At 70.3% G+C, this 57,671-nt stretch carries 45 protein-coding genes and 1 rRNA gene; 15 read left to right on the top strand and 31 right to left on the bottom strand.

Annotated elements, in window-relative coordinates:
* Positions 1-10 precede the first annotated feature (10 nt).
* Complete coding sequence (locus ACQUST_RS00230) at positions 11-421, top strand: hypothetical protein (protein ID WP_435123735.1); 411 nt, start codon at positions 11-13, stop codon at positions 419-421.
* Between the two features lie 97 nt (positions 422-518).
* Positions 519-2,489, top strand: a complete 1,971-nt coding sequence (locus tag ACQUST_RS00225; protein ID WP_435123734.1) for a DUF460 domain-containing protein — start codon at positions 519-521, stop codon at positions 2,487-2,489.
* 223 nt (positions 2,490-2,712) lie between these two features.
* Here ACQUST_RS00225 and ACQUST_RS00220 read toward each other — a convergent pair whose 3' ends face one another.
* From ACQUST_RS00220 to lipA, 4 genes are all read right to left on the bottom strand, one after another.
* Positions 2,713-4,386 carry a dihydrolipoamide acetyltransferase family protein gene (locus ACQUST_RS00220; protein ID WP_435123732.1) on the bottom strand — a complete coding sequence of 558 codons (1,674 nt, stop codon included), beginning with the start codon at positions 4,384-4,386 and terminating at the stop codon, positions 2,713-2,715.
* A 2-nt stretch (positions 4,387-4,388) separates the two neighbouring features.
* Positions 4,389-5,390, bottom strand: coding sequence for an alpha-ketoacid dehydrogenase subunit beta (locus tag ACQUST_RS00215; protein WP_435123730.1), 1,002 nt, complete (start codon positions 5,388-5,390; stop codon positions 4,389-4,391).
* Positions 5,391-5,392: 2 nt separating this feature from the next.
* Positions 5,393-6,505, bottom strand: coding sequence for a pyruvate dehydrogenase (acetyl-transferring) E1 component subunit alpha (gene pdhA, locus ACQUST_RS00210; protein ID WP_435123728.1), 1,113 nt, complete (start codon positions 6,503-6,505; stop codon positions 5,393-5,395).
* A gap of 271 nt (positions 6,506-6,776) precedes the next feature.
* Entirely contained in the window at positions 6,777-7,715 is a 939-nt protein-coding gene (gene lipA / locus ACQUST_RS00205; RefSeq protein WP_435123727.1) for a lipoyl synthase, read from the bottom strand.
* A gap of 111 nt (positions 7,716-7,826) precedes the next feature.
* Between lipA and ACQUST_RS00200 the strand changes: the two genes are divergently transcribed.
* Positions 7,827-9,236: an MATE family efflux transporter gene (locus ACQUST_RS00200; protein ID WP_435123725.1), complete on the top strand. Its 1,410-nt coding sequence runs from the start codon at positions 7,827-7,829 to the stop codon at positions 9,234-9,236.
* Positions 9,237-9,252: 16 nt separating this feature from the next.
* Here the strand turns inward: ACQUST_RS00200 and uvrB are convergent, their stop codons facing one another.
* The 3 genes from uvrB to ACQUST_RS00185 form a co-directional block, all read right to left on the bottom strand.
* On the bottom strand, positions 9,253-11,319 hold the full coding sequence (gene uvrB, locus ACQUST_RS00195; RefSeq protein ID WP_435123723.1) for an excinuclease ABC subunit UvrB: 2,067 nt from the start codon (positions 11,317-11,319) through the stop codon (positions 9,253-9,255).
* Between the two features lie 263 nt (positions 11,320-11,582).
* Positions 11,583-12,875 carry a PGF-CTERM sorting domain-containing protein gene (locus tag ACQUST_RS00190; RefSeq protein ID WP_435123722.1) on the bottom strand — a complete coding sequence of 431 codons (1,293 nt, stop codon included), beginning with the start codon at positions 12,873-12,875 and terminating at the stop codon, positions 11,583-11,585.
* Between the two features lie 115 nt (positions 12,876-12,990).
* The gene (locus ACQUST_RS00185; RefSeq protein ID WP_435123720.1) at positions 12,991-13,611 is read right to left on the bottom strand and encodes a transcription antitermination protein; all 621 of its coding nucleotides are present in this window, start codon (positions 13,609-13,611) and stop codon (positions 12,991-12,993) included.
* A 171-nt stretch (positions 13,612-13,782) separates the two neighbouring features.
* Between ACQUST_RS00185 and ACQUST_RS00180 the strand changes: the two genes are divergently transcribed.
* On the top strand, positions 13,783-15,294 hold the full coding sequence (locus ACQUST_RS00180) for a stage II sporulation protein M (protein ID WP_435123718.1): 1,512 nt from the start codon (positions 13,783-13,785) through the stop codon (positions 15,292-15,294).
* Positions 15,295-15,435: 141 nt separating this feature from the next.
* Here the strand turns inward: ACQUST_RS00180 and ACQUST_RS00175 are convergent, their stop codons facing one another.
* Positions 15,436-16,296, bottom strand: a complete 861-nt coding sequence (locus ACQUST_RS00175) for a sulfurtransferase (protein ID WP_435123717.1) — start codon at positions 16,294-16,296, stop codon at positions 15,436-15,438.
* A gap of 252 nt (positions 16,297-16,548) precedes the next feature.
* On the opposite strand from ACQUST_RS00175, the gene ACQUST_RS00170 reads away from it, so the two are divergent.
* Positions 16,549-17,334, top strand: a complete 786-nt coding sequence (locus tag ACQUST_RS00170; RefSeq protein WP_435123716.1) for a sulfurtransferase — start codon at positions 16,549-16,551, stop codon at positions 17,332-17,334.
* 27 nt (positions 17,335-17,361) lie between these two features.
* Here ACQUST_RS00170 and ACQUST_RS00165 read toward each other — a convergent pair whose 3' ends face one another.
* Positions 17,362-18,480 (bottom strand): AI-2E family transporter, encoded by a 1,119-nt coding sequence (locus ACQUST_RS00165; protein WP_435123714.1) that lies wholly within the window; start codon positions 18,478-18,480, stop codon positions 17,362-17,364.
* Between the two features lie 136 nt (positions 18,481-18,616).
* On the opposite strand from ACQUST_RS00165, the gene endA reads away from it, so the two are divergent.
* Complete coding sequence (gene endA / locus ACQUST_RS00160) at positions 18,617-19,762, top strand: tRNA-intron lyase (protein ID WP_435123712.1); 1,146 nt, start codon at positions 18,617-18,619, stop codon at positions 19,760-19,762.
* Positions 19,763-19,781: 19 nt separating this feature from the next.
* Positions 19,782-21,443, top strand: a complete 1,662-nt coding sequence (locus ACQUST_RS00155; RefSeq protein WP_435123710.1) for a tryptophan--tRNA ligase — start codon at positions 19,782-19,784, stop codon at positions 21,441-21,443.
* Positions 21,444-21,475: 32 nt separating this feature from the next.
* Here ACQUST_RS00155 and ACQUST_RS00150 read toward each other — a convergent pair whose 3' ends face one another.
* Entirely contained in the window at positions 21,476-22,090 is a 615-nt protein-coding gene (locus ACQUST_RS00150; protein ID WP_435123708.1) for a DUF5518 domain-containing protein, read from the bottom strand.
* Between the two features lie 186 nt (positions 22,091-22,276).
* Here ACQUST_RS00150 and ACQUST_RS00145 point away from each other — a divergent pair, with 186 nt between their 5' ends.
* Positions 22,277-22,858, top strand: a complete 582-nt coding sequence (locus tag ACQUST_RS00145; RefSeq protein WP_435123707.1) for a DUF7090 family protein — start codon at positions 22,277-22,279, stop codon at positions 22,856-22,858.
* A gap of 136 nt (positions 22,859-22,994) precedes the next feature.
* On the opposite strand, the gene ACQUST_RS00140 is transcribed toward ACQUST_RS00145, so the two are convergent.
* From ACQUST_RS00140 to ACQUST_RS00115, 6 genes are all read right to left on the bottom strand, one after another.
* Complete coding sequence (locus tag ACQUST_RS00140; RefSeq protein WP_435123705.1) at positions 22,995-23,780, bottom strand: DUF7089 family protein; 786 nt, start codon at positions 23,778-23,780, stop codon at positions 22,995-22,997.
* A gap of 3 nt (positions 23,781-23,783) precedes the next feature.
* Complete coding sequence (locus ACQUST_RS00135; protein ID WP_435123704.1) at positions 23,784-23,873, bottom strand: hypothetical protein; 90 nt, start codon at positions 23,871-23,873, stop codon at positions 23,784-23,786.
* 166 nt (positions 23,874-24,039) lie between these two features.
* Positions 24,040-25,551, bottom strand: coding sequence for an MATE family efflux transporter (locus tag ACQUST_RS00130; protein ID WP_435123702.1), 1,512 nt, complete (start codon positions 25,549-25,551; stop codon positions 24,040-24,042).
* A gap of 203 nt (positions 25,552-25,754) precedes the next feature.
* Positions 25,755-26,291 carry an OapC/ArvC family zinc-ribbon domain-containing protein gene (locus ACQUST_RS00125; protein ID WP_435123700.1) on the bottom strand — a complete coding sequence of 179 codons (537 nt, stop codon included), beginning with the start codon at positions 26,289-26,291 and terminating at the stop codon, positions 25,755-25,757.
* A gap of 1 nt (position 26,292) precedes the next feature.
* Positions 26,293-26,688, bottom strand: a complete 396-nt coding sequence (locus ACQUST_RS00120) for a DUF2073 domain-containing protein (protein ID WP_435123698.1) — start codon at positions 26,686-26,688, stop codon at positions 26,293-26,295.
* A gap of 2 nt (positions 26,689-26,690) precedes the next feature.
* The gene (locus ACQUST_RS00115; RefSeq protein WP_435123696.1) at positions 26,691-27,332 is read right to left on the bottom strand and encodes an Era-like GTP-binding protein; all 642 of its coding nucleotides are present in this window, start codon (positions 27,330-27,332) and stop codon (positions 26,691-26,693) included.
* Between the two features lie 1,635 nt (positions 27,333-28,967).
* Between ACQUST_RS00115 and ACQUST_RS00110 the strand changes: the two genes are divergently transcribed.
* The gene (locus ACQUST_RS00110) at positions 28,968-30,743 is read left to right on the top strand and encodes a Cdc6/Cdc18 family protein (RefSeq protein ID WP_435126048.1); all 1,776 of its coding nucleotides are present in this window, start codon (positions 28,968-28,970) and stop codon (positions 30,741-30,743) included.
* Between the two features lie 50 nt (positions 30,744-30,793).
* On the opposite strand, the gene ACQUST_RS00105 is transcribed toward ACQUST_RS00110, so the two are convergent.
* On the bottom strand, positions 30,794-31,579 hold the full coding sequence (locus ACQUST_RS00105) for a S26 family signal peptidase (RefSeq protein ID WP_435123694.1): 786 nt from the start codon (positions 31,577-31,579) through the stop codon (positions 30,794-30,796).
* A 195-nt stretch (positions 31,580-31,774) separates the two neighbouring features.
* Between ACQUST_RS00105 and ACQUST_RS00100 the strand changes: the two genes are divergently transcribed.
* On the top strand, positions 31,775-33,394 hold the full coding sequence (locus ACQUST_RS00100; RefSeq protein ID WP_435123693.1) for a DNA-directed DNA polymerase II small subunit: 1,620 nt from the start codon (positions 31,775-31,777) through the stop codon (positions 33,392-33,394).
* An 81-nt stretch (positions 33,395-33,475) separates the two neighbouring features.
* On the opposite strand, the gene ACQUST_RS00095 is transcribed toward ACQUST_RS00100, so the two are convergent.
* Positions 33,476-33,904, bottom strand: a complete 429-nt coding sequence (locus tag ACQUST_RS00095) for a hypothetical protein (protein WP_435123691.1) — start codon at positions 33,902-33,904, stop codon at positions 33,476-33,478.
* A gap of 131 nt (positions 33,905-34,035) precedes the next feature.
* On the opposite strand from ACQUST_RS00095, the gene ACQUST_RS00090 reads away from it, so the two are divergent.
* The gene (locus ACQUST_RS00090) at positions 34,036-34,728 is read left to right on the top strand and encodes a class I SAM-dependent methyltransferase (RefSeq protein WP_435123689.1); all 693 of its coding nucleotides are present in this window, start codon (positions 34,036-34,038) and stop codon (positions 34,726-34,728) included.
* Positions 34,729-34,761: 33 nt separating this feature from the next.
* On the opposite strand, the gene ACQUST_RS00085 is transcribed toward ACQUST_RS00090, so the two are convergent.
* The 4 genes from ACQUST_RS00085 to ACQUST_RS00070 form a co-directional block, all read right to left on the bottom strand.
* Complete coding sequence (locus ACQUST_RS00085; RefSeq protein WP_435123687.1) at positions 34,762-36,600, bottom strand: ABC transporter permease; 1,839 nt, start codon at positions 36,598-36,600, stop codon at positions 34,762-34,764.
* A 64-nt stretch (positions 36,601-36,664) separates the two neighbouring features.
* Complete coding sequence (locus ACQUST_RS00080) at positions 36,665-37,813, bottom strand: thiamine ABC transporter substrate-binding protein (protein ID WP_435123685.1); 1,149 nt, start codon at positions 37,811-37,813, stop codon at positions 36,665-36,667.
* 53 nt (positions 37,814-37,866) lie between these two features.
* Positions 37,867-38,625 carry a topoisomerase DNA-binding C4 zinc finger domain-containing protein gene (locus tag ACQUST_RS00075; protein WP_435123684.1) on the bottom strand — a complete coding sequence of 253 codons (759 nt, stop codon included), beginning with the start codon at positions 38,623-38,625 and terminating at the stop codon, positions 37,867-37,869.
* Positions 38,626-38,747: 122 nt separating this feature from the next.
* A complete protein-coding gene (locus tag ACQUST_RS00070; RefSeq protein WP_435123683.1) occupies positions 38,748-39,188 on the bottom strand; it encodes a DUF2391 family protein in 441 nt (146 codons plus the stop codon).
* 225 nt (positions 39,189-39,413) lie between these two features.
* On the opposite strand from ACQUST_RS00070, the gene ACQUST_RS00065 reads away from it, so the two are divergent.
* Positions 39,414-40,592, top strand: coding sequence for an aspartate kinase (locus ACQUST_RS00065; RefSeq protein ID WP_435123681.1), 1,179 nt, complete (start codon positions 39,414-39,416; stop codon positions 40,590-40,592).
* A 62-nt stretch (positions 40,593-40,654) separates the two neighbouring features.
* Here ACQUST_RS00065 and ACQUST_RS00060 read toward each other — a convergent pair whose 3' ends face one another.
* From ACQUST_RS00060 to ACQUST_RS00030, 7 genes are all read right to left on the bottom strand, one after another.
* On the bottom strand, positions 40,655-41,347 hold the full coding sequence (locus ACQUST_RS00060; protein ID WP_435123680.1) for a metallophosphoesterase family protein: 693 nt from the start codon (positions 41,345-41,347) through the stop codon (positions 40,655-40,657).
* Between the two features lie 138 nt (positions 41,348-41,485).
* Entirely contained in the window at positions 41,486-42,088 is a 603-nt protein-coding gene (locus ACQUST_RS00055; protein WP_435123678.1) for an IMP cyclohydrolase, read from the bottom strand.
* 403 nt (positions 42,089-42,491) lie between these two features.
* Positions 42,492-42,989 carry a KEOPS complex subunit Cgi121 gene (cgi121, locus tag ACQUST_RS00050; protein WP_435123676.1) on the bottom strand — a complete coding sequence of 166 codons (498 nt, stop codon included), beginning with the start codon at positions 42,987-42,989 and terminating at the stop codon, positions 42,492-42,494.
* The gene (locus ACQUST_RS00045) at positions 42,986-45,478 is read right to left on the bottom strand and encodes an ATP-dependent DNA helicase (RefSeq protein ID WP_435123675.1); all 2,493 of its coding nucleotides are present in this window, start codon (positions 45,476-45,478) and stop codon (positions 42,986-42,988) included. Before ACQUST_RS00045 ends, cgi121 begins: the two co-directional genes overlap by 4 nt.
* Before the next feature lie 310 nt (positions 45,479-45,788).
* Complete coding sequence (gene pheT, locus ACQUST_RS00040) at positions 45,789-47,687, bottom strand: phenylalanine--tRNA ligase subunit beta (RefSeq protein ID WP_435123673.1); 1,899 nt, start codon at positions 47,685-47,687, stop codon at positions 45,789-45,791.
* Positions 47,687-49,192: a phenylalanine--tRNA ligase subunit alpha gene (locus ACQUST_RS00035; RefSeq protein WP_435123671.1), complete on the bottom strand. Its 1,506-nt coding sequence runs from the start codon at positions 49,190-49,192 to the stop codon at positions 47,687-47,689. Before ACQUST_RS00035 ends, pheT begins: the two co-directional genes overlap by 1 nt.
* Before the next feature lie 138 nt (positions 49,193-49,330).
* On the bottom strand, positions 49,331-51,673 hold the full coding sequence (locus tag ACQUST_RS00030) for a DEAD/DEAH box helicase (RefSeq protein WP_435123670.1): 2,343 nt from the start codon (positions 51,671-51,673) through the stop codon (positions 49,331-49,333).
* 421 nt (positions 51,674-52,094) lie between these two features.
* Here ACQUST_RS00030 and ACQUST_RS00025 point away from each other — a divergent pair, with 421 nt between their 5' ends.
* Complete coding sequence (locus ACQUST_RS00025) at positions 52,095-54,764, top strand: valine--tRNA ligase (protein WP_435123668.1); 2,670 nt, start codon at positions 52,095-52,097, stop codon at positions 54,762-54,764.
* A gap of 162 nt (positions 54,765-54,926) precedes the next feature.
* Here ACQUST_RS00025 and ACQUST_RS00020 read toward each other — a convergent pair whose 3' ends face one another.
* Both ACQUST_RS00020 and ACQUST_RS00015 read right to left on the bottom strand, forming a co-directional pair.
* The gene (locus ACQUST_RS00020) at positions 54,927-55,982 is read right to left on the bottom strand and encodes a quinone-dependent dihydroorotate dehydrogenase (protein ID WP_435123667.1); all 1,056 of its coding nucleotides are present in this window, start codon (positions 55,980-55,982) and stop codon (positions 54,927-54,929) included.
* A gap of 50 nt (positions 55,983-56,032) precedes the next feature.
* Entirely contained in the window at positions 56,033-56,230 is a 198-nt protein-coding gene (locus ACQUST_RS00015; RefSeq protein ID WP_435126046.1) for a hypothetical protein, read from the bottom strand.
* Between the two features lie 253 nt (positions 56,231-56,483).
* On the opposite strand from ACQUST_RS00015, the gene ACQUST_RS00010 reads away from it, so the two are divergent.
* Together ACQUST_RS00010 and ACQUST_RS00005 are read left to right on the top strand one after the other, a co-directional pair.
* Positions 56,484-56,792 carry a non-histone chromosomal MC1 family protein gene (locus ACQUST_RS00010; RefSeq protein WP_435123665.1) on the top strand — a complete coding sequence of 103 codons (309 nt, stop codon included), beginning with the start codon at positions 56,484-56,486 and terminating at the stop codon, positions 56,790-56,792.
* 696 nt (positions 56,793-57,488) lie between these two features.
* A 16S ribosomal RNA gene (locus ACQUST_RS00005) occupies positions 57,489-57,671 on the top strand; the annotation flags it as partial.

Genomic DNA, 57,671 nt, shown 5'->3' with positions numbered 1-57,671 from the left:
CGGTGACGCGATGGCAGCAGCACACGCATCCACGGCGGAGGAGGCCGAACGGACCGTGACGGCGCTGCTCGTGGACCCGCACGAGGAGTTCCGCGCGGCCGCGACGGCGCTGCTCGCACGCGACGACATCGCGGTCACCGGCGCCGCCGGCTTCGACGAGGCCGCACCCGCCGGCGGCGACGTGGACTGCGTCGCGGTCGACCCGCGGGGACGAGACGACGTCGCGCGGGCAGAGTGGGCCGGGCTCGGCGCGCCCGTCGTCGTGGTCACCGGCGCCCGAATCGGCGACGTCCCGGCCGACGTGCGCAGCGCCGCCGCCGCGTACGTCGAGAAGGGGCGCAGTTCGACGTTCCGGCGGTTCGCAGCGACGGTCCGCGGCGTGGTCCGTGCGGACCGGTTCCCGCCGGACCGGGAGCCGTGACCGTCCGACTGCTCCGCGGTGTGACCGTGACCCACGGGGGCCGTGAACACCCGGCAACGGCGCGGAGTTTTTACGCCGCGGCCGACCAATGAACACCGTGAACGCCCGGACGAGCGCGCTCGACTCCGTCGTGTTCGGGGTCGACGTGCAGAGCGGCGACATCCGCGGCGACGCGCCGTCGTACGCACTCGTCGTCTTCGACGGCGAGTCGCTGACGCGGGACGTCGTCAGCCACCGGAAGCTGCGGCGGCTCATCGACTCGGAGGAGCCGGCGCTGGTCGCCACCGACAACATGTACGAGCTCGCGGAGGACAAGTCCGCGCTCGTCCACCTGCTCGGCTCTTTGCCGCACGGCACGCGGCTGGTGCAGGTGACCGGCGCGGAGCGGCCCGAACCGCTCTCGCGGGTCGCCTCCCGCCACGGCGTCCCGTACGGGAAAGAGCCGATGAAGGAGGCCGAGGCCGCCGCGCGGCTCGCCGCCGCGAACGTCGGCTACGAGGTGTCCGCCTTCACCGACACGACGACGGTGAAGGTGTCTCGCGGCCGCTCCACCGGCAAGGGCGGGTGGAGCCAGGACCGGTACACGCGCCGCATCCACGGCAGCGTGAAGCGGCGCGCCCGCCAGGTCGAGTCCGAACTGAAAGACGCGAACCTGGAGTACGACCGCGACGTCACCGAGAAGTACGGCGGCTTCTCGAACGCCGTGTTCACGGTGCAGGGGCGGCCCGAGGACGTCCCGGTGTCCCAGCACCGCTCGGGCGACACCCGCGTCGAAATCGAGCGGGAGCGCCGCGACGGCATCGAGTTCGAGCCGCTGGCGAAGCGCCGCGACCACGTCATCGTCGGCATCGACCCGGGGACGACGACCGCCGCCGCCGTCCTCGACCTGGACGGGAACCCGCTGGACGTGCTGTCGACCCGGACCGCCGACACCGCCGACGTCATCGAGTGGCTCGTCGAGCGCGGCCGCCCGGTCATCGTCGCCGCCGACGTGAACCCGATGCCCGAAACAGTCGAGAAGTTCCGGCGGAGCTTCGACGCCGCCGGCTGGGTGCCCGACGCCGACCTGCCGGTCGACGAGAAGCTCCACCGCACCGAGGACGCCGCCTACGACAACGACCACGAGCGCGACGCGCTCGCCGCCGCGCTGTACGCCTACGACGCCCACGCCGACCAGTTCGACCGCGTCACCCGGAAGGTGCCGGCCGGCATCGAGCGCGGCGAAGTCATCTCGCGCGTCGTCGCCGGCGAGGAGTCGGTCGAGGCCGTGCTGCGCGACCTCTCGGACGACGAGCCGGACGACGACGGCGACGAGGAGCACGAGCAGCGCGAACTCACGGCCGAAGAGCAGCGCATCCGCGACCTGGAGGAGCAGGTCGACCGGCTCCAGTCGCACGTCGACGACCTGAACGACGACCTCGACGCGAAGGACGACCGCATCGAGGAACTCGAAGCGGAGCTGTCGGAGGCGCGCCGCGAGGAGCGCCGCGCGGCCCGCCGGGACCGCAAGGTCACGCGGCTCCGCCGCGACAACGACCGGCTGGAGGACGAACGCGACGAGGCCGAGGCGCGCGTCGAAGAACTGGAGGGGAAACTCGACCGGCTGAAGACGCTGTGGAAGCTCGACCACGACAACTTCGCCGACGTCGCGCAGGGCCGCGACCTCGTCCCGGTGAAGGTGGTCGACCAGTTCACGAAGACCGCCATCGAGCACGCCGACGCCCAGTACGGGCTCGCCGCCGGCGACGTGGTCTACCTCCGCGACGCCTCCGGCGCCGGCCGGGCGACGGCCGAACTGCTCGCGGAGACGGAGCCCCGCGTCGTGCTGCGCTCCGGCGGCCTCTCGGAGGAGGCCGACGAGGTGCTGTTCGACCGCGGCGTCCCGGTCGGCCCCGCGGACGACGTCCAGCTGCAGGAGGTCGACGAGCTCGCCGTCGCCCGCGAGAGCGACGTCGAGGCCGTCGTCGACGACTGGGAGAACCGCGCCGAGGAGCGCGAACGCGAACAGACCGTCGAGATGGTGGACGAAATCATCTCCGAGCACCGCGCCGACGGCGAACGCACCTGACGCGGCCGAGCGCGCCGCGGACCGGGAGCCGGTCGAGCAACACGGACGGCCGGGGCTTCGTGGCACCCCTGATTCTGCGGTCCTTCAGAAAAATATCGGGGAACCGCGTGCAGGCGACGTGACCGCCGCCGCCACAACCCCTCCGTTTCAGGTGGAACGTGACTGTTTACCACGGACCGAAGAAACGGCGGAGCCGGAGCGGGACGCAGCGGCTCCGGCCGGCCTACTCGAGCAGGAGGAGCTGCGGGTTCTCCAGCAGTTCGATGACGCGGTTCGTGAACCGGGCGGCGTCCGCGCCGTCGACGACGCGGTGGTCGATGGAGAGCGACAGCGGCAGCGTGTGCGCCGGGACGACCTGTTCGGACGGCCCGTCGTCGTCCATGAAGCCGCCGTCGTCGACTTCCTTCACGGCCGGGCGCTTTTCGATGGCGCCGAGGCCGAGAATCGCGGTCTCAGGGTAGTTGATGATGGGCGTCGCGTACTCGCCGCCGACGGCGCCGAAGTTCGTGACGGTGAACGTCCCGCCCTGCATCTCCTCGCGGCTCAGCGACCGGTCGCGGGCGCGGCTGGCGAGGTCGTTCACCTCCGACGCGATTTCGAGCAGCCCCTTCTGGTCGACGTCGTCGACGACGGGCACCATCAGGCCGGCGTCGGTCGCGACCGCGATGCCGACGTTGTACTCGGATTTCAGGACGATTTCGTCGTCGTCCTCGCGGAGCTCGGAGTTGAGGTGGCGGTGCTCTTTCAGCGCCGCGACGACGGCTTTCAGCACGAACGGCAGGTAGGTGAGCTTCACGTCGCGTTCGGCGGCGCGCTCTTTGAGTTCGGTCCGCGTCTCCACCAGGTCGTCGATGGTCGCGGTGTCGTGGTGGGTGACGTGCGGCGCCGTGTACTTCGACTGCTGCATCTGCTCGCCGATGGTGCGCCGGACGCCCCGGTACGGAATCGTCTCCGGCTCCGCGCCGGACTCCGCGGCAGCCCCCGATTCTGCGCCGGACTCCGCGGCCGACGGCTCCGCGCCGGACGGTTCGGCTTCCGTCGCCGCTTCGGCCTCCGCCGCTTTCGCTCGCTTCACGGCGTCAGCGTACTGCCGGACCTGCGCCTCGTCGACGAACGCTTCGCCCTCGCGGAGTTCGTCCGTCGGCACGTCGTCGACGTCGACGCCCTCCTCCTCGGCGACGCGGCGGGTGGCCGGCGCGGCGAGCGTCCGGTCGCGGCCCGCGGCTTCGACGCCGCTCGGCGCCGCGCCGCCTTCCTCCGCGCCGCCTGCCGCCGCCGACGCGGACTCCTCGCCGCGCTTCGTCGTCGCCGAGGGCCGCGTCCCGACCTCGACGTCCTTCGGACCGGCCGACTCGGACGCCTCGCCGCCGCCGGATTCGGCGTGCTCGCGGACGTCCGCTTCGGTGATGCGGCCGCTCTGCCCGCTGCCCTGCACGGCCCCGATGTCGACGCCGAGTTCGCGGGCGAGCCGCCGCGCCGACGGCGGCGCGAACACGCGGCCGCTCCCCGGCGCGGGCGCCGCGGACTCCGCAGACTCCGCGGACTCCGCGGACTCCGCGGACTCCTCGGCCGGCGCCGCTTCGGCCTCGGATTCAGCCTCGGCTTCCGCCTCCGTTCCGGCTTCGGCTGCCTCCGAACCGCCTTCCGGTGCTTCTTCGCCGACCTCGAAGGTGATGATGACGTCGCCGACCGGTACCATCTCGCCCTCCTCGGCGAGCAGCTCCTTCACGGTGCCGTCGTACGGGCTCGGCACCTCGACGAGCGCCTTGTCGGTTTCGACCTCGGCGACCGGCTGGTCCTCCGTGACCGTGTCGCCGGGCGAGACGAGCCAGTTGACCAGTTCCCCTTCGGCGACGCCTTCGCCGACGTCGGGGAGTTTGAACTCTTTCGTCGCCATACTCAGAACTCGACCGCCTCCCTGATACCTTCGGCGACCCGCGTCGCGTTCGGCATGTAGTAGTCCTCCATGGCGTACAGCGGGTACGGGACATCGTAGCCCGTGACGCGCTGGACCGGCGCCTCCTGGTACAGCAGCGCCTCCTCCTGGAGAATCGCCGTGATTTCGCCGGCGAGGCCGCCGGTCTTCGGCGCCTCGTGGACGACGCAGGCGCGGCCGGTCTTCTTGAACGACTCGACGATGGCGTCGCGGTCGAGCGGCGAGACGGTGCGGAGGTCGACGACTTCGGCGTCGACGCCGTCCGCTTCGAGTTCCGCCGCGGCGTCCAGCGCGGGCCGGGTCATGGCGCCGTAGCAGAACACGGAGACGTCGCTGCCTTCGCGGCGCACCGCCGCCTCGCCGATGGGGACCTCGTAGTCCGCCTCGGGGACGTCGCCGCGGAACGCGCGGTAGATGAGCTTCGGTTCGAGGAACACGACCGGGTCCGGGTCGCGCATCGCCGAGATGAGCAGCCCCTTCGTGTCGTACGGCGTCGACGGAATCACGACCTTCAGTCCGGCCTCGTGTGCGTAGAACGCCTCCTTCGACTCCGAGTGGTGTTCGGGGGCGCGGATGCCGCCGCCGTACGGGGCGCGCAGCACCATCGGGAGCGTGAACCGGCTCTGCGACCGGGCGCGCAGCCGCGCCATGTGCGAGACGATCTGGTCGAAGCCGGGGTACATGAACCCGGAGAACTGGATTTCCGGGACGGGCTTCATCCCCATCGCCGCCATCCCGATGGCGGTGCCGATGATGCCGGACTCGGCGAGCGGCGTGTCGATGACGCGGTGCTCGCCGAACTCGTCGTACAGGCCCTCGGTGGCGCGGAACACGCCGCCGTTCTTCCCGACGTCTTCGCCCATGACGACGACGTCGTCGTCGCGCTCCATCTCCGTCGCGAGCGCGTCGCGGACCGACTGTACGAGCGTGAGGTTCTGCGTGGCGTCTGTGTCGTGCGTACTCATTGTTACTCCAAGAACGGCTCGTCGCCGTGTTCGTCGCGGAACGCCGCGAACGACTCCGCCTGCTCGCGGAGCCCCGGCGGCTGCTCTGCGTACACGTGGTCGAACATCGATTCGGGGTCGGGGCGCTCCGTGGACTCGGCGGCGTCGATGGCGTCGGCCACCTCGTCTTCGACGGACTCCTGGATGGCGTCGACGCGGTCGTCGTCGAGGATGCCCTGGTTCCGCAGGAACGTCTCCAGCCGCGGAATCGGGTCTTTCGCCTTCCAGCGCTCAACCTCGTCGTCCTCGCGGTACACCGACGGGTCGTCGGCGGTGGTGTGCGCCCCGAACCGGTACTGGACCGCCTCGATGAGCGTCGGGCGGCGCTCGTCCTCGCCGGGGTCTTTCGCCTTCGCGAGCGCCTCCGTCGTCACCTGATACACCGCCAGCGGGTCCATGCCGTCCACGAGAACGCCCTCGAAGCCGTACGCGACGGCTTTCTGCGCGAGCGTCTCGGAGGCCGTCTGCCGTTCGCGCGGCACCGAGATGGCCCACTGGTTGTTGTTGCAGAAGAACACGTTCGGGGTGTCGAAGACGCCGGCGAAGTTCAGCCCCTCGTGGAAGTCGCCTTCGGAGGTGGCGCCGTCCCCGAAGTAGCAGAGGACGGCGGTGTCGGTGTCGCCGCCGTTCCGGAGTTTGTCCGCCCACGCCATCCCGGTGGCGTGCGGAATCTGGGAGGCGATGGGGACGGCGACCGGGAAGATGTTCGCCTCGTCCGGGACGCGGCCGCCGCGGGCGTCGCCCATCCAGTAGAGCAGCGTCTGGTCGAGCGGGAGGCCGCGGACGAGCTGTGCGGCGTGTTCGCGGTACGACGGCACGAGCCAGTCGTCGTCCGCGAGCGCCATCGCGGAGCCGACCTGCGCGCCCTCCTGGCCGGACAGCGGCGGGTACGTCCCCATGCGGCCCTGCCGCTGGAGCGACACGGCGCGCTGGTCGAAGTGGCGGGCCAGCTTCATGTGTCGATACATCGCGACCAGCTCGTCGGCGGACAGGTCCGGGATGTCGCCGACGACGCTGCCGTCCTCGTCGAGCACCTGAACCGTCCCGTCGCGCGGGTCGCGTTCGAGGGTGCTCACGGGTCCCACCTTCGCATGGCTGTAGACTGGCCCGCCCACGGCATAGTGTTTTCGTAAATAGTTTACTGTGAACAGAAATACTGCCGGACGTCGTCGCCCCGTCCAGTTCCCTCCCCGACTTCTGCAAGATTGTCCAGCCAGCCGAGGGACACTTCCGGTGTCGACGGTGAACGACGAAAAATTCCGCTGCGTTCTGGACAAACGATGATTCAGAATACGGGTGGCCCGGCGCGAAGCAGGTGTCGCCGGCGGTCGCCGTCGGCGGCGCGAGTCAGTCGCCGTCGGCGGCGCGCGCCATCGTCCGGGCCTGCTCGGGCGATTCGCCGTCGCGGAGCAGCGCCTCCACGAAGAACTCGCCGGCCTTGTACGACGACCGGACCATCGGGCCGGACGCGCAGTAGAGGAAGCCGAGTTCCTCCTCGGCGACGCACCGCCACGTGTCGAAGACGTCCGGGTGGACGTACTCGGTGACGTCGAGGTGGGACGCCGACGGCTGGAGGTACTGGCCGAGCGTGACGATGTCGACGCCGACCTCCCGGAGGTCGCGGAGCGTCTGGTACACCTCGTGGTCGTACTCGCCGAGGCCGAGCATGATGCTGGTCTTGGTGCGGATGTCGGATTCGCGGTCGACCTGTTCGAGCACGTCGAGCGTCTGCTCGTACGTCGCGCGGCGGTCGCGGACCGGCCACTGGAGCCGGTCGACGGTCTCGACGTTGTGCGCGATGACGTCCGGGCCGGCGTCGATGATTCGGCGGACGGCCGCCTCGTCGCCGCCGAAGTCCGGGATGAGCACCTCGACGAGCGTGTCGGCGTCGCGGCGCTTGATTTCGCGGATGGTCTCGGCGAAGTGCGCCGAGCCGCCGTCGGCGAGGTCGTCGCGGTCGACGGAGGTGAGCACCACGTAGTCCAGCCCGATTTCGGCGACGGCGTCGGCGACGTTCGCGGGCTCGTCGGGGTCGAGCGGCTCCATGCCGCCGGTGGCGACGTCACAGAAGTTACAGCCGCGCGAACACCGGTCGCCCATCAGCATGAACGTCGCGGTACCGGGGCCGTCGCGGCCCGACCAGCAGTCGCCGAGGTTCGGGCAGTTCGCCTCCTCGCAGACGGTGTGGAGGTCGTGCTCGCGCAGCGTGGATTTGATCTCGGTGAAGCGCTGGCCCGCGGGGGGCTGCATCTTCAGCCAGTCCGGCTTCCGCCGCCGACTGCTCATACCGGATGCTTCACCGCCGGCGGCAAAAGGATACGGATGCGTCGACCCCACAGCGACGCGACACGTATCGGTAAATTTTTACTGTCCGGTCAAGAGAAGAAAACGACCGATATGTTCGACGTCTCGACGGAGGAAATAACCGAGGGGTCGCTCGGCAAGGCGCTGGCGTTCCTCTCGATTCCCCTCGTCGCCCAGCAGTTCGCGCTGGTCGCCCAGCAGGTCGTCGACGTGTTCTGGCTCGGCCGGCTGAGCGGCGACGCGGTCGCCGCGGTCGGCCTGACCGCACCGATGATCGGGTTGCTCGCCGCCGTCGTCGGTGCGGTGTACACCGGCGAGCACGTCCTCGTGTCCCAGCGCGTCGGCAACGGCGACGGCGACGGCGCCCGCCGCACCGTGTTCCACGCGCTGCTCGCCGCCGTCGGCAGCATGGCGGTGCTCGCCGTCGTCGCGAACCTCGTCGCGCTCGACGTCACCCGGCTGTTCAACCCCGGCGACGACGTCGCCCGGCTCGCCGCGGTGTACCTCGGCGCCATGGCGGTCGCCTACCTCGTCAGTTCCGTCAGCGACGTCTTCGAGTACGGCTTCCTCGGCGCCGGCGACTCCCGGACGCCGCTCGCGATGAACCTCGTCGCCATCGGCGTCAACATCGTCCTCGACCCGTTCTTCATCTTCGGCTGGAGCGTCTTCCCGCGGCTCGGCATCGCCGGCGCCGCCTACGCGACGCTCGTCGGCTACGCCGTCGGCGGCCTCCTCGGTATCGCGGTGGCGCTGTCGGCCTACGGCGGCTTCGACTTCGACGGCGGCGCGGTCGACGTCGACGTCGCCGAGTTCCGCGAACTCGTCACGGTCGGCGCGCCGAAAGCCGGCCAGAGCATCGCGCGGCAGGTCGCGCGGCTCGTCGTCGTCTCCATCATCTCGGTGACCGGCGGCGCCGCCGCGCTCGCCGCCTACACCGTTGGCGCGCGCGTCGCGACGGTCGCGTTCGTTCCCGCCATCGGGCTGAGCCAGGCGAGCACGACGCTCGTCGGGCAGAACCTCGGCGCCGACCGCGCGGACCGCGCGACGCGAGCGACCTGGCTCGGCGTCGGCGCCGCGACCGTCGGGCTCGGCGCGCTCGGCGCGCTCCAGTGGGCGTTCCCCGGCGTCATCGTCGACCTGTTCATCCCCGGCGCCGACGCCGAAACCGTCCGGTACGCGCTGCTGTACCTGCAGATACTGGCGCTTGGGTACTGGGCGCTCGGCGCCATCTACGCCGTCGAAGCCGGGTTCAACGGCGCCGGCCGCACCGAGGTCAGCATGTACTCGACGATGCTGCAGTACTGGGCGGTCCGCGTCCCGGTCGCCGCCGTCGGCGCGTTCGCGCTCGGCTACGGCGCGCTCGGCCCGTTCTGGGCGGTGACGGTGTCGAACGTCGTCGCCGCGGTCGGCCTCTGCGGCTACTTCCGCTACTCCACCGGCTCCGGCCTGCACGAGCGCGCCGCCGACGACGCCGGGGACTCGTCCGGCACCGCCGCGGACTGAGCCGGTCGTCCGTCCGTCAGAAGTCGACGCCGCGTTCCGGTTCGGGCGGCGCGACCCCGTCGTCGCCGGCGTCGACGTCGAACTCCTCGCTGAGTTCCCGGATGCGGTCGCGGATGTCGGCGGCCAGCTCGAACTCGAGGTTGCTGGCGGCCTCCTCCATCCGGTCTTCGAGCGCCCGAATCCGGGCGTGCGCCTCCTCCTCGTCGGCGACGTCGCTGCCGGCGACGCCGGACGTGTCGGTCTGCGAGCCGGGCAGGTTCGTCTCCCCGACCTCCTTTTCGATGGTCTTGGGTTCGTAGCCGTGCTCCTCGTTGAACTCGCGCTGGATTTCGCGGCGGCGCTGCGTCTCGTCGATGGCGGCCTCCATCGCCTCCGTGGTGTCGTCGGCGTACAGCACGACCTCGCCGTTGACGTTGCGGGCGGCGCGCCCCATCGTCTGCACCAGCGTCGTCTCCGACCGCAAGAACCCCTCCTGGTCCGCGTCGAGGATGGCGACGAGGCTCACCTCCGGAATGTCAAGCCCCTCCCGGAGGAGGTTGATGCCGACGAGCACGTCGATGTCGCCGAGCCGGAGCGACCGGATGAGTTCGTGCCGCTCCAGCGTGTCGGTCTCGTCGTGCATGTACGCGACGTCGACGCCGCTCTCTTCGAGGTACTCGGTGAGGTCTTCGGCCATCCGCTTGGTGAGCGTCGTCACCAGCGTGCGTTCGCCGCGCTCGACGCGGTCGTCGATGCGGTCGAGCAGGTCGTCGACCTGCCCTTTCGCCGGCGCAACCTCGACTTTCGGGTCGACGAGGTGGGTCGGCCGAACGATCTGCTCGACGATCTGCTCGGAGTGCTCCCGCTCGTAGTCGCCCGGGGTGGCCGAGACGTACAGCGTCCGGTTGGTCTTCTCCTGGAACTCCTCGAACGTGAGCGGCCGGTTGTCGTACGCCGTCGGGAGCCGGAACCCGTTCTGCACCAGCGAGTCCTTCCGTGACTTGTCGCCGGCGAACTGCCCCTTTATCTGCGGGATGGTCTGGTGTGACTCGTCGACGACGGTGAGGAAGTCGTCGGGAAAGTAGTCCAGCAGCGTGTACGGGGCGTCGCCGGACTCGCGGTCGGAGAGGTGGACCGAGTAGTTCTCGATGCCGGAGCAGTAGCCGGCCTCCTGCAGCATCTCGATGTCGAACGTGGTGCGCTCTTCGATGCGCTGAGCGGCGACGAGGTCGCCGTTCCGCTCGAAGTACCGCACCCGCTTCTCCATCAGGTCCTCGATCTCGTCGATCGCGGTTTCGAGTTCCGACTCCGGAATCGAGTAGTGCTCCGCCGGGTGGACCATCACGGCCGGCTCCTCGGAGACCACGTCGCCCTGCATCGGGTCGACTTTCAGCATCCGGTCGATCTCGTCGCCCCACAGCTCGATGCGGACGGCGTACCGGCCGTACATCGGGAACACCTCGACGGTGTCGCCGCGGACCCGGAACGTCCCCTGCTGGAAGTCGACGTCGTTGCGCTCGTAGTTGAGGTCGACGAGCCGCGCGAGCAGTTCGTCGCGGCCGACCTGCTCGCCGACCTCCAGTTCGAGCGCCATCGCCCGGTAGTTCGCCGGGTCGCCGAGCCCGTAGATGGCGGAGACGGAGGCGACGACGATGACGTCGTCGCGGGTGAGCAGCGACCGGGTCGCGGAGTGGCGGAGCCGGTCGATCTCCTCGTTGATCGTCATCTCCTTGTCGATGTACGTGTCCGTCTGCTCGACGTACGCCTCCGGCTGGTAGTAGTCGTAGTAGCTGACGAAGTACTCGACGGCGTTGTCCGGGAACAGGTTCTTGAACTCCTCGTACAGCTGCGCCGCCAGCGTCTTGTTGTGCGCGATGACGAGCGTCGGCTGCTGGAGCTGCTCGACGGTCCACGACACCGTGTTCGTCTTCCCGGAGCCGGTGACGCCGAGCAGCGTCTGCTCGGTCATCCCCGACTCGTACCCCTCGACGAGCTGTTCGATGGCTTCCGGCTGGTCGCCGGCCGGGTCGAACGGCGCGTCGACGCGGAACTCGTTGTCCGCTCCGGGCCGGTCCGGCGACAGCGGCCCTTCCGATTCACTCATTGGTCGCGGAAGGCGCCGAAGCCACTTGACGAACGCGGTCGCTCAGCGACCGGTTGGTGGCTGACAGGCGGCACCGTCGGTCCGCTCGCGGAGCAGTGTGCCGCACACCCGCCGTGTGTGCCCCGCGGTCGTCGCTACGTGATACGGGCGTCTGGCCGCGGATTCGTACTTGAACGTTCGGGGCGACTCGGGAGAACAGTCCGCGGTTCGCCGGGCCAGCGGTCCGCGTCCCCGAGAGCGGTGCGGCGTCGGCGGCCGCGCGGTTAGTCGCGGCGAGCGGCCAGCAGCGCAGCACCGACGACCGCGACGACTCCGAGCAGCGCGGTGAACCCGGGGGTAGTGGTCGTAATCGTCGCGTCGGCGGCGGCGCCGGTCTCGGCGTCCGTCGCGGCGGTACCGTCCGCCGTGGTCGTGGCGTCGGTCCCGGCTGAGTCAGAGCCGGGCGAGTCGGTCGGCGTCGCGCCCGGTTCCTCCTGCACCGACGAGTCGACGTTTCGGGCGGCTCCGCGGTTCGGCGCGCCGGCGATTCCGGCGCTGTCTGCGGGCGACACCGTGTTGTTGTCGACGCGGACCGCGCCGGTGGAGCCGTCGAGCGCCGCGTAGCGTATCTGGCCGCTGCTGGCGCCGACGTACAGGATTTCCTGTCGGGCGTCGCCGACCCAGTCGACCGTGGCGACCGGTGCCTTGTCGGCGCCGCCGGCGACCGTGGTCGTGGAGCCGTTCGCGGCGAGCAGCACGACGTCGTTCTCGCCGTCGACGACGGGGAGCCGCGCCTGGCCGTCGCCGTCGAAGTCGGTCAGGGTGCCGACGCCGAGCCCGTTGCTGTCGGCGCCGACGCTGGTGTAGTTCGTCGTCTCGACGTCGCCCGTCGCGCGGTCGAGGTACTTCACCTCGTAGTCGGCGGTCGCGTACACGAGGTCAGCGCCGCCGTCGCCGTCGAACTGGCCGACGCCGAGGACGGCCTGCGCGGGGGAGGCGGGGTCGAGAACGCGGGCGCGCTCGCCGGTCGACGGCTCGACGCGGTAGACGTCGGCGCCGTCGGTCGTCGTGTTGACGTAGACCACCGCGGCGTGACCGTCGCCGTCCCAGTCGGCCGTCGCGAGCCGGGTCAGCTGCTTGTCGGCGACCTGGCTGTCCGTCAGCGCGACCTCCTCGCCGGTCCGGTCGTTGACGTAGACGGTGCCGCTGGAGTCGACGTACGGCACTTCGAGCGCCGGGTCGTCGTCGAGGTCGGCGGGCGGCCCGAGGATTTCGGCGGTCGTGGACTCCTCGACGACGTGGCTCGCGCCGTCGGCGCCGACGAGCGTGAGCTGGCTCGTGCTCGTGTCGACGTACGCGAACGCGACGCCGCCGGAGACGTTCGCGGTGCTGGCGCCGGTGGTGCTGGCGGCGATGCTGGTACTGCCGGTGGTTGCGGCCGCCGGTGACGCGGCCGCTTCGGGCTGGTGAGCGGGGTCGGGTGCCGCCGCGGCTGCTCCGCCGGCCGTCACCGCCGCCAGAACCAGCAGCCCGGTCAGCACCGCCGAACGCAGTCGCTGAGTGGTCTCGTCGGTCATGCTGGGGACACCTGTTGTCGTGTCCAGCGCGGACTCGTCAAAAGGCCTGACGGCCGGGCGGATGCAGCGGGACGGGACGGGGAGGGGACGAGCGGGTTTCCGTGTAGCTGCCGGCTCAGCAGACGTTCTTCGGCTGGACGCCCATGCCTTCGAGCGTGTCGACGTAGTCGTCGTAGGCGGCTTCGACGACGGCGTCGGCGGCGTTGCGGGCGGCGGCCCAGTCGTCGTCGGTGTCGCACAGTTCGGCGAGCAGGTCGAGCGCGTCCTCGCGGCGCCCGTCGAGGTCGTCGCGGTGGCCGCGGAACTCGGCTGCGGTGGTCGGGTCGGCGTCGCCGACGAAGAAGCCGACGGCCTGCGCGACGCGCGTGTGCGCGAGGAGGCACCGGGCGTACAGGCCGCCGGCGCGCGCCGTCGACGCGTCCAGGTCGGCGAGCGTCTCGTACTCCGGGTAGTCGCGGTCCGCCGGCCCGTCGTCCGGCGCGACGGCGTCGCGGGCGTCGCGGGACTCCTCGGCGACGGCGCCGAAGAGCGCCGCCGCGTCGCCGCTCCCCTCGTCGGCGCTCCACGCCTCGAACGTCTCCGCGGCGGCGTCGTACTCGGCGGCGACGGCGCCGCGGACCGCGTCGGCCGCCATCTCGCCGCCCGTCAGCGCGTACAGCGACTTCGACGAGCCGAGCCGGGACAGCGGCGTCTCGTGAGCGTCGCGAACCTCGTCGTCGAAAGCGTCAGCGTCCATGCGGACAGCTAGGTGAGTCGGGCGCTTGAAACCCCCGGCAGCGGGCCGGGCGGCCCCCGAACCGAACTGCTCGCGAGGCGACGGTCGGTCGGCGGTCAGTCTGTCGGTCAGTCGGTCGGCGGTCGGTCCGTCGGCGGTACGCTTAGGGCGGACGGCCGGGAGTGTCCCCACATGTCGGACTCCCCGCCGTCCGTCGGCGGCGCGCTGACCGCCGCCGGCCGCGTCCTCCTCGACCGCCCCGCCGCAGTACTGCCCGCGTACCTGCTCGCGCTCGGCGTCCTGCCGGCGGCGCGCGTCCCGCTGCTGACCGCCGCGGGCGTCGCCGTCGCGCTGCTCGCCCGCGCCGGCCGCATCGAGCCGGTCGCCGAAGCGTACGTCGACGCCCAGCGCGCCGCGGACGACGAATCCATCGTCTCCGGCGGCACGCTGCCGCCCGAACTCACCGAGGCGGCGGCCGGGCTCGCGACGCCGACGGTCGGCGCGCTGCTCGTCGCCGGCCTCCTCGGCGCGGTCGTGGTCGCGCTGCTCGGTCGCGGCGTCGCCGCCGCCATCACCCACGAGACCGTGTTGGCGGCGCTGAACGGCCGCGACGACCCGCTCGCCGCGGGCGTCGCCGGCGCGGCGCGGTGGCGGACGTTCCTCGGACTGACGCTGCTCCGCGGCGCGCTGCCCGTCGCCGGCCTCGGCGTCGCAGTCGTCGCCGCGGTCGGGCTCGCCGCGACCGGCACCGCAGTCGGCGTCGTCGCCGGCGTCCTCGTCGCGCTGCTCGGCGTGCTGTTCGCCGTCGCCGTCGCCTTCCTGCTGGCGTTCGCGCCCGCCGCGGTCGTCGTCGACGACGTCGGCGTCGGCGGCGCGGTCCGCGGCAGCGTCGGCTTCATCCGGCGGCGTCCGGTCCGCGCCGTCGCGTACGCGCTCATCGCCGCGGGCGCCGTGGTCGCCGCCGGCGTCGCCGCCGCGGCGCTGAACGTCGCCGCCGCGGGGCGCGTCGTCGGCGTCGCGGTTCCGCTGCTCCTGACGCCGGTCCTCGACGCGTTCGTCGTCGCGCTGTACGGCGACGCGTCGCTGCCCGCCGCCGACCGCAGCAGCGCGCGGAGCCGCGTCGCGTCGGCGGTCGCGGACGGCTGCCGGGCGCTCGCCGGGTTCGTGCGCGGCCACGTCGCCGCCACCGTCGCCGCCGCGGCCGTGCTGGTTGCCGGTCTCGCCGCGGGCTACGGGCTGACGGCGCCGTACGACGTCCGGCTGCCGGTCCCCGACGACGTCGCCGGGACGTTCGGCGCCGTCCCCGTCGGGCCGTTCGTCACCATCGCCGCGAACAACTGGCTGGTCGGCGTCAGCGGCGCGTTCGGCGGCCTCGCGTTCGGGGTGCCGGCCGTGACCGGTCTGGTGTTCAACGGCGCGCTGATCGGGGCGCTCGCCGGAATCTACGACCGGACGGCGTTCCTCGCGCTCGTCGCGCCCCACGGCGTCGTCGAACTCCCGGCGCTCGCCGTCTCCGCCGCGGTCGGCCTCCACCTCGGCGCCGTCGGGTGGCGCGCCGTCCGCGGCCGGACCACCGCGGCGGCCGTCGCCGACGAACTCCGGCGGGCGACGCGGGTGTTCGTCGGCCTCGCCGTGGTGTTCGTCGCCGCGGCGTTCGTCGAAGCGTTCGTGACGCCGCGCGTCGCGGCGCTCGTGCTCGGCTGAGTCGCGGGCGACGCTGCTCGTCGCCGGAGCGAATCGAGAGGAAACGGGGACGGGGAGACGCGTCGAGGCGGAGAGAAAGCGGAAACAGAGAGACGCGTCGAGACGGGGTCGTCGTCGCGGACGCGGATGGAGGCGGCGGCGTTACTCGCCGCTGCCGGTCTCGATGGGGGCGCGCACGAGGTTGCCCCACTCGGTCCACGAGCCGTCGTAGTTGACGGCCTGGTCGGCGCCGACGAGTTCGTGCAGCGCGAACCAGGCGACGGAGGAGCGTTCGCCGATGCGGCAGTAGGCGACGATTTCGTCGTCGCCCTCGGCGAGCACGTCGCTGTAGAGCTCTTCGAGCTCCTCTGCGGACAGGAACTTGCCCTCTTCGTCGGTGACGTCGGCCCACGAGATGTTGCGGGCGCCGGGGATGTGGCCGCCGCGCTGGGCGGTCTCCTGCAGGCCCGGCGGGGCGAGGACCTCGCCGCTGTACTCCTCGGGCGAGCGGACGTCGACGAGCGGCACGTCGGCGTCGATGGCGTCCTGGACGTCGTCGCGGTACGCGCGGATGGACTCGTCGGCCTCGTCGGCGTCGTAGTCGGTCTCCGGGAACGACGGCACCTCGTCGGTGGTCGGGTAGTCGTTCTCCACCCAGTACTCGCGGCCGCCGTCGACCAGTTTCACGTCGTCGTGGCCGTAGTACTTGTACTCCCAGTAGGTGTACGCGGCGAACCAGTTCGAGTTGTCGCCGTACAGGACGACCGTGGTGTCCTCGGAGATGCCGTGCGACTCGTTCAGTTCCTCGAAGTCGTCCTGCTTGAGGACGTCTCGCTCCACCTGGTCTTGGAGCTGCGTCTCCCAGTTGAAGCCGATGGCGCCGGGGGCGTGGCTCTCGTCGTACGCCTCCGTGTCCACGTCGACTTCGACCAGCCGATACGCCGGGTCGTCGGACTGGAACTCGTCGAGGTGGTCCTCCACCCACTCCGGAGAGACGAGTACGTCCTTCGCGTAGTCTGACATTGCGTTCCGGTGTACGTGTTCGCCCGTCATAATACCCGCAGCACCGGCAGACCCGGCCATTCGTTTCGCGAACAGGCAAGTATTTCTGGTTGTTTCGCGGTGTCGGCGAGGCTACGTCTCGCTCCCCGGACACTGCGGCGGGGTCGCCGTGACGCCGGCGCCAACTTCCGGCAACAAGTTCCGGTTCGGGGGACGCCCGGGAAGGGTCGCCGCGTCGGCCGTGCTTTTCCCCGGGCGGCGCCAAGCGGCGGCATGGACATCTTCGCCTCCGCCGACGCGGTCGCCGACCGCCTCGGCGACGACGACCTGGTCGTCGTGGACGTCCGCGACGGCTGGGAGTACGACGGCATCGGTCACGTCCCCGGCGCCGTCTCGGTTCCGTTCGACGAGTTCCGCGTCGGCGACGACGGCATGCTGCCCGAGCCGGACGACTGGGCCGCGCTGCTGTCGGCCGCCGGCGTCGACGCCGGCGACGACGTCGTCGCCTACGACGACACCCACGGCGTCTTCGCCGCCCGGTTCGTCGTCACCGCGGAGCTGTACGGCCACGACCCCGAGCGGCTCCACGTGCTCGACGGCGACTACAGCAGCTGGAGCCGCGAACACGCCACCAGCACCGACGCGGTCGACCCGGAGCCGACCGACTACGCCGTCGCGGAGCCGACGGACGCCCCGCTGGTCGGCTTCGACGAGGTCGAGCGGCTGCTCGGCCGCGACGACGTCGTGGTCGTCGACACCCGCGAACCCGAGGAGTACGCCGACGCGCACCTCCCCGGCGCCGTCCAGCTCGACTGGAAGGAGCTCGTCGACACCGACACCCGCGGCCTGAAACCGCGGGACGCGCTCGAAACAATCCTCGCCGGCGCCGGCGTCACCCCCGACAGGCGGGTGCTCCTGTACTGCAACACCGCGCGCCGCATCAGCCACACCTACCTCGTGTTGCGACACCTCGGCTACGACGACCTCCTGTTTTACGAGGGCAGCCTCACCGAGTGGACCGACCGCGGCGGCGACGTCGTCTCCGAACGCGACGAGTGACGGCCGCGGTCGCCGCGCTGCGCCGAGTCAGCGCTCGGACGGCTCGTCGCCGCCGGACTGCTCGGTCGGCGTCGCCGCCGCGGACTCCGTCGCCGCAGACCCCGTCGCCGCGGCGGCCGGGTCGACCGGGTCGGGCGGCGCTGATTCGGCGAGGGTCGTCTGCTGTGAGGACGGCCCGGCCGACAGCAGCGCGACGACCTCGGCGAGCAGCGCGACGACGAGCGGCCCGACGACGAAGCCGACGGCGCCGAGCGTCAGCAGGCCGCCGGTGAAGCCGACGAAGTACAGCGACACCGGGAGGTCAGTGGTTTCGCCGGCGAGCCGCGGCCGGATGACGGCGTCGGGCGCGAAGCCGACGAAGACGAGTCCGAGCACCGTGACGAGGAGCGCGCGGACGACGTTGCCGACGACGAGGTCGTAGCCGGCGAGCGCGGCGACGACGATGCTCGGGCCGACGACGGGGACGAACTGGAGGACGCCGGCGGCGACGGCGAGCGCGAACGGCGACTGGTAGCCGAGCGCGGCGAACACGACGAACGCGACCGCGAACGTCCCGACGGCGGTCGCGGCCTGCAGGACGTAGATGGCGCGGAGCGTCTGGGCGGTGCGGCGGTGCAGCGCCAGCACGATGTCGTGGTACTCGGCGGGTGCGAGCCGGAGCATCGCGGCGCGGGGCGCCGACGGGTCGTACAGCAGCCCGTAGACGACGAGCACGAACAGCATCACTTTCAGCGCGAGCACCGGGGCGGCGCTGGCCGCGGCGCGGCCGATGGGTCGGAGGACGTCGACGAGCAGGTCGAACAGGGGCCCGGTTTCGACGACGTAGGTGAAGCCGGCGAGCGTCACCGGGATGGACTCCGGGAGCGACGACAGGAACGTCAGGATGCCGTCGAGTTGCCGGTAGACGAGGTAGACGAGCGGCGCCGCGGTGACGACGACGGCGACGAACGCGGCGCCGGTCGCGGCCGCAGCGGCGACGCGGCGCGAACCGCCGCGCTCGCGGACCTCCCGACGCACCGGGCGGAGGACGTACGCGACCGTGACGGCGAACACGACGGTCTGGACGACCTCGGCGAGCACCACCCCCGTGACGACGAGGAGGCCGGCGAGCAGCCACCCGAGCGCGGCGCGACGGCTGAGTTGCACGTCAGCACAGCCAGCGCCGACCCCCTAAACCGTTCCCCCGACCGGAGGAAGCGCCGAGCCCGAGTCGGCCGTCGGCGTCGGAGGCGGTGACACGCGACCGTAGCCCCTAAACCGTCGCCGCGCGCCGAACGATACGATGGAGGCAACGCTGGATGGCGGCGTCGTCACGGCGGGGGGCGACGCGCGGCAGCGGTTTCACGACTCGCGCGGCTACGGTCGAGCGCGCGGCGCCGAGGTCGACCTGGCGCGCGTCGAGGCCGCACACCTGCTGTACCGCGGCGACATCGACGCCGTCGACGGCATGGGGTTCCGGGAGTTCTTCGTCGACTCCGTCCGCGCCGCCGACCGGTTCGCGGCGCGGTTCCTGACGTACGCCGACGTCCGAGAGCGCGGCTTCTACGTCTCGCCGACCCGCGACGGATGGCCGGGCGGCGCGGCCGCCGGCAGCAGCGGAGGCGACGCAGGCGGCGAAGGCAGCGGAGGGAGCGGCGGCGACCGCGACTCAGACCGCGGAGACGGCGACCGCGACTCAGACCGCGGAGACGGCGACCGCGGCGGCGACGTGGATTTCGCGGTGTACGCCCGCGGGGAGAAGCCCGGCGGCGACGTCGCGTATCGGCTGCGCGTCGTCGGCGAACGCGCCGAACTGGCCGCCGACCGGCTCGACGGCGTGACGCTCGCCGTCGTCGACGAGGAGAGCGAGGTGACGTACTTCGACTGCACCGCCGGCGGCGGCTTCGACGGCGCCACCGACTACGACCTGCCGCGCGGCGTCGAGGCGGACCTGCTGGACGACCGGGCGGTGTGCTGGGAGCCGCCGGCGTCGCTGTACGGCTCGGCGTTCTACGGCCAGCCCGTCTCCGGCCGCGACGCCGCCGCCGTCGACGCGCTCCAACTGTCGCTGCTCGAAGCCGCGGACCTCGCCGAGCGCGGCGCCGTCGACCTCGACGCCGACGACGTCGTCGCCCGCGGCCGCGACGTGGAGGGCGACAGGTTCGACCGGCGGCTCGGCGTCTACCGGCGACTGCGCGACCGCGGCGTCGTCCCGAAGACCGGCTACAAGTTCGGCGCCGACTTCCGGACGTACGACGACGTCGACTCCGTGGAGTCGCTGCCGCACTCGGAGGCGCTTGTCCGGGTGGTGCCGGCGGACCACCGGTTCGACCCGCGGGAACTGGCGCTGGACGTCAGACTGGCGGGCGGCGTCCGGAAGCGAATGGTTTTTGCGCTGGCCGGCGACGACTCGGTCGCGTACCTGACGGTCGCGCGACTCACCCCGTAGCGATGACTGACGATACAGCATGACCGACGACGACACCGCCCCCGACGGGGGTACGACCGACGACGCATCGAGCGCAGCAACCGACGGTGGCGTGGCGCTCGACCCGTGGGGGTCGGCGGCCGTCGACGACTACCCGAAGCTGTTCGAGGAGTTCGGCATCGAGGACTTCGCGGACGTCATCGACGAGACGCCGGACCCGCACTACCTGATGCGGCGGAAGGTCATCTTCGGGCACCGCGGCTACGACGCCGTCGCCGAGGCGCTCCGGAACGACGAGCCGGCCGCGGCGCTGTCCGGCTTCATGCCGACCGGCGACCCGCACATCGGCCACAAGCTCGTCTTCGACGAACTCATCTACCACCAGCGCGCCGGCGCGGACACCTACGGGCTCATCGCGGACCTCGAAGCCCACTCGGCGCGCGGCATGACGTGGGACGACATCGACGAGCACGCCCGCGACTACCTGCTGAGCCTCATCGCGCTCGGCTTCGACCCCGAGGAGGGGACGCTGTACCGGCAGTCCACGAACCGGGAACTCCAGGACCTCGCGTTCGAACTCGGGTCGAAGGCGCGGTACGCCGAGTTCGAAGGCATCTACGGGTTCGGCGGAGAGACGTCGGTGTCGCACATGCAGTCGGTCGTCACGCAGATGGCCGACATCCTCTATCCGCAGCTAGTCGACGAGCCGAAGCCGACCGTCATCCCGGTCGGCCCCGACCAGGACCCGCACGTCCGGTTCGCCCGCGACCTCGCCGCCCGCATGCGGTACTTCAAGGTCACCGAGGCGTACGCGAGCTTCGAACTCGACGACGACGAGCGCCAACTGCTCGCGCAGGTGTACGACTCGCTCGCCGACAGCGACGCGGACGGTGACGACCCAGACGGTGATGACACGGGCGGCGACGGCGACGACGACGCGGACGACACGCTCCGCTGTGAGGACGCCGCGGAGCGGCTCCGGGAAGCCGACACGGACGAGCAGCCGTGGGGAGCCGACCCGGCGACGACGGAGTCGCTGCTCGAAAAGCTCGACAACGCCGGGATGGAGCCGCTCCGGCCGCGCGTCCGGTTCCTCGACCGGAACGCGACCGACGAGGCGTTCGACGCGCTCGTCGACGCCGTCGACGGCGAAAAGCGCGTCTTCGAGGCGCACGTCGACAGCTTCGACCTCGACCGGGCGGCGGCGGAGGCGCTGGCCCGCGAGGTCGAAGTCGACGCCGGCGGCTTCGGCTTCGTCGCGCCGTCGTCCATCTACCACCGCTTCATGACGGGGCTGACCGGCGGGAAGATGTCGTCGTCGGACCCGGCGTCGCACATCTCGCTGCTCGACGACCCCGAGGAGGGGTACGACAAGGTGAAGGCGGCCGCGACCGGCGGCCGCGAGACCGCGGAGAAGCAGCGCGAACTCGGCGGGAAGCCCGACGAGTGCCCGGTGTACGAGCTGTACGCCTACCTGCTCGCCGGCGACGACGACGAGTTCGCCGAGAAGGTGTACGAGGAGTGCGCGAACGGCGACCGGCTCTGCGGCGGCTGCAAGGAGCAGGCCGCCGAACTGATGGAGGAGTTCCTCGCCGAACACCAGGAGAAGCGCGAGGAGGCCGAGGAGCTGCTCGCGGACCTCGACGTCGACCTCGACGTCGCCGAGAGCCGCCGCAGCATCACGCCGAGCGCCGAGGAGTAGCCGCGACCGTCCCTCCGTTTTTCTCGACCGAGCTACCGGGATTCGTCAGCGTCGACGTCGGCGTCAGCATGGTTGCCGACGTCGCCGTTGATGTCAGTATCGCCGCCGCCGTCAGCGTCGGCGTCGGCGTCGCCGTCAACACCATCAGCACCGGCATCGACTTCGGTATCGGCACCGGCATGGTTGTCGGTATCGGCATCGGCTTCGGAATCAGCGGCGGCGTCCGCTGCGTTGTCGTCTCCGGTTGCGTCGTCGCCGCGGAGTCGTTCCGGCGGGGTCTCCGTGGGGGCGTCGAGTTCCTCGCGGACGAACGCGCCGACGTAGCCGCCCGCGGCGCCGAGGACGACGCCGTAGAGGCCGACGGCGACGAACAGGACCAGGAACAGCGCGACGAACACGAGGACGCCGCTCCGCATCCCGGGGCCGACGATGACGAAGACGCTCACGACGAGCGACCCGAAGACGGCGCCGACGACGCCAACGACGACGCCCGAGAGCGCGCCGGTCACGGCGCTGTCGCGTCGGTCAGTGCCCTGCAGGTAGCCCGCAGCCGCCCCGCCGAGCGCCGGCGAGAACGGGAGGAAGAACAGGACGAGCGAGACGACCGCACCGATAGCCGCGTTCAGAGCCGTATCCCCGTCTGACATAGCGGCTACAAGCACCGCTGCGGGGATAAACGGCGCGGCGGCGGGTCGGGCCGTCCGTTCGACCCGGCAGTCTGCCCCTGTTCCGACTCCGCTCGGCCGTCCGGCCAGTGCCGACTCGACTCGGCAGTCGGACCCGGCGGCTCGGCGTCCCCGCAGAATTAAGTCGGCGCGGCCGGAGCCACGGATATGGATTACACACTCGCCATCGACGGGGTCGACACGACGATTCCGGGCGGGACCGGCCTGCTTCTTCTCCACCCCAGCATCGGCGAGACGGACCGCATCGACACGGACTTCCTGAAGACGGACACCGACAACTTCCTCGTCGTCTCCACGCGAACGACGGCCCGCGAAGTCGAGCAGAAACTGGAGCACTACGACGTCGACGAGTCGCGCGCTGACATCCTCGACACCATCTCCGTCGAGCGCGGCTACTCCCGGCGCTCGTCGGACCACCTCCACTACGTCGCCGCCCCCGACGACCTCGACGGCATCGTGGCGCAGGTCGAGTCGTTCCTCGCCGGCCACGAGGGGAAGCGCCGCGTCAGCGTCGACTCGCTCACCGAAATGGCGTACTACGCCGACGTCGACGGGACGTACGACGCCGCCGAAGCCATCCTGGCGCTGCTCGACGGGCACGACGCCGTCGGCCTGTTCCACCTGTCGAAGGAGGTCCACGACGACGAGACGATTCAGCGGTTCCGCGACCTGTTCGGGAACGTCATCGACCTCGACGAGGACGGCGAAGCCACCGTCGACCTGGTGTAGCGTCGTCGACGCCAGTCAGTCAGCGGTCAGTCTTTGTTGTCGGTCCTCGTCGCTCTTCGTCGCTCTTCATCACTCTTCGCCGGTCACCGGCCAATCCCGTCAGTATCGTGGTCCTGCGTCGGTTTCGTCCGTTTCGTCAGTCTTCCGTGAGCGCCGCGAACGTCTTCTCCGCCCACTGGACGGCGTACGGCGCGCCGTGTTCGCGGTAGGCCGCGGTGTCGAGCGCCGCGAACGGCGCCGGCAGGTCGAGGTCGTGTTTCACGGCGGCGCAGGCGTACTCGGTGGCGGCCGCGAAGTCGGTGCGGCCGCGCGCGACGTCCCGCGGCAGGTCGTCGAGCCGGCCGGTCAGGCGGTCGCCGGCGTCGACCCAGGCGTCGTACAGGTCGGGGTGCGGCTCCGCCCACGCCGCGAACTCCTCGCGGGTGTGGAGGCCGACCCAGGCGTCGAACAGCGCCGCCGCGAGCTGGTAGACGTCGGCGGGGCCGAGCGGGACGACGGCGTCGAGTTCGCGGTACTGGTCGCCGAAGAACGGCAGGAAGTGCTCGGGGACGCCGACGCCGATTTCGACGAACGCCTCCGCGAGCAGGAACTCGAGGAAGTCGGCCGGCGTGGTTTCGGCGCGCTTCTTCGCGATGACGGTCGGCGGTGCGGTCTGGTCGGTCCAGACGACGGTGCCGTCGCCGGGCATCCCGACGGTGAAGTCGCTGCCGGCGTACCGCCGGAGCGCCTGCGGCGCGTCGTCCGGCAGCCACTCCGTGGGGTACGCCGCGGGGTCGAGCGAGTCGACGAGCAGCCCGAGGTCCTCGGCGGCGGCCGGGGGAAGCGTCTCGAAGTCCGACTCCGCGTCGAGGACGACGCAGTCGGGGGCGTACGCGGCGCGGACGTCCCGGAGCCGCGACGGCAGGTCCCGTCGCTCGAACATCCCCTATCCGAGCGCGAGCGCCAGCACCATGCCGACCGCGAGGAGCCCGGACACGCCGACAACGCTGAGGACGATCTTCGTCGCCTTACTCATGCGAACACGTGGCGAGGCGTCCGGCATAAAGCCTTCAGTTCGGCGGCGTGCGCCGCGCCCCGACGGCGACGCGGCCGGCCGGTTCACAGACCGCGGGCCCACTTGGCACGGAGAACGGACGGTTCCCAGCACGGAGGACGGACGGTTCCACCCGAAACGGAGGCGTTCAGTCGCTCGCCGGCTCGGTGCCGACGTCGGCTTCGCGGGCCACGCGCTTCCAGGCGTCGCTCCAGTACCGCGCGAGGTTGACGCCGGCGCGGGTGTAGAAGTCGCCGACGATGGCGGCGAACACGGCGAGCAGCCCGAGCCCCATCCCGGGGAGCGGCACCGACACCGGCGACAGCCCGACGAACTGCGAGGCGGGGCCGGCGAACAGCGTGAGGGCGTAGCCGGCCGGCAGCGCCAACACCGCGATTGGGAGCCTGACCACGTACGTCGCGAGCAGCGCGCCGTACAGCGGCCACCGGGTGTCGCCGGCGCCCCGCAGCGCGCCGCGCATCGTCCGCGAGACGGCGAAGCCGGCGACGCCGAGCCCGAACACGCGGACGAACACGACCGTCATCCCGACGTCGTCCGGGTTGAACGCGGCGGCGACGGGCCGCGCGACGACGAACAGCGCCGCGCCGATGAGCAGCTGCGTGACGAGCGCGAGCCGCAGCGTCTGCCAGCCGTACTCGTCCGCCGTCTCGTCGTCGCCGGCGCCGATTGACTGGCCGACCAGCGTCGACGACGCCGTCGCGTACCCCCACGCCGGCATCAGCGCCAGCAGCATGATGCGGCGGGCGATGGCGTACGACGCGACGACGTTCGTCCCGAGGACGCCGAGGATGAACAGGAACGGGAACCGGCCGAACGTCCGCGACAGCCGCGTCCCGGCAAGCGGCAGACTCACCCTGACCAGTTCGCGCGCCAGCGACGTGTCCCACTGCTTCCCGCCGACCGGGAACCGGACCGAGTAGTCACCGGAGAGCAGCGCCCACGCGAATATCGCGGCGGCGAGCGTGTTCGCGGCGGTCGTCCCCCAGGCGGCGCCGGCGATGCCGAGCTCCGGGAACGGGCCGACCCCGAAGATGAGCACGGCGTTCAGCCCGATGTTGGTGGGGAGCGTCAACAGCCGGACGTACATCGGCGTCCGGGTGTCGCCGGAGCCGGCGAGCGCCCGCGCCGCGATCATCGACCAGAACCGGAACGCCACCGAGTACATCACGATTCGGAGGTACGTCCCGCCGTACCGCCGGGTCACCGCGTCGTTCGTGAGCACGCCGACGAGTTCCTCCGCGAAGAAGAACGTGAACACCGTGATGGGGACGGAGACGAGCAGCGCGAGCCACAGCGACTGCTTGATGGCGAAGTTCGCCTCCGCGTCGTCGCCGGCGCCCTTCAGCCGGGAGACGACGCTGATGGTGCCGGAGGTGAGCGCGAGCGCCAGCCCGAACGGGATGAAGTAGTACTGGAAGCCGAATTCCAGCCCGGCGACCGCGGCGCTGCCGGCGTAGACGCCGACCATCAGGAAGTCGGCGACCCGGAGCAGCGTCCGCATCCCGCCGGTGATCATGACGGGAATCGCGAGGTCGAACGCGTCCCGCCCCTTCTCGCGGTCGACGAGGCCGAGCGAGGCCAGCACCGCCGGGAACAGGAGGAGCGTCTCGCGAATCCGCGCCCGCAACGAGGACAGCATTCACCGGAACTGCGTGCGTCGCTTTCAAGGGCGTGTCGGAACCGGTGGACTGGGTACGCGAACCGAAACCGACCAAGGCGAACCGAGGAGGAAGGGAGTCAGAAACCGGGGTGCTGAGGAGTCAGAAACCGGGAAGCCGGAGACCAGATGTCGGGTGCTGGAGAGTCGAGAGTGGGGGTTCGGGAGGCGGGTCGTCGACCGCGTCAGTCGTCGTGCGGGCCCCAGGACTCGGGCATCTCGATGACGTACCGGCCGTCCTCGCGGAGCGAGATGATGTACTCTTCGCGGTCGTACAGCTCCATGAGGTTCAGTTCGTACTGGCCGGGGTTGACGATGCGGATGGACTCGAACTGGTCGTTGAGCTTCTGTCGAAGCGCGTCGAGGTTCGGGTCGGACGACTCCTCGGCCGCGGCGTCGTCCGCCGCGTCGGCCGCTGCGGCGCGGTCGGCGTCCGCGTCGGCGGCGGCGTCGGCGAGTTCGTCCTCGGAGACGACTTCCGACCGCGCCTCGGCTTGCGCGCCGTTCTCGGAGCCGGCGCCGACCTGGTCGGCCGCGCCGGCGGGCGCTCCGCCGCCGAGGTCCGGGTCGCCAGCGGCGTCAGCGCCGGCAGCGGCGTCGGCGTCGACGGCGCCCTCCGGCCGGAACTGGAACTTGTTGCCGCCGCACTCCGGGCAGCCCGACAGCATCTCCTTGGAGCCGTCGGCGAACGTCCGGCCGCAGTTTGTACACTGGTGGGGCATGCTACTTGCGCGAGACGAGCGCGCTGATGAGGTTCTCGTCTTTGTGGAGCGTCTCGATCTGGTTCGCCGGGCCGATGACGGTGAGCTTCTTCGCGGTCTGCTCTTTGCCGAGGATGCGGCCGACGAGTCCGCCGCTGCCGCCGGACTCGTTTTTCGGGTACGTCTCGATTTCGATGCCGGAGAAGTCGTCCGGGCTGATCTCGGTCATCGTGACCTCGATGAGCTTCGACTCCTCCTCGGGGCTGAGCCCCTCCTCCAGGACGACGATGTCGCCGTCGCGGACGGAGTCGAGGATGAGCCGAATCTTCTCCATCGACGTGAGCCCGTCCATGCGGGCGCCGCTGATCAGGTCGATACGGACGCCGTCGTCGCCGTCTGGTGTGGTTGCTTCGGGCATGGTTAGGCGAAGTACTCCGCGATCTTCTCGTACACCTCGTCCATGTTGTTGCCCTCGAGGGCGGACAGCGGGACGGTTTCGTGCTGCGGGAAGGCGTCCGAGATGCGTTTCACGTCGGAGTCGTCCAGGTCGGTCTTGTTCGCGAAGATGAGCACCGGCAGGTCCTGGCTCTCGATGATGCCGATGAGCATCGTGTTCACCTGCGTGAACGGGTCCTCGGTGGAGTCGAGGACGTAGATGACGCCGTCGACGTCCTCGCGGAGCCAGTGCATGGCCTCGGCGACGCCTTCGGTCGCCTCGCGGGACCGCTTGACGGCGTCGTCTTTGTCCATGTCGTGGTCGAGGAACTCCTTGTAGTCGACCTTCGTCGTCACGCCGGGCGTGTCGACGATGTCGATGGTGACGGTCTTCCCGTTCCGCTCGATGGTGACGTTCTCCTTCCTGCGGGCGCGCCGCGTCTCGTGCGGGATGTGACTCTCCGGACCGACGGCGTCGCCGGTCCAGTCGCGAGCGATCCGGTTGGCGAGCGTCGTCTTCCCGGCGTTCGGCGGACCGTAGATGCCGATTCGTTTGGGCTCGTCGTCGGCGAACAGCCGATCCGTCGCCCGTGAGATGCTGTCTCTGAGATTTGTGAGTAGACCCATTCTGACCTCCTCCCCCTTGTTCCGCGCGAGGGCGTTACCGCACCAAGCCGGGCGCGACACTTAAGGACTACGTCAGACGGGCACTGGACGGCTCGTTGGTCGCTGTACGGACCGATATCGCGGGAACTCGGCGTCTGGACGGCGGCGGTGACGGGCCCTACACAGCGCCGGTCGACCGAGCCAAAATCGGCAGCAAGCGACCCGATCGACCGACAGCAAGCCGTCCGGTGAGCCTAGTGGAACGACCTCGGTGGAACGCTTGAGAGTTCACGGATTCGTCGGTGAGTGTCGGAGCAGTCGAGAGAACTCGGGAAGTCGGGGGATTCTGGAGTGAGTCAGTGGCGTCGGCCGGGAAGGTTGGCCGATAGGCGGGAGGTGCGGCTGACGAGGAGGGTGGTGACGTCCTCCATCGTCGGGTGTCGTGAATGGGAACCCGCCCCCACACCCCCTCGTTTCAGGTGGAACGGTCCTCGGTTGTGGGCGGTCGAGCCAGCTGACACCATTACCTCACAGCACAACACCAGAAAACAACCGTTTTCGCTAGTCGTTCGGGTATGGTTGTGTTGGTTGGGGCATAAAGGTACCGCTGACTAGATGGGGCCGTCCCCCACCCGCCCGTGTTGACTGTTGCACCCGAAACGAAGGGGTGGGGGGGTTCCAGCGGTTAAGAGAAACCGACGGCCGTCCCCCGAACCGCGACCGGGTACCTCCCCCTCGTTTCTAGTCGACTAGACGTTCCACACGCCGACGGCACCGCCACCGATTCGACCTGTTCACCCTTCGTTTCCCGTCTAGGACCCCTGACCCTGACTTCCAGTCTAGCGGCGACGCCCGGCTCCACGTGCCTCCATCGTCATCCCTCTCGCACGAGTCAAACCGACTCGATAGCCGCCTTGAAGCCTCTCTCATCTATTTTCTCGTGAATCACTGCGATTTCTGTATGTGGCTGATATAACCGTGACTACGGACTGGTCAGTTCGCCCAGCAGATCAGACAGCTCGATACGTGGCGGTCCGGGCGAGAGACGTCCGCTAGGTGGCCTAGAAGATCGAAATTCGTACTAGTAGACAATTAGTCTGAACGGGCGAAAATCCGGGCTATGCAGTTGAAACTAAGGTCTTGTCGAGCACGGTGTCAGCAGTCCGGTAGTGGCCACCTCCTACCACGACACCGAGGCCAGCCGGAATCGGTCGGGACGCCGACTCAGCGGACGTCGGAGCCGCCTCACCGTGCTCGACGTCGTTCGATTCGGTCAGACGCGAGGTGAATCATCCGGCGAAGAGCAAGGTTTTTGTTCCCCCTCTTCGTCCGGTTCGTCTGCATCATCTGGACGCCGCACGCAACGGCTTCACGCCGGATTCTTCCGTATATACCCGGCTGACGCCGAATTCTCCGGGGTATCCCGGGCGCGTTCCAGTTGAAATGGAGGGGTGACTGTACGTGACGAGAAACCAACCATCGGACGACGCCCGCGCGGTCGACGACGCGGCTGACGGCGACGACGACGGCGACGCGGACGACGCCGTCGACGCCGTCCCCGCGGACAGCGACACCGTCGACGACGCCGCTCGCGACCGACAGCGCGCCACGTCCGGGACGGACGCGGAATCGAACGAACCGCCGGCCAGCGAGGGGATGGCCGGCGACACCAGCGACGGCACAGACCGCCGTGGCCCCGCCGCCGCCGACGCCGCCGACGGCGCTACCGCCGCCAGCGACGCCGAATCGGCGCCGGTCACGGACCCGGGGAGCGACGCGGAAACCGGCGGTGCGGACGTCCGTGACGACGCTCCACCTGAAGTGGAGGCGGACGACGGGGCGGTCGACGAGGCCGACCCGGCCGGGACCCCGGCCGAAACCTCGGCCGACACGTCGACCGGCAGCTCAGCCGACACCTCGCTTGACGGCGACGCCGTCGGCGGCGACGACGCCGCCGGGAGCTTCGAGTTCGGCTCTCGCGCACGCACGGAGACGGAGGTCGACCTCGACGTCGACGAGGTGCTCGGCGAGGACGACGACGACGAGGACAGCACCGGGCTGTTCGACGACCTGCTCTCGGGCGAACCCATCTTCGAGAACAAGGAGGTGTTGCGGCCGAGTTACACGCCGCACGAACTCCCGCACCGGAACGACCAGATCAACAAGATGGCGACCATCCTCGTCTCCGCGCTGCGCGGCGAGACGCCGTCGAACATCCTCATCTACGGGAAGACCGGGACCGGGAAGACCGCCTCCGCGAAGTTCGTCTCCCAGGAGCTCGAATCCACCTCCCAGAAGTACGACGTCCCCTGCGAGGTCGAGTACATCAACTGCGAGGTGACCGACACGCAGTACCGCGTGCTCGCACAGCTCGCGAACAAGTTCATCGAGAAGAACCAGACCCTCATCGACGACCGGCTCGACGAACTCCGCGACCTCCGGTCGCGAGCGACCGAGGACCCGGCCGCCATCGCCGGCACCGAGTTCGACGCCGTCGCCGCCCTCGACGACCGCATCGCCGACCTCGAAGACGACCGCGAGGAGATGGAGGAGGTGCCGATGACCGGGTGGCCGACCGACCGCGTCTACTCGACGTTCTTCGACGCCGTCGACTACCACGAGCGCGTCGTCGTCATCATGCTCGACGAGATCGACAAGCTCGTCGAGAAGTCCGGTGACGACACGCTGTACAACCTCTCGCGGATGAACTCGGAGCTGGAGAACTCCCGCATCTCCATCATGGGCATCTCGAACGACCTGAAGTTCACCGACTTCCTCGACCCCCGCGTCAAGTCGAGCCTCGGCGAGGAGGAGATCGTCTTCCCGCCGTACGACGCGAACCAGCTCCGCGACATCCTCCAGCACCGCTCGGACACGGCGTTCAAGGCGGACGCGCTCACCGAGGACGTCATCCCGCTGTGCGCCGCCTTCGCCGCGCAGGAGCACGGCGACGCCCGCCGCGCGCTGGACCTGCTGCGGACGGCCGGCGAACTCGCCGAGCGGTCACAGGCCGACCTCGTCGAGGAGTCGCACGTCCGGCAGGCGCAGGACAAGATCGAACTGGACCGCGTCGTGGAGGTCGTCCGGACGCTCCCGACGCAGAGCAAAATCGTGCTGTTCAGCATCATCCTGCTGGAGAAGAACGGCGTCCACAACGTCAACACCGGCGAGGTGTTCAACATCTACAAGCGGCTCTGTGAGGAGATCGACGCGGACGTCCTCACCCAGCGGCGCGTCACCGACCTCATCTCCGAACTCGACATGCTCGGCATCGTCAACGCCGTCGTCGTCTCGAAGGGCCGCTACGGCCGCACCAAGGAGATCAGCCTCTCCGTCCCCATCGACGAGACCGAAGCCGTCCTGCTTTCGGACTCCCGGCTCGGCGACATCGAGGACGCACAGCCGTTCGTCCAGGCCCGGTTCGACAACTGAACTGCGGCTGACCGCAACTGACCGGACAACACCCCTCTATTTCCCCTGGACTACCCGGCTATTGCTGTTGCTTTTCCGCCAGAACTGGTTCCAGGTGAAACGGTGGCGTTCGCGGACTCCGTCGACACCGGGCCGGCGGTGGCGCCTGCGGCTACGTCCACCGGAACCGACGGGGCTACGCCCGTCGGAATCGTCGGCGTGGAGGCGGCGCCCGAGAACAGCAGCCGCACCCAGCCGAGGTACGGGATGCGGACGCGGGCGACGCCGCGAATCCACTCGGTCTTCACGGGCGGCGCGAGGCCGTTCGCCTGGTCGTACATGTCGTTGTGGTCGCCTTTCGTGATGAAGCCCGCGTGCGGCGCCGGGCAGTACGCGATTTCCGCACAGGAGTCGCCGGCGAGGTAGGCCGGATTCGCGCGGTCGTACCAGTTCTCACCCCGGTCGACGTGGAGCCGGGCACGGTGGATGATGGGCGCCCCGACCCGGTCGGGCGGCATGTAGACGACGACGGAGCCGTACGACCCGAACGTGGTGTAGTTGTGCTCCGCTGCGATGTCGTACGGGACGACGCCGGTCTCGTCGTAGGCGTACTCCGGCGAGAACCGGTCGGGCTGGGTGATGAACACGAGGTCGCCCTTCTGCATGTGCGGCTGCATACTGCCGGATTCGACGGCGACCATCGGCGGCCACACGCCGGAAACCGCGAACAGGAGCATGCCGACGAGGACGACGGCGAGCGCGGAGGAGAGCACCTCGCGAACGAACATCAGCGGCCCCGACTTCGCCGTGAGAAACCGCCTCAGCGGGCCCGGCGACGGAGGGCTGTCGTCGCTCATTGCACCGTCGTACCCGGGCGCCGGTGTTGAACCTTCTGCTACGGGGGCCCCGCCGACACCGACACCGACACCGACGCCGACATCGACGGCGATACCGGTGCCGTCGACGATACCGGGTCGCCGGTGACGTCGAGACGGCGTCCGGCGAACCCCGGGTTCGCTACGCTTTTCCGCGCTGCCGCCCCACGTCGCGGCGTGCCACTGGAGACGCCCTCCCGGGTCGTGCAGGCGCTCGCGGGCCGCGGCTACAACGCCGAACGGGAGGCCGTCACGCTCATCTCGGAGGCGGAGGCGCCCGCGCTCGCGCTGGAGGCGGCCGTCGAGGCCGCCCCGGACGACACGCTCGTTCTCACCACCGAGCACGTCCGCGAGGCGCTCGAAACCGCGCCCGTCCCGGACCCGGACGCGGTCACGCCGGACGACGCCGCGGCGGCCGAACCGGCGCCGACGACGGCGGAGACGCCGTCCGCAGTCCCCGGCGGACAGGGCGACCCGACCCCTTCCGTTTCGACTGGAACAGGCGTCGAGACCTCGGGAAGTACCGACGCGAGCGCCGCTGACGACGCTCCACGTGAAACAGGGGGGTCGTCCCGCGTCGGGTCACGGTCGCCGCCGCCGGCGGACGTCGCGAACGACGTCACCGGCCAGTCCACGGGGACAGGCGAGTACGACGAGTTCGTGGAGGTGTTCCGCGACCGGTACGAACGGCTCGCCTCCCAGCTCCGCGGCCGCGTGAACCACCGGCCCGCCGACACCATCGAGGCGATGGGCGGCGGCGCCGACGTGGAACTCATCGGGCTCGTCAACGACATCCGGTCGACCGCGTCGGGCCACTGGCTCGTCGAACTCGAAGACACCACCGGGACGTTCCCGTGTCTCGTGATGAAAGACCGCGACATCGCCGACCTCGTCGACGAACTGCTGCTCGACGAGTGCATCGCGGTGTCCGGGACGCTCGCCGACGACGCCGGCATCGTGTTCGTCGACGCCATCCACTTCCCGGACGTCCCGCGGACCCACCGGCCGTCGACCGCCGACCGCCACGTCCAGGCGGCGCTCATCTCGGACGTCCACGTCGGCTCACAGGAGTTCATGGCCGACGCGTGGTCGTCGTTCGCCGACTGGCTGTACACCGAGGAGGCCGAAGCCGTCGAGTACCTGCTCATCGCCGGCGACATGGTGGAGGGCGTCGGCGTCTACCCCGACCAGGACGAGGAGCTCGACATCATCGACATCTACGACCAGTACGAGGCGTTCGCGGAGTACCTGAAGGAGGTGCCGGGCGACCTGGAAATCGTGATGATTCCGGGGAACCACGACGCCGTCAGGCTCGCGGAGCCACAGCCCGGCTTCGACGAGGAGCTCCGGGACATCATGTCGGTGCACGACCCGCAGATCACCGGGAATCCGTCGCTCGTCACGGTCGAGGGCGTCAAAGTCCTGATGTACCACGGCGTCTCGCTCGACGAGGTCATCGCCGAACTCCCCGAGGAGAAGGCGAGCTACGACGAGCCGCACAAGGCGATGTATCAGCTCCTGAAAAAGCGGCACGTCGCGCCGCAGTTCGGCGGCCACACACGCGTCGCCCCCGAGGAGAAGGACTACCTCGTGATGGACGAGGTGCCGGACGTGTTCCACACCGGCCACGTCCACAAGCTCGGCTGGGGGAAGTACCACAACGTCCTCGCGGTCAACTCCGGCTGCTGGCAGGAGCAGACCGCGTTCCAGAAGTCCGTCAACATCGACCCGGACGCCGGCTACGCCCCGATTCTCGACCTCGACACGCTCGACATGACGGTCCGGAAGTTCAGCTGACCCGGGCGGGGCGACGGAGCCTGAGCCCGGACCCAAGAGGGGTCGCAGTGCCGGACGCGACGCTGCCGGTCCGGTCGGCCGTCAGTCCCGCTCGATTCGGTATCGGGTCGTCGGCTTCCCCTCGAACCGCGGGCCGGCACCGACCGCGTCGAACCCCGCTTCCGCCGCGGCGTCCCGCAGCGTCGACTCGTCGTCGACGAGTAGCAGCTCCACCGGCATGTCCTCGGCGGCGGCGAACCGCATCGGCTCTTCGAGCAGGCGTTTGCAGGCGTCGGCGGTGCCGCCGAGCCCGGTGACGTGGACGACGCCGTCGCGGACGTCGAACGCGACGAACCCGCGGAGGTCGGCCGGGTCGGCGTCGTTGTCCTCGTTCGGGTCGGTCGGCGGCTCGTCGACGGCGGCGACGCGGACCGTTCGGTCGTGGACGACGTCACGCATCGCTTCGGCCGGGGCGTCGGCGATGGCGGCGATGTGGTCGGCGTCCGCCTCGACCGCGTCACGGACGTGCATACCTCGGTCTGCGGCCGAGACGACGTAAAACCCGCGGACAGTCGGGTGGGGCGGACCGAAACGGCGACAGCGATGGCGTCGCGGACGGTCGGAGCCGCGACGCTTACGTGCCGCGCCGCGGACCGACGACCATGAGCGTCCGCGAGGAGTTCGACGCCTGGGCCGCGCAGGGCCGCGACAGAGGGATGGAGGAGCGCCACTGGCACACCGCCAAGCACGCGCTCGCCCGGATGCCCGTCGAGGCCGGCGACACTGTCGTCGACCTCGGCACCGGAAGCGGCTACGCGCTCCGCGCGCTCGCCGAGACGAAAGGAATCGGCCGCGGCTACGGCCTCGACGGCGCCCCGGAGATGGCGCGGAACGCCCGTCAGTACACGCTCGACGCCGACCCGGACGCGGACGTCGGCTTCGTCGTCGGCGACTTCGGGTCGCTGCCGTTCGCCGCCGACGCCGTCGACCACGTCTTCTCGATGGAGGCGTTCTACTACAGCGACGACCCCGCGGAGACGCTCGCGGAAGTCGCCCGCGTCCTCCGCCCCGGCGGGACGCTCTACTGCGCCGTGAACTACTACGAGGAGAACGTCCACAGCCACGGCTGGCAGGACGACATCTCCGTCGAGATGACGCGGTGGGACGCCGACCGGTACCGCGAGGCGTTCCGCGACGCCGGCCTCCACGTCGCCGAGCAGGACAACATCCCGGACCGCGACGTCGACGTCCCGCCGGCGTCGGCGTTCCCGACCGACGGCTGGGACTCCCGCGAGGAGATGGTGGAGCGCTACCGGACGTACGGGACGCTGCTCACCGTCGGCGTCGCCCCCTGACCGGCGGCGACGGACGACGGACCGCCGAACGTTTCAGAGCGCCCCGCCCCCGCCGCCGCCTCCGCCGTCCCCGTCGCCCCCCAGTCCGCCGCCGACGCGTTCGATGACGAGGAACGACGCGGCGGTGACGACGAGCAGCACCGTCCCCATCGCGGTCGCCGGGCCGAGCCGCCGGCCGATGAACCGCTCGACGGCGACGGGCATCGTGTAGGCGCCGCCGCCCTCCGCGAGCACGACGGTCGCGTCGAACTCGCCGATGCTGATGGCGAACGCGAAGGCGGCGCCGGCGACGACGCCCGGCCAGACGAGCGGCAGTTCGACGTCGACGACCGCGCGGAGCCGCGAGGCGCCGAGTGCGCGCGCGGACTCGACGAGCGACCGGTCGAGCCGGCCGAGCTGCGGCGCGACGTTCCGGACGACGAACGGGTAGGCGGCGACGCCGTGCGCGGCGACGATGGCGACGGGGCCGGCGACCGAGATTCGGTAGCCGAACAGCGTGACGCCGAACACGAGCCCGCGGAGCAGCCCGAGGCCGACGACGATGCCGGACACCGCGAGCGGCGCCATCGACAGCGCGTCGACGGCCCACCGTCCGCGGAACCGCCGGGTCGTCACGACGGCCATCGCGACGCCGGTCGGCAGCGCCACCACCAGCGTCCCGACGCCGAACAGCAGCGAGTTCTTCACCGCCGGCAGCGGCTTCACCTGGAACTGGCCGCCGGACACCTGCCGCTGCAGCAGGAACCGGTAGGCGTCCAGCGTCACCTGCCCGTCGACGGTGAGGCTGCCGTACACCATGCTGGCGAGCGGCGCGAGGAACACCGCGGCGACGACGACCGCGTAGCCGGCGACGGCGACCCGAACCGCGGCCCGCTTCGGCGTCCACGACGCCGGAAGCAGCGGGCGACGGGGCTGCTGTCGGGCGTTCCGGTGCTGGCTGGTCGTCGCCTGCTCGTACCGCAGATACAGCGCCGTCAGCGTCAGCGACACCCCGGACTCCAGCGTCGCCAGCGCGGCCGCCTCGTGGTAGTCGAGCTGCTGGACCGCCGCGTAGACGAACACCTCGACCGTCGCGTACCGGGCGCCGCCGAGCGCGAGCACGATGGGGAACGAGGCGAACGTGAACACGAACGTCAGCGTCGCCCCCATCAACACCGCCGGCAGCAACTGCGGGGCGACCACGTCGCGGAACGCCCGCCGCGGCGACGCGCCGAGCGCCCGCGCGGTCTCGACGGCGGAGGCGTCCACCTGCTCCCACGACGCCGCGACGACGCGGGTGACGAGCGGCGCGTTGTAGAAGGCGTGCGCGACGACGATGGCGGTGAGCGACGGCAGCAGGTTCAGCCGCGGCAGGCCGATCGCCGCGAGCGCCGCGTTCAGCGTCCCGGACGCGCCGAACGTCGCGTAGAAGCCGACGGCGACCATCACCGACGGGAGGATGAACGGGAGGATGGTGAGCGACCGCAGCGTCCGGCGGCCGCGGAACTCGAACCGGGCCAGCACCCACGCGCCCGGCAGCCCGAGCGCCACCGAGGCGACCGTCGACAGCAGCGCCTGCCACGCCGTAAACCCGAACAGGCCAAGCGTCTGCAGCGTCCACAGCGCCGCGAGCGGGTCCGCGAGCATCGTCCCGGCGAGGTAGCCGGCGAAGCCGACGGGGTCGGCGAGCAGCCGGCCGACCCAGCCCAGGTAGAACTCGCTGGTCAGCACCGCCGCGAGCGGCGCCGCCGTGAGCTCGCCGTCCACGACGACGGCGTCGACGAGCACCGTCGCGACCGGGTAGTAGAACAGCGCCACCAGCAGCAGCGCCGTCGCCGCGGCGAGCAGCGGCAGCGCCCGGCTGCGGAGTCGACTGCCGAGCCCGCGACTCATCGCCGTGCCTCGCCGGCGGAGGCGACGCAGCCGGCGCAGGCGACACGTCGGGCGGGCGCGCCGGTCAGTTCGAGGCGAACTGTTTCGCCCACTGGTCCGTCCATCGCGTGACGTTCCCTTTCAGCTCCTGGTAGGAGAACTCCACGGGCTCCGGCGGCACCTTCGCGTACTTGCTGTAGTCCTCCGGGAGCGGCGCGTCCGTGATGGCCGGGATGGAGACGTTGCGTTTGGCGATGCCGACCTGGATTTCGGGGCGCAGCACGAACTCCATGAACTTCCGAGCGAGCTCCGGGGCGTCGCTGCTGCGGAACCGCGCCATCCCCTCGGAGCTCCCGTACGCCTGGTCGTTCAAGAACCGAATCTGGTGTTTCTGCATGTTCTGGTCGTACCGGTTCGCGTACACCTGGTCGGTGGAGTACGACGTCACCATCGGCGCTTCGCCGCTGGTGTACGCGGAGTAGCTGTCCGACCAGTTGCCGAGCACCTGCACGCCGTTCTGCTTCAACTGCTCCCAGTAGTCGAGGTAGCCGTCCTCGCCGTACCGCTTGACGGTGTGCAGCATGAACCGCTTCCCGGTGACCGCCGACGTCGGGTTCTGCGTGATAAGGTCGCCTTCGAACGCCGGCTTCGTCAGTTCGTCGAACGTCTCGGGTGCGACGAACTCGCCGCCCTCCTTGGTGGCGTTCCAGACGAGGCTGACGTAGCTCGTGTCGAACGGGACGGCCCGGTCTTTCGGGTCGAACCAGAGGTTCTCCTTGATTCGGCTCGCGCCGTCGAGTTCGGGGTACTCGGTGAACAGCGGCTTCGTGAACTGGCCCGTGCCGCGCTTCTCGTCCGCCCGGATGAGCGCGTTCACGTCCAGGCCGATGTAGACGTCCGCCTCGAAGTCGACGCCCTGCGCGGCGCGTTCGATGTAGTAGTTCAACTCGTTCTGCGGCGTCTTGTACACGAGCGTCGCGTCGAACTCGTCTTCGAACCGCCGTTTCAGCCACGCGCCGGGGCTAGAACTCGGCGCGTTCGTGAACGCCGGGTACGACGTGACGACGAGCGTGTTCGCCGTCGCGGGCGTCGGCTCGCCGGTGGTGGTTCCGGCGCCGCCGGGCGTGTCGCTCGTCGGCGTCTCGGTGTCGACTTTCTGGGCCTGACAGCCGGCGAGCAGCGCGGCGCCCGTCGCGCCCGCCGCCGTCAGGAACTGTCGCCTGCTCCGTGTCATTACTGGGTGGTCGCACTCGATAATATTTAACCTCGGTGATTATCTCCCGGTGGTCACGGGCCGGCGGTGCCGGGCGGGTGGCGCTCGCAGGTGCCGTCGAGACAGCGGACGCCGGACGCCGTCTCGAACAGCGGGAGGCCGCACTCGCAGGTGCCAGCGAACTCGCCGGCCGGAATCGAGAACGCCGTCTCGCAGTCCGGGTAGCCGTCACAGCCGAGAAACAGCCGGCCGCGGTGCCGGCGGACGCGGAGGTCGCGGCCGCAGTCCGGGCAGTCGAACCGGCGGTCGAGCGCGTCGCGGACGGCGTCGTTCAGCGACTCGCAGGCGACGTCGACACACAGTTCGAACACGTCGCCGCGGGCGACCCGCATCGTCGGCAGCCCGCAGTCCGGGCAGGCCTCGTCGGTGACCGTCGCGCCCGCGGGGAGACCGTAGCGGTCGTCACAGCCGAGACAGACGACGTCGCCGCCGGCGCGGACCAGCGCGGCGCCGCAGTCCGGGCAGTCTCCGACCGGCGTTCCGGCGTCCGTCACCGGGAACGCGACGCGCCTCCCGGCGTCGTGCGACTGCACGCGGAGCGTCCGCTCGCCGTCGCGGGCGGTCACGGCGAAGCCGTCGTCGTCCGCCTCGACGGTCACCGAGTCGGGCCGCGTGAGCCACGTCACCGGCTGGTAGCCGCCGCGGTCGTGGACCAGGACGGTCTTGTCGGGCTTCACGACCACGACGACGTGGCCGCGCTGGAGGAGGCCGTCGCCGGGCGAGTCGAACCGGGTGGTGCAGTCGCCGGCGAGGACGCGGAGGGTCGCTGGCATGGCGACGATGCCCTCGGCTTCCTATTTGGAGTCTCGGACCGCCGAGCCGTGACGTCGGGCGCTCGGCGTTCAGCATCCGCTTCCGCGTCCGTCGTCCGGCGCCCGGAGTCCGGCGGCCGCCGTCAGAACACGGAGTCGGCGGTGGCGGCGCCGACGACGGAGAACACGGCGCCGACGGAGACGGCCTTCATCGTCACGAGCACCGTCGTCCGGAGCGGCACCGGCGGCTCGACGTGGTTCGGGATGAGCGTCGCCGGCGCGTCGAACGACAGCGCCAGGATGAGCACGGAGAGGTACGAGACGGTGACGAGCGACAGGAACCGAACCGGGACGCCGGCGACCTCCGCTTCCCGGTCGGGGTCGCGGTCGTCGTCGGCTTTGTACAGCGCGCCGTAGCCGATGGCGAACACCAGACACACCGTCGCGGCGGTCTGCAGCCAGCTCATGCTGGCGGCGAGCCCCCACACCTCGTCGGTCACGACGAACGGGCCGGCGAGCAGGAAGCCGCCGACGACCTGCTGGGCGGTGTCCGCGAGCGCGTACCGGCGGCTGCGTCCGACCATACGTCCCAGTCACTCCTCCGACACAAAAGCGATGCGGGCGGCGCCCCGCGCGGCCGACGCCGCGGGGGTCGACCCCGCACCGACGACTCGGGCCCGCGCAGCTGCGGCAATCCTCGGGACGGAGGACAGCGTTAAACGCCGACCCGTGCTACGGGCGGTCATGAACCCTGACGCCGCTTGTCACCGTCGAGTCTGCCGATTCCGCCGCCGAGAGGTGGCGTGCTGATGCGGGTCGTCGCGAAGTTCGGCGGCACGTCGCTCGGGTCGGGCGACCGAATCGACCGCGCCGCCGACACCGTCGCGAAGGCCGTTGAGGAGGGCCACGAGATCGCCGTCGTCGCCTCCGCGATGGGGTCGACGACCGACGACCTGCTCGAGGAGATACAGTTCGAGGTGGAGCCGGACGACCGCGCCGAAATCGTCTCGATGGGCGAACGTACCTCGGTCCGGATGCTGAAGGCGGCGCTGTCGGCCCGCGGCGTCGACGCCGTCTTCCTCGAACCGGGGAGCGACGACTGGCCGGTCATCACGAACGAACACGGCGAGGTCGACGCCGAGGCGACGCGCGAGCGCGCGGAGAAACTCGCAGCGGAGATGGACGGCGTCGTCCCCATCATCACCGGGTTCCTCGCGCAGACGCTCGACGGGAAGGTGACGACGCTCGGACGCGGCGGCTCGGACACGACCGCCGTGATGCTCGGCCGGTTCATGGACGCCGACGAGGTCGTCATCGTCACCGACGTCGAGGGCGTCATGACCGGCGACCCGCACGTCGTCGAGGGCGCCCGGAACGTCGCGCGCATCACGGTCGACGAACTCAGGAACCTCTCGTTCCGCGGCGCCGAAGTCGTCGCGCCGTCGGCGCTCAGCTACAAGGACGAAGACCTCGACGTCCGCGTCGTCCACTACCAGCACGGCGATCTGCTCGCCGGCGGCACCACCATCGAGGGGAGCTTCGAGAACCTCATCGACATGCGGGAGGGGTCGCTCGCCTGCATCACGGTCGCCGGCCGCGCCATCCGGAACCGGCCCGGCATCCTCGCGGACCTCTCGACGGCGCTCCGCGACGCCGACGTCAACATCGACGCGGTCGCCTCCGGCATGGACTCCGTGACGTTCTACGTCGACACGGCGTTCGCCGAGCGCGCCGAGACCGCGCTGCACGACGAGGTCGTCACCGACGAGTCGCTGTCGTCGGTCACCGTCAAAGAGGAGTTCGCGGTCGTCCGCGTCATGGGCGGCGAACTCCCGAACCGCCCCGGCGTCATCTCGGACATCGTCGGCCCCATCGCCGCCGCCGGCATCAACGTCCACGACATCATCACCTCCGCCACCTCCGTCGCCCTCTTCGTCGACTGGGCCGACGCCGAGGACGCGCTCGAAATCGTCCAAGAGGAGTTCTGAGCCGCGGTCGGGCTTCCGCCGCGCCGCTCCGCTCCTCACTGCTCTTCTCCGCCTCGCCCACTCTATTTCCCGTCGAACAGCCGCTCCCCGATTGCTGACGGGAGGCCGGCGTCGTCGACCGCCTCGGCGACCGCGTCGACGTCGTACTCCACGCGGTGTTCCGTCACCGACCGGTCTTCGACGTCGAGGACGGCGTACGCCGCCCGCGGGTCGCGGTCGCGCGGCTGCCCGACGCTCCCGGGGTTCAACACGACGCCCTCCGGGAACGTCTCGTGGCCCTGGACGTGGGTGTGGCCGAGAATCAGCGCGTCCAGCCCGCCCGGGTCGACCGCCAGTTGGTCGGCCGCGGTGTCGACGAGACCGCCGGTGAACTCCTTCGGGTACGTGTAGCGGTCCGGCTCCGCCGGGTGGCCGTGCGCGACCGCGACCCGGTTCCCGCCGACGACGCGGCGGTGCGGCAGGCCGCCGAGCCACTCCACCGCCGCCTCGTCGAGCGTCTCCCGCGCGTACTCGACGCCGGCTCTCGCCATCCCGTTGAACCCCGGCGCCGACCCGGCGACGACGGCGCGGTCGTGGTTCCCGCTCACCGTCGGGACGCCGCGCTCCCGCAGCGCCGCGACGCAGTCGCCTGGCCACGGGCCGTAGCCGACGACGTCGCCGGCGCACACCACGCCGTCCACCGGCGGCATGTCGTCGAGCACCGCCTCCAGCGCGACCCTGTTGCCGTGGATGTCTGAGATGACTCCCAGTTGCACGGGACACCGTACGGCGTCACGCCTGTTACCTCCAGCGACGCCGCTCTCTCGCTCCGCGTTCGCAAAACCGTAGATGGCGGCTCGGCCCTGCGGACCTCGCCGCCGTGGGTCGAGGCGTCGTTCGGTCGCTTCGCTCCCTCACTCCGCCTCGCGTTCCCCGTTTTCGACCGCCAGCCCGACGCTGTCGTCGCCGACGTGGACGCCGGCGGCGCAGACGGCGTGTTCGTAGTCGAGGCCGTAGGCGGTGCGGGCGGCCGACACGGCGGTGGTCGGCTCGAAGTCGAACGGCCGCGGCTCGTCCTCCTCGTACGTCGCGACCAGGTGCGGCTCGTCGACCTCGCGGACGAGCAGCGCGTCGCGGCGGACGATGCCGACGTGGGCGGTGTCGTCGTCGACGACGCCGGCGACCCGCGGCGTGTCGTAGTCGTCCTTCTCGTAGTCGAGCGCGTGCAGCGCCTCGACGAGCGCGTCCCGCGCCGGGTAGCCCCGGTCGACCTTCTCGGCGACGGGGTCGACGTGCGAGCCGTTTCCGACGACGGCGGACGGGTCGCGGTCGTCGCCGGCGACGCGGACGCAGTTGTACGACACGTAGGGGTTGTCGGTCGGCTCCGCCTCGGCGGTCGGGCCGACGGTCAGGGTGTCGTCGCCGCGGCGCACGATTTCGCGGTTCGGGAAGCTGCGCGAGGAGACGCGGTAGGCGCCGACTTTCGGGCCGACGACGACGAAACGGCCGAGGTACATACACGATACTGCCCATCGACTCGGCAAATAGGTGGCGGTGTATGCACGGACGAGCGCGGCGGGGGCGGCGGCTGAGACACCCGTGACGGCCGCGGGTCGCCGCCCGAACCGGGTTCGCAACACTCATATGTTCCAACCGACTACGGAGTGATGCTGACGGAGGCGCCGTCGGCGAATGCACGCAGTCCATTGGGGTAGTGGCCAATCCTGTTGCCTTCTGGGGGCAACGACACTGGTTCGAATCCAGTATGGACTATCCTTCCGCTCGTTTCGTGTCGAGACGATTCCCTGCGCAGTCACGCTGTTTCCAGTCGAAATGATGGGGTGTGTCTGACGCGCGTCAGATGGTGGCTCTGTCCGCTCTGCGCGCTCCGGGCGTCCCCGGCCTTCGGGACGCTCCAAACTACTTCCTGACGTCGAGCAGCGCCACTCGCTCGAGGACGACGTCGCCGAGGTCGCCGTCGGTCGCCGCCAGTTCGGTGGCGGTGACGTCGAAGAACTCCCGGACGAGCGCCTCGTCGTAGTCGCCGAGCGCGTCCACGGAGTCGTCGAGGAGGTCGCGGACGCGGTCCTCTGCGGCGGCTTCCGCCTCGTCGCCGCCGTCACAGAGCACGACGACCGGCAGCTCCCCCTCGGCGACGCCGAGGTCGAGCGCCTCGTTTATCTGCCGGCGGCCGGCGGCGTACAGCGTGATTTCGATGCCGCGGTCGCGGGCGACGTTCTCGCCGCGGGTGAACGCCCGGTCGGCCAGTTCGACGGCGCGAGCGAGGTGGTCGCGGCCGACGACGTAGCGCGCGTCGAACGCCTGTACGGTGCACCCCGCGTCGTCGGCGACGGCGTCGAGGTCGCCGAGGAAGGCGTCGAGGTCGTCGATGACCGCGCGGCCGTCGACGAGCCTCACGAGAAATCACCGAACGTGGCCTGTCCGCCGTCGTCGTCGCCGTTCGCGGCCGCGGTGGTCGCCGCCGACACGGAGGCGTCCTTGGTCACGTCGTCCATCGACGGGTCCGGGCGGCCGACGGCTTCGAGGACGTTCTCGGCGGTCTTCCGGCGGCCGCGGAGCGCGGCGAGCACCACCGACTTGTCGGCGTCGCGGAGGTCGGCGCGGCTCTCGATGCCGGCCTCGAACAGCCGACGGGCGCGCTTCCGGCCGACGCCGCGAACCCCGGCGAGGTCGAGCAGTTCGTCGCGGACGCCGTACTCGACCCGCTTTTTCGCCTCGCGGATCTGGACGCTGACGCCGAGGTCGAGTTCGCCGGCGAGCTGTTCGGCGGCGCCGAGCAGCCACTCCGCGGTCTCCACTTTCCCGCGGATGTCGCCGGGGCCGACGCCGTACCGCTCGGCGATGCGGTCCTCGTCCAGTTCGCTCGCCCAGTCCTCAAGCAGCCGCGCGGTCTTCAGCGCCGCGAGCCAGTCCTCCCACGCGACGTCTTCGAACTCCGAGGGCGCGCCGCCGAGGAACTCCGGTTCGCGCTCGTAGAACTCCTCCTCGTACGTCTCGCGGTCCCCGGATTTCAGGTAGAGCTGGTACATGTCCGGCGTCCGGGCGACGAGGTGGTACAGGCCGAGCGGCGTCAGCTCCGGGTCGGATTCCGCGTCAGGACCGTCGTCGCCGGCGTCGGTCTCGCCGGTACCGTCGACCTCGCCGGCAGCGTCGTCGCTGTCAGCGTCGCCGGCGGCGTCGAGGAGGTCCGAGCCCGTGACGAACTCGGCGTCTGCGGCGTCGACGTCGTCGGCGTCTGCGGCGTCGGCGTTCTCGTCGGTGCCGGCGGACCGTCGCGTCCGCGTGCTCGTCCGCGTGTCGCCGGTGTCCAGCGCGTCCCGGAGGCCGTCGATGATTTCGGCGGCGCTCATCGGGTCGAGGTAGAGCCGCGAGACGGTGTGGCCGATGCCGGTCGCGGTGACGGTGCCGTCCTCGCGGTCGACGAAGCCGTTCGCGTCGAGGTAGTCGAGGACGCGGTCGGTGACGGCTTCGAGCCGCTGGTCGTCGTCGGTCTGGCTCGCGTACAGCGTCCGGCCGAGGAACTCGAGCAGGCCGTCGCGGCTGTTGGCGAAGCCGGAGGCGACGGTGGCGAGCAGGTGGGTGCGGAGCGCCGGCTCGGCGGCGAGCTTCGACCGGACCGGCTCCGGGTCGGCCCAGATGTACCGCTCGAACAGCTCCTCTTGGGTGTCGTGGTCGTTCGCGAGCAGCACGGCTTCGCCGTACGGGTCGAGGCCGGGGCGGCCGGCGCGGCCCATCATCTGCTGGACTTCGAGCGTGTCGAGCGGCTTCATGCCGCCGAACTCGCCGTCGTAGCGCTTCCAGTCGCGGACGACGACGCGGCGCGCGGGCGTGTTGACGCCGGCGGCGAGCGTCGGCGTCGCGCAGATGCACTTGATGAGTCGGTCGCGGAACGCGTCCTCGACGAGGCTGCGGTGTTCGCTCGCCAGCCCGGCGTGGTGGAACGCGGCGCCGTCGACGACGCAGTCGGCCAGGTCGTCGGCCGTGTCGGTGTCCGAGACGTCCCGGATGTCGGCCGCGAGCTCCTCCAGTTCGCGGCGTTCGCCCTGTTCGAGCCGCTTCGCGGTCACGCCCGCGAGCCGCTTCGCGGCGCCCTCGGCGTTCCGGCGGGAGTTCACGAACACGAGCGACGAGCCGCGCTGGCCGTCGACGGTCTCGTCGAGCGCGTCCGCGACCAGCGCCGACGTCGGCTTCTCCCCCGTCTCGACCGGGACTTCGCGCTTGCTTCCGTCGTCGAACGAGACGGCGCTGCCGTAGTGCACCCCCATCTTCAGGTCGATGGGGCGCCAGTCGGACTCGACGAGCGTCGCGTCCAGCCACGACGCCACCTCGTCGGCGTTCCCGACGGTCGCCGAGAGCGCGACGACCTGCAGCCCCGCGTTGATGCGGCGGAGCTTCGCGAGCGTCACTTCCAGCGTCGGGCCGCGGTGGCTGTCGTCGACGAGGTGGACCTCGTCGGAGACGACGCAGGTGAGGTCGTCCACCCACGGCGCGCCGTTCCGTATCAGCGAGTCCACCTTCTCGGAGGTCGCGACGATGACGTCCCGGCTGGCCAGCCACTCGCCGTCGGACTGGTAGTTCCCGGTGGAGACGCCGACGTCGACGCCGAACTCCTCCCACCGCTCGAACTCCGCTTTCTTCTCGGAGGCCAGCGCCCGCAGCGGCACGATGTAGAGCGCCTTCCCGCCGCGCTGCACCGCCGACAGCATCGCGAGCTCCGCGATCAGCGTCTTCCCGGACGCCGTCGGGACGGACGCGACGACCGACTCGCCGTCGGCGACGCCGGCCTCCACCGCGGCCGCCTGCGGCGGATAGAACTCCTCGATGCCCTCCCCTTCGAGCGCGTCGGCGACGCCCGGCGGGAGGGTCGAGACGTCGGATGGCTTCATTGCCGTCTCTAGCCCCGTTCGGCGGTTTAAACTGTCGGAGGCACGGTGGAAGTGGTCGCCCCGGCGGCGCCGCTGCCGGCCGGCTCCCGGTGCTGCCGCCGCGGTCGCCGGGGTTGCCGCGTCCTGGCGGCCGCATCGAAGGGGCGTTTCGGGTGCCGATTCCGGCGGCGTCTGAACCCCCTCGCTTCCGGTGGAATCCGAAGCGGAATCCCTCCGGTGTCGTCCGGTTTCGTCGCCACTGGCGGCGCGGCTGTGGGCTGCGGAAGCGCCCCCGCAAAAATCGGGCGTCGGGCGACCGTTCAGTGGCGGCCTATTCGAGCGCGGACACGTCGAACTCGAACGCCGCGACCGGCACTTCGAGGTCGCGCTCCACCAGCACTTCGGGGTGGAGTTCGCCGATGACGCCGACGCGCTCGCCGTCGACGACGACGTCGGCGACGCGGCCCGGGATGAAACTCGGGTGTGCGGTCGCCGGCGTCTCCAGTTCCGCGTCGAAGTCGTCACAGAGCGCCTGGAGCCGCGCCTTCGCGTCCTCGTAGGTCGCGTCGGTGCGGGCGACGACGGCGGCGACGTGCCGGGACTCTGCGACCCGGGTGTTGACGTCGTCGTCGCGGTGCGCGACGAAGCCGACCTCGGCGAGGTCCTGCGGGTACGCCCGGTGGGTGTTGTTCTCCAGCACCTGCGTCAGCGACGGCAGCGCCCACGTCCGAAGCTGCGTGTACTCCTCGCTGTACGGGCTCGTGATTTCCGCGCGCGGCGCCGCCCCGAAGTCGTCGTCGCCCTCCGAGAGCCGCATCCGGTCGTAGTTCTCGGCGGCCGACGTCATGTGGAAGTTCAGCATGTCCTCGAAGCCGAGGCCGACCAGGCTGGTGCGGACGGCGTCTTCGAGCCGGCTGTGTTCGTGTCGGCCGCCGATGGTGCCGATGTCGGGGTACGTCGGCTCCAGTTCGTTGAAGCCGTACGCCCGGCCGACGTCGTCGACGAGGTCGAGCGGGTGGAGGACGTCGACGCGGTACGGCGGAATCGTCACGTCGTACACGGTCTCCTCGCCGAGCGAGTACGTCGCGTCCAGGCCGCTGCGCTCGAACAGGTCGACGACGTCGTCGGCGTCGAGGTCGACGCCGAGCATCGTCTCGATGCGGTCGTGCGAGACGGACTTCTCGTCGGTGTCGAGGTCCGGCCGGACCAGTTCCGCGCCGTACTCGTCGGGCGTCGTGGCGCCGTCGGCGTAGACGACCTCCACCTCCTCGACGGTGCCGCCGCGGGCGGCGAGCGCGTAGCAGATGATGACGCACATCTTGTCGATGGTCCACTGGTCGGTCCCGGTGAGTTCGACGAACAGGTCCCGCGAGTCGGTCGACACCTCGGTGCGCGACCCGTTGATGACCGGCGGGAACGAGAACAGCCCAATTTCGTCGTAGATGGCCGGGTAGCGCTCCAGGTCCTCGACGAGGTCGGCGTACGTCTCGCCGGTCGGGTGGTCCGTCAGGACGTCGCCGGGCGTCATCGCGGCGTCCGAATCGAGCGGCACGAACCGGTCGCCGTCCGGGTCGACGCCGCGGTACGTGATGCTGTTCGCGGACGCCTCCGCCGCGGACCGGCCGTCGCCGACGTCCTCGGGCGCCTCGGAGCCGTCGAGGTCCGCGCCGAGGTCGGCGTCCACGTCCGGTTCGGCGTCGTCGCCGGCGCCGTCGAGGTCGCTGCTCCCGCCGGCGAGGCCGCCGCCGAGGTCGAGGCTGCCGCCGGCGGTGCCGAGCCCGGCGCCTTTCAGCATCGTGAGGTCGTGGATGCCGATGGCGCCCTTCGCGCGCCCCCGCCCCATCGTCGCGTGCAGCTTCTCTTGCAGCTGGATGAGCGAGTCGAGCGCGGACTCGTCGAGGTCGACGCCGCGGACGACGGCGCCCGTCACGAACGGCCGCTCGTCCGGGACGGACTCGTCCACCTCGATGGTCCAGTCCGAGTCGTTCGTGTCGGGGACGTGGACGCCGCGCGCGTCGCCGTACTGGTAGCGCAGCGACCGCGCGACGCCCTCGACGGACAGCCGGTCGAGCCGGTCCGGACCGAACTCGAACTGGAGTTCGCCCTCGTCCGTGTCGCCCTCGTACTCGAGGCCGAGCGCGAACAGGTCGTCTGTGAACTCGTCGTCGCTCTTTTCGTCGTGGCCGGTCAGTTCGCGTAGCTCGTCCGTGTCGATGTCGACGACTGGCATCAGTAGGTCACCTCCGCGTTCCGCAGGAACTCGAGGTCCGCGAGCGTTCCGTGCAGGTCGCGGATGTCCTCGGCGCCGGTCGTGAGCATCGCGAGCCGTTCGAGCGCGAGCCCCCACGCCATCACGTCGCAGTCGACGCCGAGCGGCGACAGCACCTCCTCGCGGAACAGCCCGGAGTTCCCGATTTCGATCTCCTCGCCCGTCTCCGGGTGTTCGCCGAACAGCTCGAAGCTCGGCTCCGTGTACGGATTGTAGTGCGGCTTGAACCGTATCTCCTCGATGCCGAACTGGCGGTAGAACTCCTCGAACGTCCCCATCAGGTCGCGCACCGACAGGTCCTCGGCCATCACCCAGCCCTCGATCTGGAAGAACTCCAGCAGGTGCGTGGCGTCGAGCGTGTCGTTCCGGTACGCCTTCTCGACGGAGAAGTACCGCTTCGGCGGGTCGACGTCGGCGCCGGCGTACCCGGAGAGGTACCGCATCGACAGCGACGTCGTGTGGCCGCGCAGCGCGACGGCGCGCGCGAAGTCCTCGCTCCACGGCGAGTGGTAGCCGTCGCCGTCGTCGCCGACGCCGTTCCGGTGGGCGTCCTCGACGCGGTCGACGAGGTCGGCGGGGAGGTCGTCGACCGGCGGCACGTCGAGCGCGAACCGGTCCCAGTGCGTCCGCGCCGGGTGGTCCTGCGGCATGAACAGGCAGTCGTTGATCCAGAAGTCCGCGTCGGCGTGCGGCCCCTCCATCTCCTGGAAGCCCATGCCGACGAGGACGTCCTTCACGCGGTCGGCCATGTTCCGCAGGACGTGCGTCCGGCCGCCGTCGACGTCGGGCGCGTCGGCCTCGACGTTGTACTCGGTGAACTCGACGTCCGCCCACTCGCCGGACGTCAACAGCTCCGGCGTGAGCCGGTCTGCGGTCTCCGCCGCCTCGACGCCCTCCATCAGCGCCGTCACGCCCTCGTCGGTGAGCGTCACCGACCGGACGGTGCGCTCGGACAGTTCGACGAGGCCGCGCCGGTCCAGTTCGTCGAGCACGTCGCCGTCGGCCACGTCGTCGCCGGCGGCGAGCGCGGCGAGCGCGGCGGCCTCTTCGTCCTCGCCGGGTGCGGCGTCCGGGTCGGCGCTGAGTTCGCCGCTGTCCATGCTGCCGTACCCCTTCCGCGCGAAGTTCGACAGCGCGATGTCGACGGCCGGGCCGTCGAGGTCGGCGGCGCCGATGACCTCGCCCATCGACACCGGGTCCTCGTCGGCGCCGGCGTCGACGGCGGCGCGGTACAGCCGAATCTCCGGCAGCCCCGCCTCGGCGTACCGCCGGCCCTCCTCGGTGAGTTCGGCGGACTCCTCGACGGACTCCGTCACCGCGACGAGGCCGTCGTCGCGGAGGTCGAAGGCGGCGCGGGTGACGGTCGCCGGCTTCAGGTCCGTCTCGTCTGCGAGCTGTTCGACGGTCTTTGCGTCGGTCGCGCTCGCTGCCTCCAGCAGCGCGACCTGGGCGTGTGGACGTCGCATTTCGTTGGGTGAGTGTGCGGCGTGTCGTCGGTTAGTCGTTCCGACCTCGCACGGCCGGCTCGGCGTCCGCGACGCCGTCCCGGTCGAGCGGTTTCGCCGGGACGGCCCGGGGAACCAGCCCCGTTCGCCGTGCCGCGGTCAGTCGATGGAGACGGTTCGGGCGTCGGTCTCGGGGAGCAGCGGGAGTTCGGGGTAGACGACCTCGACCTCGTAGCGCATCTCCGATTCGCCGGCCGCGCCGAACACGCCGACCGGGACCGTGGTCTCGTCGGAGAAGTACAGCGTCTTCTCGTGCATCTCGACGCCGTTCGCGGTGACGCGAATCCCGGCGCGGGCGCCGCCGCCGCGGTTCCGCACCGTCAACTCCCGGACGTCGTTCTCGCCGACGCCGATGCTGTCCGGGAAGTCCGCCCACTCGACTTCGGCGCGCGGGAGCCGCTTCGCCTGCTTCAGGACGCGCTCGGCGACGCCCTCCGAGAGCCCCGCCGCGGCGAGTTCGGACGCGCCGCCGGCGACGAGGGCAGCGGGCGACGTCAGGCCGCCGGCGGCGAGGTTCTCGGCGCGGCTCGACCCGATGCCGTCGACGGCGGTGAGCCCCGCCGCCTCCGCCGGGACGCCGTGTTCGACGCGGGCCTCGACGCGCCGCGCGAGGTTCGCCGCGCGGGCGCCCGCGAAGTCGTCGAGGAACTCCCGGAGCGCCGCGAGCAGCCGCAGCGCGTTCTGCCGAATCACCCACGCGTCCGACCGGAGGTCCGACGGCGTCTTCCCGCGGACGGCGGCGCGCAGGATGGCGTACACCTTCCGGTGGCCGTCCTCCAGGTCGGTCGACGTGTCCGAGAGGACGCGGTCGACGGCGTCGGTCTCGGAGGCGCGCGCGGACACGGAGTCGAACTCGGCGGCCGCCGCGACGGTCCGCAGAACCCCGGCCTCGTCGACGTCGTCGCGGTCGGCGAGCCGCTTGAACCGCTCTGCGGTTTCGAGCCGCAGGTAGTACTTCGAGGTGAGCCGGCCGAGCGTCGTCGCCTCGACGCCGAGGGAGTCGTCGGTCTCCACGAACCCCTTGTCGACCAGCGAGTTCAGGGTGTCGCGGACGCGGTCGCGGATGCCCTCGAAGTCGTACTCGTCCGGCTTCGACTTCGCGCGGACGTAGTAGAACGTCGTCTCCAGCCAGTCCATCACGTCGTCGAGGCCGGTGATGGTGCCGAGCGCGATTTCGGCGTTCAGGTGCGACTCGACTTCGGCGGCGAGCCGCGACTCGATCTCCTTGCCGTCTCGGAGCAGCGCGCGGTACTTGTCGGCGTCCGAGCGGTCACAGACGACCCAGCCGTAGCCGACGTCGTCGTAGCCGGGGCGGCCGGCGCGGCCGAGCATCTGCAGGACGTCCAGCGGGCTGATGTCGACGTCGCCCTCCAGCGGGTCGTGGTGCTTCGTGTCGCGGATGACGACGCAGCGCGCCGGGAGGTTCACGCCCCACGCGAGCGTCGACGTGGAGAACAGCAGCTGAATCTTCCCCTCCTTGAACCACGCTTCGACCTTGTCGCGGTCGAACTTCGACAGGCCGGCGTGGTGGAACGCGACGCCGTCCGGGACGGAGTGGCGAAGCGTCTCGTTGTTCAGCTCCTTCGCCTCGGTGTGGAAGTCGTAGTCGCCGCGGGCGCCCATCGGGACGTCGCGCTCGGCGAGTTCGTCCCGGGCCTTCTTCGCCGCCATCACGGTGTCCTGCCGCGAGGAGACGAACACGAGCGACTGGCCGTCCTCGCGGATGTGCGGCTCGGCGAGGTCGAGCGCGCGGTACAGCCGGCGGTACTTGTCGGCGAACCCGTTTTCGCCGTGGGTGTACGTCTTCACGCCGGTTTCGAGGTCGACCGGGCGGTACTCGTCGCCGAACTGGAACGTCGTCTTCGGCGGCGCGTCGAGCCACTCGGCGACGTCGCCGACGTTCGGCATCGTCGCCGAGAGCGCGACGACGCGCGGGTCGCAGATGCGGCGGAGCCGCGAAATCGTGACTTCGAGGACGGCGCCGCGCTTCTCGGAGTCGAGCAGGTGGACCTCGTCGATGACACAGCAGTCGACGTCGGCGATGAAGCCGTAGCGGGCGGACTCGTGTTTCCGAGTGGCGGAGTCGGCCTTCTCCGGCGTCATCACGAGGATGTCGGCGCGCTCGGCGCGCCGCGGATTCAGGTCGCGTTCGCCGGTGACGACGTACACCGAGTAGCCCAGCTCTTCGAACCGCTCCCACTCGGACTCCTTCTCGTTGGTGAGCGCGCGCATCGGCGCGACGAACAGCGCGGTGCCGTCCTCGCGCAGCGTCTCGCAGATGGCGAGCTCCGCGAGCGCCGTCTTCCCGGAGGCGGTCGGCGCGGCCGCGACGATGTTGTCGTCGCGCTCCAGAATCGCCGGCAGCGCCTCGCGCTGCATCCGGTTGAACTCCTCGAACCCGAACGCGTCGGCGAACTCTGGGACTGCGTCTGCGACTTTCATCTGTTGAGTGTAGGGCAGGTGGCGGGGCCGCGGCGGCGACGCGGCCCGCGCCGGTAGCTACGAGTACGTCGGGACGCTTTCGCGGATAGGTGTTTCCTTCTCGGCGTTCCGCGCCGGCGAGCCGTGCCGGGTCGGGCCTTCGGTCGGCCTCGCCCTCCCCAGCCGACGCCGGCGCGTCCTCGCTGCCGCTCGGCCGCGCCGCCGCCCCTCGCGCGCTCGCGGCCGCGACGTAGCGCGGCCGCCACGCGCCGGAGACAAGAACGTGCCTCCGTCGCTCATCTCCGCCGCTCGGGGTCGTCGCTGAACTTTCTCGTCTCCGGCTCCGCGGTGCGTCCCGAGAACGGTCCCGTGAGCGGTCGTGGCAGGCGTCCCCGGACAATCGAGTCGTTTAACAGGCGTTCCGGGGTAGTGACGGACGGAAATGCCCAGCGGAGACTACGACCCCGAGGCCGCCGAGTCGAAGTGGCAGCGCCGGTGGGTCGAGGCGGACACGTACGCCTACGACGAGGAGGCCGCGACCGACCCCAACACCGTCTTCTCCATCGACACGCCGCCGCCCACCGTATCCGGGAGTCTCCACATGGGCCACCTGTACGGGTTCACGCTGCAGGACATCGTCGCCCGGTTCCACCGGATGCACGACGACACCGTCTACTTCCCGTTCGGGTTCGACGACAACGGCATCGCCTCCGAGCGGCTCACGGAGGAGGAACTCGGGATTCGCCACCAGGACTTCGAGCGCCGGGAGTTCCAGGCGAAGTGCCGGGACGTCTGCGCCGACTACGAGTCGCAGTTCACCGAGAACGTCCAGGGGCTCGGCATCTCGGTCGACTGGGACCAGACGTACCAGACCATCGAGCCGCGCGTCCAGCGCATCTCCCAGCTGTCGTTCCTCGACCTGTACGAGCAGGGCCGCGAGTACCGCGAGAAGGCGCCCGCCATCTGGTGTCCGGAGTGCGAAACCGCGATTTCGCAGGTGGAGACCGAAGACGACGAGCAGGACAGCCACTTCCACGACATCGCCTTCGACGTCGCCGGCGACGACGAGCAGTTCACGATCTCGACGACGCGACCCGAACTGCTGCCGGCGTGCGTCGCCGTCTTCGTCCACCCGGACGACGACGACAACCAGCACCTCGTCGGCGCGGAGGCGGAGGTGCCGCTGTTCGGCCAGACCGTCCCGGTCATCGCCGACGACCGCGTCGACATGGACACCGGCTCCGGCATCGTGATGTGCTGTACGTTCGGCGACCAGAACGACATCGAGTGGTACCAGGCGCACGACCTGGACCTCCGCGTCGCCATCGACGAGTCAGGCCACATGACCGACGTCGCCGGCGCCTACGAGGGGCTGCACTCCTCGGAGGCGCGGGAAGCCATCGTCTCCGACCTCGACGACGAAGGGTACCTGCTCGACCGCTGGGCCATCACGCACACCGTCAACGTCCACGAGCGCTGTGGCGTCAGCGTCGAGTTCCTCGTCACCGAGCAGTGGTACATCCGGATGCTCGACCGCGCCGACGAGTACCTGCAGGCCGGCCGCGAGATGGACTGGTTCCCCGAGAAGATGTTCACGCGGTACGAACACTGGATCGAGGGGCTGCAGTGGGACTGGCTCATCTCCCGGCAGCGCTCCTCGGGCATCCCGTTCCCGGTGTGGTACTGCGACGACTGCGACGAGGTCGTCGTCGCCGACAAGGAAGACCTGCCGGTCGACCCGCTGTCGGACGACCCGCCGGTGGACGCCTGCCCCGCCTGCGGCCACGACGAGTTCGAACCGGAGAGCGACGTGCTCGACACGTGGGCGACGTCCAGCCTGACGCCGCTCGTCAACGCCGGCTGGGACTGGGACGCCGACGCTGAGGAGTTCACCATGGAGCGCCCGGAGCTGTTCCCGTTCGACCTGCGGCCGCAGGGCCACGACATCATCAGCTTCTGGCTGTTCCACACCGTCGTCAAGTGCTACGAGCACACCGGCGAGGTGCCGTTCGACTCCGTGATGATCAACGGGATGGTGCTCGACGAGAACCGCGAGAAGATGAGCAAGTCCGTCGGGAACGTCGTCGCCCCCGAGGAGGTGCTCGCGCAGTTCCCCGTCGACGCCGCCCGGTACTGGGCCGCCGGCTCCGCCGTCGGCGACGACCTGCCGTACAACGAGAAGGGGCTGCGCGCCGGCGAGAAGCTGCTGCAGAAGCTCTGGAACGCCTCGAAGCTCGTCGACTCGCTCACCCCCGACGACGACCCGGACGTCGCCCACGACGACCTCCGCGAACTCGACCGCTGGCTGCTCGCCGAACTCGACGACCTCACCGAGACGCTCACCGACCAGCTCGAACAGCGCGAGTTCTCGAAGGCCCGCGACGGCCTCCGCGGCTTCTTCTGGCACACCTTCTGTGACGACTACCTCGAAGTCGCGAAGACCCGGGTCCGCGAGGCCGACGACGACGACCCGGCCGCGCAGTACGCGCTCCGCGTCGCCCACCGGCGCTTCCTGAAGCTGTTCGCGCCGTTCCTCGCACACGTCACCGAGGAGCTGTGGCACGACATGTACGCCGACGCCGCGGCCGACCCCGACGCCGCGGACGCCGCCGGCGACGACGCGGTCGACTCGGTCCACCTGCAGGACTGGCCGGCGCCGCTCGGCGTCGACGCCGATCACGCCGCCGGCCGCACCGCCACCGCCGTCATCGGCGCGCTCCGCCGGTACAAGAGCGAACGCCAGCTCCCGCTGAACGCCGAACTCGACCGCGTCGAAGTGTACGGCGAAGGCGACGTCGAGGCGTTCGCCGACGACATCCGCGGCGTCATGAACGTCGACGACCTCGACGTGCTCGCCGCCGAACCCGAAATCGAGTCGGTCGTCACCGGCATCGACCTCGACTACGCCGAGGTCGGCCCGAAGTACGGCGAGAAGGTCGGCGACATCGACGCCGGCATCGACGCCGGCGACTACACCATCGAGGACGGCGAACTCCACGTCGCCGGCGAGACGCTCGACGAGTCGCTGTTCGACGTGGAACGCGAACGCCGCTACACCGGCGACGGCGAACTGCTCGAACCCGAGGACGCCGTCGTCATCGTCCACGACTGACCCGCCGGCACAGTCACCGCCGCTCTCACCGCCGGCCTCATCACCGCCTCCCTCGTCATCTTCACCGCCCACGCCGCCGGACGCGCCGCTCCCGGATTCGGTGCGCCTGACCGCGTCGCCGCGACTGGTTCTCCTTTCGGCGCCCGCCGCTCGCCGGTTCGATTACAGGTCCGCGCCGACCGCGTCCGCGACGGAGTCGAAGCCGTCGCGCTCCAGTACGTCGAGCAGCCCCTCGTTGATGTCGCGTGCGAGGCTCGGCCCCTCGTAGACGAGGCCGGTGTACAGTTGGACGAGGCTCGCGCCGGCGCGGATCTTCCGGTAGGCGCCCTCGGCGTCCGAGACGCCGCCGACGCCGACGACTGGGACGTCCGTCCGCTCGGCGATGAACCGGATCTGGTCGGTGGCGCGCTCCTCTATCGGCTTCCCGGAGAGGCCGCCCCGCTCGGCGGCGTTCGGGCTCCGCAGCGACGCGGGGCGGTCCGTGGTCGTGTTCGTCGCGATGACGCCGTCGAGGCCGAGGTCGTCGACGACCGACAGCGCCTCCTCGACGGCGGGGTCGGGGAGGTCGGGCGACAGTTTCACGAGCAGCGGCGACGCGCCGGCGTCGACGAGCGCCCCCAGGATGGACTCGAGCGCGTCGCGGTTCTGCAGCGACCTGAGGCCGGGCGTGTTCGGCGAGGAGACGTTGACGGCGACGTAGTCCGCGTGGGCGCCCACGCGCTCGTACGTGTAGAGATAATCCTCCGCGGCCTCCGCCAGCGGCGTCGACTTCGACTTGCCGACGTTGACGCCGACCGGGACGTCCGGGTCCGGGACGGCTTCGAGTCGCTCGCCGACCGCGTCGGCGCCGTCGTTGTTGAACCCCATCCGGTTCACGAGCGCTTCGTCCTCGCGGAGCCGGAACATGCGCGGGCGACGGTTCCCGGGCTGCCGCTCCGCGGTGACGCCGCCGACCTCGACGTGGCCGAACCCGAGCGAGGCGAGGAACCGCGGGACGTGAGCGTTCTTGTCGAATCCGGCGGCGACGCCGACCGGCGTCGGGAACTGCAGTCCGAACGCCTCGGTGCGGAGCCGCGGGTCGTCGACGGCGTAGCGGTCACGCACGAGCGACTCGACGGGTGTTCCCTGAACGGCGCGCATCAGCCGGTGGGTCGCTCCGTGGGCGGTCTCCGGCGGCAGCGCGAACAGCGCGGGCTTGGCGAGGTCGTACGCCCTCATCGAGTAGCGCCTCGGCTCGCGGGTGCTTGAACGCAGGGGGTACGGACCGATTAGAAGTCGTGTTCGACGTCGTCGGCGTCGGCTTTCTGGATGATTATCTTGCCGTCACGGACCCTGACGAACACCTCGTCGCCGATGTCCATGCCGGCCACTTCCAGCTCGTCCTCGTGGAGGTTCACGTGTACGTTGTGGTACTCGCCGTTCTCGTCCTTGGCGCCACTCGGACTGAGCGTCTTTTTCCGGACCATCGCCTTGTGGTACCCGGTGATTCGCCGCACGGGATACATAAGTGTTGGTTTACCCCCTTGCGGTCGGCAAATCCGGCGCGCGCGAGCAGTACCGCGGGCCGTGAGCCGACGCGCGCCCGGTTTCGCCCGGGTCTGTAGCGAGAAACCGGCGGAACCAGCCGCTATCATACAAAAGTCTTTCTTCGAGTAGGGGTCACTTCCCCGATACGTTTATCATACCGTGTGTGCTGCCGTCACACGGAGGCGAAAAACCATGGTACGTGAAGACGGTAAGCGAAACTTCGCGCTGCGCGAATCGGACGGAACCGAGGAGAGCGTCTACTCCGGAAACACTCCCCGACAGGCCGCACTGAAAGCGGCCCGTCGGCTGGAACCAGCCAGCTCGGAGGACGCGGCCGACCGCGTCGAGCTCCGTCTTCGTGAGAAGGGGACCGACAAGGTCCACATCTACGAAGGCTGGTCGTGGCGCGAAGAGGCGCCCGACAACAAGCCCGACTGGATGCCCGACGAGATTACCGAAGCGAACGTCTCGAAGCAGGGCATCGAGCACCTCGAGAGCTGACGCCGGAGTTCTGGACGTTCTTTGCGCCGCCACGCCGAGAGCGACTGCGTTCTTCTGACGGGGCCGCCCATGCGTGTCTCCACGTTGTAGTCGTGTGCGTATGCACGCGAAGGCCCAAATGCGTCCAGCCCGTGTCGACCTCTATCGTTCGACTGCGTCCATGAGTCACGTCCCCGTGAAACCGCATGACTGGGAGCGGTTGAAACGACGGCCTTTTATGCTGCCCTGCCATCCGAACGAATGCGAAGGTCGCCCGGGCCGAACCCGGGTGACACGGCACGCCCCTCTGGGGCGATGTCGCAAATTCACGCCGACGCTTATCACACGGACAGGCAGTCGGGTCCGGACGAAACCGGCAGACCCAATCCGGGTCTCGCCGGGTCCGTTCCGACGACCTTAAGTGTGAACGGCGATTCGGTTGGAATGCGAAAGACACCGTGCGAATTCCGTCCGGTTCACATCCGGTCGAGTTCGCCGACGTTCGACCCACTCCGAAGGGTTTATGCCCTTGCCAGGAGTTGGTTGAAATCCGCAAGAAATGAGGATTCCGCCCCTGCGGTCCGCCGCAAGACGGTATCTGATGTTAGCCTCGATAGTTCGGTGACACCTGGTTGGTGTCACTGAGCTCGGACCACGCAATAGGTGATCACGTCTTTGACGTGATTCCCGCCACCCCCTGTCCGTCAGGACAGGAACATTCCGGTTGATCCTGCCGGAGGTCATTGCTATCGGGGTCCGATTTAGCCATGCTAGTTGTACGAGTTTAGACTCGTAGCGGAAAGCTCCGTAACACGTGGCCAAACTACCCTACGGATCGAGATAACCTCGGGAAACTGAGGCTAATCTCGAATACCGCTCCCACGCTGGAACGCCGGGAGC

This window comes from Halobaculum sp. D14, assembly GCF_051195135.1.
GTDB lineage: Archaea > Halobacteriota > Halobacteria > Halobacteriales > Haloferacaceae > JBNTKA01.
This window is presented reverse-complemented; position numbering and strand designations above follow the sequence as displayed.

Bases quoted from the DNA above. Each gene is read 5' to 3' on its own strand.
- ACQUST_RS00230 (WP_435123735.1), top strand. From the start codon at position 11: ATGGCAGCAGCACACGCATCCACGGCGGAGGAGGCCGAACGGACCGTG.
- ACQUST_RS00220 (WP_435123732.1), bottom strand. From the start codon at position 4,386: ATGGCGACGAAAGAGTTCAAACTCCCCGACGTCGGCGAAGGCGTCGCC.
- ACQUST_RS00215 (WP_435123730.1), bottom strand. From the start codon at position 5,390: ATGAGTACGCACGACACAGACGCCACGCAGAACCTCACGCTCGTACAG.
- lipA (WP_435123727.1), bottom strand. From the start codon at position 7,715: ATGAGCAGTCGGCGGCGGAAGCCGGACTGGCTGAAGATGCAGCCCCCC.
- ACQUST_RS00200 (WP_435123725.1), top strand. From the start codon at position 7,827: ATGTTCGACGTCTCGACGGAGGAAATAACCGAGGGGTCGCTCGGCAAG.
- uvrB (WP_435123723.1), bottom strand. From the start codon at position 11,319: ATGAGTGAATCGGAAGGGCCGCTGTCGCCGGACCGGCCCGGAGCGGAC.
- ACQUST_RS00190 (WP_435123722.1), bottom strand. From the start codon at position 12,875: ATGACCGACGAGACCACTCAGCGACTGCGTTCGGCGGTGCTGACCGGG.
- ACQUST_RS00185 (WP_435123720.1), bottom strand. From the start codon at position 13,611: ATGGACGCTGACGCTTTCGACGACGAGGTTCGCGACGCTCACGAGACG.
- ACQUST_RS00180 (WP_435123718.1), top strand. From the start codon at position 13,783: ATGTCGGACTCCCCGCCGTCCGTCGGCGGCGCGCTGACCGCCGCCGGC.
- ACQUST_RS00175 (WP_435123717.1), bottom strand. From the start codon at position 16,296: ATGTCAGACTACGCGAAGGACGTACTCGTCTCTCCGGAGTGGGTGGAG.
- ACQUST_RS00170 (WP_435123716.1), top strand. From the start codon at position 16,549: ATGGACATCTTCGCCTCCGCCGACGCGGTCGCCGACCGCCTCGGCGAC.
- endA (WP_435123712.1), top strand. From the start codon at position 18,617: ATGGAGGCAACGCTGGATGGCGGCGTCGTCACGGCGGGGGGCGACGCG.
- ACQUST_RS00155 (WP_435123710.1), top strand. From the start codon at position 19,782: ATGACCGACGACGACACCGCCCCCGACGGGGGTACGACCGACGACGCA.
- ACQUST_RS00150 (WP_435123708.1), bottom strand. From the start codon at position 22,090: ATGTCAGACGGGGATACGGCTCTGAACGCGGCTATCGGTGCGGTCGTC.
- ACQUST_RS00145 (WP_435123707.1), top strand. From the start codon at position 22,277: ATGGATTACACACTCGCCATCGACGGGGTCGACACGACGATTCCGGGC.
- ACQUST_RS00140 (WP_435123705.1), bottom strand. From the start codon at position 23,780: ATGTTCGAGCGACGGGACCTGCCGTCGCGGCTCCGGGACGTCCGCGCC.
- ACQUST_RS00135 (WP_435123704.1), bottom strand. From the start codon at position 23,873: ATGAGTAAGGCGACGAAGATCGTCCTCAGCGTTGTCGGCGTGTCCGGG.
- ACQUST_RS00130 (WP_435123702.1), bottom strand. From the start codon at position 25,551: ATGCTGTCCTCGTTGCGGGCGCGGATTCGCGAGACGCTCCTCCTGTTC.
- ACQUST_RS00125 (WP_435123700.1), bottom strand. From the start codon at position 26,291: ATGCCCCACCAGTGTACAAACTGCGGCCGGACGTTCGCCGACGGCTCC.
- ACQUST_RS00120 (WP_435123698.1), bottom strand. From the start codon at position 26,688: ATGCCCGAAGCAACCACACCAGACGGCGACGACGGCGTCCGTATCGAC.
- ACQUST_RS00115 (WP_435123696.1), bottom strand. From the start codon at position 27,332: ATGGGTCTACTCACAAATCTCAGAGACAGCATCTCACGGGCGACGGAT.
- ACQUST_RS00110 (WP_435126048.1), top strand. From the start codon at position 28,968: ATGGCCGGCGACACCAGCGACGGCACAGACCGCCGTGGCCCCGCCGCC.
- ACQUST_RS00105 (WP_435123694.1), bottom strand. From the start codon at position 31,579: ATGAGCGACGACAGCCCTCCGTCGCCGGGCCCGCTGAGGCGGTTTCTC.
- ACQUST_RS00095 (WP_435123691.1), bottom strand. From the start codon at position 33,904: ATGCACGTCCGTGACGCGGTCGAGGCGGACGCCGACCACATCGCCGCC.
- ACQUST_RS00090 (WP_435123689.1), top strand. From the start codon at position 34,036: ATGAGCGTCCGCGAGGAGTTCGACGCCTGGGCCGCGCAGGGCCGCGAC.
- ACQUST_RS00085 (WP_435123687.1), bottom strand. From the start codon at position 36,600: ATGAGTCGCGGGCTCGGCAGTCGACTCCGCAGCCGGGCGCTGCCGCTG.
- ACQUST_RS00080 (WP_435123685.1), bottom strand. From the start codon at position 37,813: ATGACACGGAGCAGGCGACAGTTCCTGACGGCGGCGGGCGCGACGGGC.
- ACQUST_RS00075 (WP_435123684.1), bottom strand. From the start codon at position 38,625: ATGCCAGCGACCCTCCGCGTCCTCGCCGGCGACTGCACCACCCGGTTC.
- ACQUST_RS00070 (WP_435123683.1), bottom strand. From the start codon at position 39,188: ATGGTCGGACGCAGCCGCCGGTACGCGCTCGCGGACACCGCCCAGCAG.
- ACQUST_RS00065 (WP_435123681.1), top strand. From the start codon at position 39,414: ATGCGGGTCGTCGCGAAGTTCGGCGGCACGTCGCTCGGGTCGGGCGAC.
- ACQUST_RS00055 (WP_435123678.1), bottom strand. From the start codon at position 42,088: ATGTACCTCGGCCGTTTCGTCGTCGTCGGCCCGAAAGTCGGCGCCTAC.
- ACQUST_RS00045 (WP_435123675.1), bottom strand. From the start codon at position 45,478: ATGAAGCCATCCGACGTCTCGACCCTCCCGCCGGGCGTCGCCGACGCG.
- pheT (WP_435123673.1), bottom strand. From the start codon at position 47,687: ATGCCAGTCGTCGACATCGACACGGACGAGCTACGCGAACTGACCGGC.
- ACQUST_RS00035 (WP_435123671.1), bottom strand. From the start codon at position 49,192: ATGCGACGTCCACACGCCCAGGTCGCGCTGCTGGAGGCAGCGAGCGCG.
- ACQUST_RS00030 (WP_435123670.1), bottom strand. From the start codon at position 51,673: ATGAAAGTCGCAGACGCAGTCCCAGAGTTCGCCGACGCGTTCGGGTTC.
- ACQUST_RS00025 (WP_435123668.1), top strand. From the start codon at position 52,095: ATGCCCAGCGGAGACTACGACCCCGAGGCCGCCGAGTCGAAGTGGCAG.
- ACQUST_RS00020 (WP_435123667.1), bottom strand. From the start codon at position 55,982: ATGAGGGCGTACGACCTCGCCAAGCCCGCGCTGTTCGCGCTGCCGCCG.
- ACQUST_RS00015 (WP_435126046.1), bottom strand. From the start codon at position 56,230: ATGGTCCGGAAAAAGACGCTCAGTCCGAGTGGCGCCAAGGACGAGAAC.
- ACQUST_RS00010 (WP_435123665.1), top strand. From the start codon at position 56,484: ATGGTACGTGAAGACGGTAAGCGAAACTTCGCGCTGCGCGAATCGGAC.